The organism is Porticoccus litoralis, from assembly GCF_030676955.1.
Taxonomy (GTDB): Bacteria; Pseudomonadota; Gammaproteobacteria; order Pseudomonadales; family Porticoccaceae; genus Porticoccus; species Porticoccus litoralis.
Genome location: NZ_JAUUUU010000003.1, coordinates 1 through 56,849 on the forward strand (window position 1 = coordinate 1; position 56,849 = coordinate 56,849).

The 56,849-nt window shown below is 54.5% G+C and carries 54 protein-coding genes, 6 tRNA genes, 3 rRNA genes and 1 other RNA gene (1 of these 64 running past the window's edge); 22 read left to right on the forward strand and 42 right to left on the reverse strand.

All coding sequences use genetic code 11. The features are described from left to right. From tuf to tyrS, 15 genes are all read right to left on the reverse strand, one after another. Nucleotides 1-1,194: an elongation factor Tu gene (gene tuf / locus Q8A57_RS06425; RefSeq protein ID WP_305170170.1), complete on the reverse strand. Its 1,194-nt coding sequence runs from the start codon at nucleotides 1,192-1,194 to the stop codon at nucleotides 1-3. 72 nt (nucleotides 1,195-1,266) lie between these two features. Then, nucleotides 1,267-1,342, reverse strand: a tRNA-Thr gene (locus Q8A57_RS06430). Nucleotides 1,343-1,366: 24 nt separating this feature from the next. After that, nucleotides 1,367-1,440, reverse strand: a tRNA-Gly gene (locus Q8A57_RS06435). Nucleotides 1,441-1,563: 123 nt separating this feature from the next. Next, nucleotides 1,564-1,647: transfer RNA gene (locus Q8A57_RS06440), tRNA-Tyr, on the reverse strand. Between the two features lie 69 nt (nucleotides 1,648-1,716). After that, nucleotides 1,717-1,792: transfer RNA gene (locus tag Q8A57_RS06445), tRNA-Thr, on the reverse strand. 156 nt (nucleotides 1,793-1,948) lie between these two features. Then, the gene (locus tag Q8A57_RS06450; protein ID WP_305170171.1) at nucleotides 1,949-2,704 is read right to left on the reverse strand and encodes a hypothetical protein; all 756 of its coding nucleotides are present in this window, start codon (nucleotides 2,702-2,704) and stop codon (nucleotides 1,949-1,951) included. Next, complete coding sequence (locus Q8A57_RS06455; protein WP_305170172.1) at nucleotides 2,701-3,417, reverse strand: type III pantothenate kinase; 717 nt, start codon at nucleotides 3,415-3,417, stop codon at nucleotides 2,701-2,703. Before Q8A57_RS06455 ends, Q8A57_RS06450 begins: the two co-directional genes overlap by 4 nt. Then, complete coding sequence (gene birA, locus Q8A57_RS06460; protein WP_305170173.1) at nucleotides 3,407-4,381, reverse strand: bifunctional biotin--[acetyl-CoA-carboxylase] ligase/biotin operon repressor BirA; 975 nt, start codon at nucleotides 4,379-4,381, stop codon at nucleotides 3,407-3,409. Before birA ends, Q8A57_RS06455 begins: the two co-directional genes overlap by 11 nt. Next, nucleotides 4,381-5,190 (reverse strand): sulfite exporter TauE/SafE family protein, encoded by an 810-nt coding sequence (locus tag Q8A57_RS06465; RefSeq protein ID WP_305170174.1) that lies wholly within the window; start codon nucleotides 5,188-5,190, stop codon nucleotides 4,381-4,383. Before Q8A57_RS06465 ends, birA begins: the two co-directional genes overlap by 1 nt. 157 nt (nucleotides 5,191-5,347) lie before the next feature. After that, a 5S ribosomal RNA gene (rrf, locus tag Q8A57_RS06470) occupies nucleotides 5,348-5,463 on the reverse strand. A 144-nt stretch (nucleotides 5,464-5,607) separates the two neighbouring features. Next, nucleotides 5,608-8,498 (reverse strand): 23S ribosomal RNA (locus Q8A57_RS06475). 207 nt (nucleotides 8,499-8,705) lie between these two features. Then, nucleotides 8,706-8,781 (reverse strand) — tRNA-Ala (locus Q8A57_RS06480). 28 nt (nucleotides 8,782-8,809) lie between these two features. Then, nucleotides 8,810-8,886 (reverse strand) — tRNA-Ile (locus Q8A57_RS06485). 106 nt (nucleotides 8,887-8,992) lie between these two features. Then, nucleotides 8,993-10,528 (reverse strand): 16S ribosomal RNA (locus Q8A57_RS06490). Together the 16S, 23S and 5S rRNA genes with 2 tRNA genes alongside form the textbook arrangement of a ribosomal RNA operon. Nucleotides 10,529-11,122: 594 nt before the next feature. Beyond that, complete coding sequence (tyrS, locus tag Q8A57_RS06495) at nucleotides 11,123-12,430, reverse strand: tyrosine--tRNA ligase (protein ID WP_305170175.1); 1,308 nt, start codon at nucleotides 12,428-12,430, stop codon at nucleotides 11,123-11,125. 189 nt (nucleotides 12,431-12,619) lie between these two features. On the opposite strand from tyrS, the gene Q8A57_RS06500 reads away from it, so the two are divergent. Further along, nucleotides 12,620-14,068, forward strand: a complete 1,449-nt coding sequence (locus tag Q8A57_RS06500) for a peptidoglycan DD-metalloendopeptidase family protein (RefSeq protein WP_305170176.1) — start codon at nucleotides 12,620-12,622, stop codon at nucleotides 14,066-14,068. A 5-nt stretch (nucleotides 14,069-14,073) separates the two neighbouring features. Then, nucleotides 14,074-15,198, forward strand: a complete 1,125-nt coding sequence (locus tag Q8A57_RS06505) for an anhydro-N-acetylmuramic acid kinase (RefSeq protein WP_305170177.1) — start codon at nucleotides 14,074-14,076, stop codon at nucleotides 15,196-15,198. Between the two features lie 10 nt (nucleotides 15,199-15,208). Here the strand turns inward: Q8A57_RS06505 and Q8A57_RS06510 are convergent, their stop codons facing one another. The 5 genes from Q8A57_RS06510 to argC all read right to left on the reverse strand — a co-directional run bounded on the left by Q8A57_RS06510 (nucleotide 15,209) and on the right by argC (nucleotide 18,307). After that, on the reverse strand, nucleotides 15,209-15,685 hold the full coding sequence (locus Q8A57_RS06510; protein WP_305170178.1) for a DsrE family protein: 477 nt from the start codon (nucleotides 15,683-15,685) through the stop codon (nucleotides 15,209-15,211). A gap of 3 nt (nucleotides 15,686-15,688) precedes the next feature. Further along, a complete protein-coding gene (gene erpA / locus Q8A57_RS06515; protein WP_305170179.1) occupies nucleotides 15,689-16,042 on the reverse strand; it encodes an iron-sulfur cluster insertion protein ErpA in 354 nt (117 codons plus the stop codon). Nucleotides 16,043-16,111: 69 nt separating this feature from the next. Then, nucleotides 16,112-16,546, reverse strand: a complete 435-nt coding sequence (locus Q8A57_RS06520) for a bactofilin family protein (protein WP_305170180.1) — start codon at nucleotides 16,544-16,546, stop codon at nucleotides 16,112-16,114. A gap of 10 nt (nucleotides 16,547-16,556) precedes the next feature. Next, a complete protein-coding gene (locus Q8A57_RS06525) occupies nucleotides 16,557-17,276 on the reverse strand; it encodes a DUF6776 family protein (RefSeq protein WP_305170182.1) in 720 nt (239 codons plus the stop codon). Further along, a complete protein-coding gene (gene argC / locus Q8A57_RS06530; protein ID WP_305170184.1) occupies nucleotides 17,276-18,307 on the reverse strand; it encodes an N-acetyl-gamma-glutamyl-phosphate reductase in 1,032 nt (343 codons plus the stop codon). Before argC ends, Q8A57_RS06525 begins: the two co-directional genes overlap by 1 nt. A gap of 100 nt (nucleotides 18,308-18,407) precedes the next feature. On the opposite strand from argC, the gene Q8A57_RS06535 reads away from it, so the two are divergent. From Q8A57_RS06535 to Q8A57_RS06550, 4 genes are all read left to right on the forward strand, one after another. After that, complete coding sequence (locus Q8A57_RS06535; RefSeq protein WP_305170185.1) at nucleotides 18,408-20,150, forward strand: chloride channel protein; 1,743 nt, start codon at nucleotides 18,408-18,410, stop codon at nucleotides 20,148-20,150. Between the two features lie 10 nt (nucleotides 20,151-20,160). Further along, complete coding sequence (gene hemJ, locus Q8A57_RS06540; protein WP_305170186.1) at nucleotides 20,161-20,616, forward strand: protoporphyrinogen oxidase HemJ; 456 nt, start codon at nucleotides 20,161-20,163, stop codon at nucleotides 20,614-20,616. Between the two features lie 71 nt (nucleotides 20,617-20,687). Then, on the forward strand, nucleotides 20,688-22,043 hold the full coding sequence (locus Q8A57_RS06545) for an NfeD family protein (RefSeq protein WP_305170187.1): 1,356 nt from the start codon (nucleotides 20,688-20,690) through the stop codon (nucleotides 22,041-22,043). Further along, nucleotides 22,040-22,798, forward strand: coding sequence for a slipin family protein (locus tag Q8A57_RS06550; protein ID WP_305170188.1), 759 nt, complete (start codon nucleotides 22,040-22,042; stop codon nucleotides 22,796-22,798). The genes Q8A57_RS06545 and Q8A57_RS06550 overlap by 4 nt, the downstream gene beginning before the upstream one ends. Before the next feature lie 14 nt (nucleotides 22,799-22,812). Here the strand turns inward: Q8A57_RS06550 and Q8A57_RS06555 are convergent, their stop codons facing one another. Further along, nucleotides 22,813-23,439: a DUF924 family protein gene (locus Q8A57_RS06555; RefSeq protein ID WP_305170189.1), complete on the reverse strand. Its 627-nt coding sequence runs from the start codon at nucleotides 23,437-23,439 to the stop codon at nucleotides 22,813-22,815. A gap of 80 nt (nucleotides 23,440-23,519) precedes the next feature. Between Q8A57_RS06555 and hemL the strand changes: the two genes are divergently transcribed. From hemL to Q8A57_RS06580, 5 genes are all read left to right on the forward strand, one after another. Continuing rightward, complete coding sequence (hemL, locus tag Q8A57_RS06560) at nucleotides 23,520-24,800, forward strand: glutamate-1-semialdehyde 2,1-aminomutase (protein WP_305170190.1); 1,281 nt, start codon at nucleotides 23,520-23,522, stop codon at nucleotides 24,798-24,800. Nucleotides 24,801-24,950: 150 nt separating this feature from the next. Continuing rightward, nucleotides 24,951-25,748: a transglutaminase-like domain-containing protein gene (locus tag Q8A57_RS06565; protein WP_305170191.1), complete on the forward strand. Its 798-nt coding sequence runs from the start codon at nucleotides 24,951-24,953 to the stop codon at nucleotides 25,746-25,748. A gap of 146 nt (nucleotides 25,749-25,894) precedes the next feature. Next, nucleotides 25,895-28,282: a penicillin acylase family protein gene (locus Q8A57_RS06570; RefSeq protein ID WP_305170192.1), complete on the forward strand. Its 2,388-nt coding sequence runs from the start codon at nucleotides 25,895-25,897 to the stop codon at nucleotides 28,280-28,282. A gap of 271 nt (nucleotides 28,283-28,553) precedes the next feature. Next, nucleotides 28,554-29,288: a cytochrome b/b6 domain-containing protein gene (locus Q8A57_RS06575; RefSeq protein WP_305170193.1), complete on the forward strand. Its 735-nt coding sequence runs from the start codon at nucleotides 28,554-28,556 to the stop codon at nucleotides 29,286-29,288. A 9-nt stretch (nucleotides 29,289-29,297) separates the two neighbouring features. Further along, nucleotides 29,298-29,846 carry a helix-turn-helix transcriptional regulator gene (locus Q8A57_RS06580; protein WP_305170194.1) on the forward strand — a complete coding sequence of 183 codons (549 nt, stop codon included), beginning with the start codon at nucleotides 29,298-29,300 and terminating at the stop codon, nucleotides 29,844-29,846. Nucleotides 29,847-29,904: 58 nt separating this feature from the next. On the opposite strand, the gene Q8A57_RS06585 is transcribed toward Q8A57_RS06580, so the two are convergent. The 3 genes from Q8A57_RS06585 to Q8A57_RS06595 are packed head-to-tail and all read right to left on the reverse strand — an operon-like array spanning nucleotide 29,905 to nucleotide 30,993. After that, complete coding sequence (locus tag Q8A57_RS06585; RefSeq protein WP_305170195.1) at nucleotides 29,905-30,114, reverse strand: DUF3565 domain-containing protein; 210 nt, start codon at nucleotides 30,112-30,114, stop codon at nucleotides 29,905-29,907. A 30-nt stretch (nucleotides 30,115-30,144) separates the two neighbouring features. Beyond that, complete coding sequence (locus Q8A57_RS06590) at nucleotides 30,145-30,441, reverse strand: zinc-ribbon domain containing protein (protein ID WP_305170196.1); 297 nt, start codon at nucleotides 30,439-30,441, stop codon at nucleotides 30,145-30,147. Between the two features lie 36 nt (nucleotides 30,442-30,477). Beyond that, nucleotides 30,478-30,993 carry a redoxin family protein gene (locus Q8A57_RS06595; protein ID WP_305170197.1) on the reverse strand — a complete coding sequence of 172 codons (516 nt, stop codon included), beginning with the start codon at nucleotides 30,991-30,993 and terminating at the stop codon, nucleotides 30,478-30,480. A gap of 263 nt (nucleotides 30,994-31,256) precedes the next feature. Between Q8A57_RS06595 and Q8A57_RS06600 the strand changes: the two genes are divergently transcribed. Continuing rightward, nucleotides 31,257-31,838, forward strand: coding sequence for a DUF2238 domain-containing protein (locus Q8A57_RS06600; RefSeq protein ID WP_305170198.1), 582 nt, complete (start codon nucleotides 31,257-31,259; stop codon nucleotides 31,836-31,838). Between the two features lie 76 nt (nucleotides 31,839-31,914). Here Q8A57_RS06600 and Q8A57_RS06605 read toward each other — a convergent pair whose 3' ends face one another. The 3 genes from Q8A57_RS06605 to Q8A57_RS06615 all read right to left on the reverse strand — a co-directional run bounded on the left by Q8A57_RS06605 (nucleotide 31,915) and on the right by Q8A57_RS06615 (nucleotide 34,621). After that, nucleotides 31,915-32,199: a hypothetical protein gene (locus Q8A57_RS06605; protein ID WP_305170199.1), complete on the reverse strand. Its 285-nt coding sequence runs from the start codon at nucleotides 32,197-32,199 to the stop codon at nucleotides 31,915-31,917. A gap of 86 nt (nucleotides 32,200-32,285) precedes the next feature. Beyond that, entirely contained in the window at nucleotides 32,286-33,200 is a 915-nt protein-coding gene (locus Q8A57_RS06610; RefSeq protein ID WP_305170200.1) for a DUF4435 domain-containing protein, read from the reverse strand. A gap of 2 nt (nucleotides 33,201-33,202) precedes the next feature. Then, nucleotides 33,203-34,621: an AAA family ATPase gene (locus tag Q8A57_RS06615; RefSeq protein WP_305170201.1), complete on the reverse strand. Its 1,419-nt coding sequence runs from the start codon at nucleotides 34,619-34,621 to the stop codon at nucleotides 33,203-33,205. Nucleotides 34,622-34,997: 376 nt separating this feature from the next. Between Q8A57_RS06615 and hemB the strand changes: the two genes are divergently transcribed. After that, the gene (gene hemB / locus Q8A57_RS06620) at nucleotides 34,998-36,011 is read left to right on the forward strand and encodes a porphobilinogen synthase (RefSeq protein WP_305170202.1); all 1,014 of its coding nucleotides are present in this window, start codon (nucleotides 34,998-35,000) and stop codon (nucleotides 36,009-36,011) included. Between the two features lie 108 nt (nucleotides 36,012-36,119). Here hemB and gcvH read toward each other — a convergent pair whose 3' ends face one another. The 5 genes from gcvH to Q8A57_RS06645 all read right to left on the reverse strand — a co-directional run bounded on the left by gcvH (nucleotide 36,120) and on the right by Q8A57_RS06645 (nucleotide 40,980). After that, on the reverse strand, nucleotides 36,120-36,509 hold the full coding sequence (gcvH, locus tag Q8A57_RS06625; protein ID WP_305170203.1) for a glycine cleavage system protein GcvH: 390 nt from the start codon (nucleotides 36,507-36,509) through the stop codon (nucleotides 36,120-36,122). A gap of 86 nt (nucleotides 36,510-36,595) precedes the next feature. Continuing rightward, nucleotides 36,596-37,816: a UbiH/UbiF/VisC/COQ6 family ubiquinone biosynthesis hydroxylase gene (locus Q8A57_RS06630; protein ID WP_305170204.1), complete on the reverse strand. Its 1,221-nt coding sequence runs from the start codon at nucleotides 37,814-37,816 to the stop codon at nucleotides 36,596-36,598. Continuing rightward, nucleotides 37,809-39,086 (reverse strand): 2-octaprenyl-6-methoxyphenyl hydroxylase, encoded by a 1,278-nt coding sequence (ubiH, locus tag Q8A57_RS06635; RefSeq protein WP_305170205.1) that lies wholly within the window; start codon nucleotides 39,084-39,086, stop codon nucleotides 37,809-37,811. Before ubiH ends, Q8A57_RS06630 begins: the two co-directional genes overlap by 8 nt. A gap of 5 nt (nucleotides 39,087-39,091) precedes the next feature. Then, nucleotides 39,092-40,408, reverse strand: coding sequence for a Xaa-Pro aminopeptidase (gene pepP / locus Q8A57_RS06640; protein WP_305170206.1), 1,317 nt, complete (start codon nucleotides 40,406-40,408; stop codon nucleotides 39,092-39,094). A gap of 20 nt (nucleotides 40,409-40,428) precedes the next feature. After that, nucleotides 40,429-40,980, reverse strand: a complete 552-nt coding sequence (locus Q8A57_RS06645; RefSeq protein ID WP_305170207.1) for a UPF0149 family protein — start codon at nucleotides 40,978-40,980, stop codon at nucleotides 40,429-40,431. Between the two features lie 202 nt (nucleotides 40,981-41,182). Here Q8A57_RS06645 and Q8A57_RS06650 point away from each other — a divergent pair, with 202 nt between their 5' ends. From Q8A57_RS06650 to Q8A57_RS06675, 6 genes are all read left to right on the forward strand, one after another. Next, complete coding sequence (locus Q8A57_RS06650) at nucleotides 41,183-41,389, forward strand: TIGR02449 family protein (protein ID WP_305170208.1); 207 nt, start codon at nucleotides 41,183-41,185, stop codon at nucleotides 41,387-41,389. Between the two features lie 5 nt (nucleotides 41,390-41,394). Next, nucleotides 41,395-41,703, forward strand: coding sequence for a cell division protein ZapA (locus Q8A57_RS06655; protein WP_305170209.1), 309 nt, complete (start codon nucleotides 41,395-41,397; stop codon nucleotides 41,701-41,703). A 37-nt stretch (nucleotides 41,704-41,740) separates the two neighbouring features. Beyond that, nucleotides 41,741-41,917: non-coding RNA, 6S RNA (ssrS, locus tag Q8A57_RS06660), on the forward strand. 34 nt (nucleotides 41,918-41,951) lie between these two features. Next, a complete protein-coding gene (locus Q8A57_RS06665; RefSeq protein ID WP_305170210.1) occupies nucleotides 41,952-42,536 on the forward strand; it encodes a 5-formyltetrahydrofolate cyclo-ligase in 585 nt (194 codons plus the stop codon). A 13-nt stretch (nucleotides 42,537-42,549) separates the two neighbouring features. Then, nucleotides 42,550-43,974 (forward strand): pyruvate kinase, encoded by a 1,425-nt coding sequence (pyk, locus tag Q8A57_RS06670; protein ID WP_305170211.1) that lies wholly within the window; start codon nucleotides 42,550-42,552, stop codon nucleotides 43,972-43,974. 12 nt (nucleotides 43,975-43,986) lie between these two features. Next, the gene (locus Q8A57_RS06675) at nucleotides 43,987-45,402 is read left to right on the forward strand and encodes an alkaline phosphatase (RefSeq protein WP_305170212.1); all 1,416 of its coding nucleotides are present in this window, start codon (nucleotides 43,987-43,989) and stop codon (nucleotides 45,400-45,402) included. Here Q8A57_RS06675 and Q8A57_RS06680 read toward each other — a convergent pair. Together Q8A57_RS06680 and ilvA are read right to left on the reverse strand one after the other, a co-directional pair. Beyond that, nucleotides 45,388-46,287 (reverse strand): prenyltransferase, encoded by a 900-nt coding sequence (locus tag Q8A57_RS06680; protein WP_305170213.1) that lies wholly within the window; start codon nucleotides 46,285-46,287, stop codon nucleotides 45,388-45,390. The two genes, Q8A57_RS06675 and Q8A57_RS06680, sit on opposite strands and share 15 nt — an antisense overlap. A gap of 9 nt (nucleotides 46,288-46,296) precedes the next feature. Further along, complete coding sequence (ilvA, locus tag Q8A57_RS06685) at nucleotides 46,297-47,808, reverse strand: threonine ammonia-lyase, biosynthetic (RefSeq protein WP_305170214.1); 1,512 nt, start codon at nucleotides 47,806-47,808, stop codon at nucleotides 46,297-46,299. A 141-nt stretch (nucleotides 47,809-47,949) separates the two neighbouring features. On the opposite strand from ilvA, the gene rpiA reads away from it, so the two are divergent. Continuing rightward, nucleotides 47,950-48,645 (forward strand): ribose-5-phosphate isomerase RpiA, encoded by a 696-nt coding sequence (rpiA, locus tag Q8A57_RS06690; protein WP_305170215.1) that lies wholly within the window; start codon nucleotides 47,950-47,952, stop codon nucleotides 48,643-48,645. Between the two features lie 18 nt (nucleotides 48,646-48,663). On the opposite strand, the gene Q8A57_RS06695 is transcribed toward rpiA, so the two are convergent. Both Q8A57_RS06695 and Q8A57_RS06700 read right to left on the reverse strand, forming a co-directional pair. Further along, complete coding sequence (locus Q8A57_RS06695; RefSeq protein ID WP_305170216.1) at nucleotides 48,664-49,677, reverse strand: serine/threonine protein kinase; 1,014 nt, start codon at nucleotides 49,675-49,677, stop codon at nucleotides 48,664-48,666. 3 nt (nucleotides 49,678-49,680) lie between these two features. Then, nucleotides 49,681-50,820: a hypothetical protein gene (locus Q8A57_RS06700; RefSeq protein WP_305170217.1), complete on the reverse strand. Its 1,140-nt coding sequence runs from the start codon at nucleotides 50,818-50,820 to the stop codon at nucleotides 49,681-49,683. 183 nt (nucleotides 50,821-51,003) lie between these two features. On the opposite strand from Q8A57_RS06700, the gene Q8A57_RS06705 reads away from it, so the two are divergent. Further along, a complete protein-coding gene (locus tag Q8A57_RS06705; protein WP_305170218.1) occupies nucleotides 51,004-51,288 on the forward strand; it encodes a hypothetical protein in 285 nt (94 codons plus the stop codon). A gap of 8 nt (nucleotides 51,289-51,296) precedes the next feature. Here the strand turns inward: Q8A57_RS06705 and Q8A57_RS06710 are convergent, their stop codons facing one another. The 5 genes from Q8A57_RS06710 to Q8A57_RS06730 form a co-directional block, all read right to left on the reverse strand. Then, on the reverse strand, nucleotides 51,297-51,533 hold the full coding sequence (locus tag Q8A57_RS06710) for a DUF1653 domain-containing protein (protein ID WP_305170219.1): 237 nt from the start codon (nucleotides 51,531-51,533) through the stop codon (nucleotides 51,297-51,299). Further along, a complete protein-coding gene (locus tag Q8A57_RS06715) occupies nucleotides 51,520-51,999 on the reverse strand; it encodes a peroxiredoxin (protein WP_305170220.1) in 480 nt (159 codons plus the stop codon). The genes Q8A57_RS06710 and Q8A57_RS06715 overlap by 14 nt, the downstream gene beginning before the upstream one ends. Nucleotides 52,000-52,088: 89 nt before the next feature. Then, nucleotides 52,089-52,766, reverse strand: a complete 678-nt coding sequence (locus Q8A57_RS06720; RefSeq protein WP_305170221.1) for a fumarylacetoacetate hydrolase family protein — start codon at nucleotides 52,764-52,766, stop codon at nucleotides 52,089-52,091. Further along, complete coding sequence (locus Q8A57_RS06725) at nucleotides 52,753-53,139, reverse strand: DUF4870 family protein (protein ID WP_305170222.1); 387 nt, start codon at nucleotides 53,137-53,139, stop codon at nucleotides 52,753-52,755. The genes Q8A57_RS06720 and Q8A57_RS06725 overlap by 14 nt, the downstream gene beginning before the upstream one ends. A 23-nt stretch (nucleotides 53,140-53,162) precedes the next feature. Then, entirely contained in the window at nucleotides 53,163-54,563 is a 1,401-nt protein-coding gene (locus Q8A57_RS06730; RefSeq protein WP_305170223.1) for an FAD-binding oxidoreductase, read from the reverse strand. Nucleotides 54,564-54,666: 103 nt separating this feature from the next. Between Q8A57_RS06730 and serA the strand changes: the two genes are divergently transcribed. Next, on the forward strand, nucleotides 54,667-55,896 hold the full coding sequence (gene serA / locus Q8A57_RS06735) for a phosphoglycerate dehydrogenase (RefSeq protein ID WP_305170224.1): 1,230 nt from the start codon (nucleotides 54,667-54,669) through the stop codon (nucleotides 55,894-55,896). 74 nt (nucleotides 55,897-55,970) lie between these two features. Here the strand turns inward: serA and Q8A57_RS06740 are convergent, their stop codons facing one another. Then, on the reverse strand, nucleotides 55,971-56,849 hold the 3' portion of the coding sequence (locus tag Q8A57_RS06740; protein ID WP_305170225.1) for an alpha/beta hydrolase. The gene runs 138 nt beyond the window's last position; 879 of the gene's 1,017 nt are visible here — the last part of the coding sequence; its start codon lies beyond the right edge, outside the window; it ends in the stop codon at nucleotides 55,971-55,973.

Consider the following 56,849-nt stretch of genomic DNA (forward strand, 5'->3'; position numbering starts at 1 on the left):
TTACTCGATAACTTTAGCGACGACGCCGGCGCCTACAGTACGGCCACCTTCACGGATCGCAAAACGCAAGCCATCTTCCATCGCAATCGGTGCAATCAACGTCACTACCATCTGCACGTTGTCGCCCGGCATGACCATCTCAACGCCTTCAGGCAGCTCACAAGCACCTGTCACGTCAGTGGTACGGAAGTAGAACTGCGGACGGTAGCCTTTGAAGAACGGCGTGTGACGGCCACCTTCGTCCTTGGACAGCACATAAACTTCTGCTTCGAACTTGGTGTGCGGGGTAATGGTGCCCGGCTTCGCCAGTACCTGACCACGCTCAACTTCGTCACGCTTGGTACCGCGCAGCAGTACACCAACGTTCTCACCAGCACGGCCTTCGTCCAGCAGCTTGCGGAACATCTCAACACCGGTACAGGTGGTCTTGGTGGTGTCGTGGATACCGACAATTTCGATTTCCTCGCCCACTTTGATAATGCCGCGCTCTACACGACCGGTAACTACCGTACCGCGACCAGAGATGGAGAATACGTCTTCGATCGGCATCAGGAACGGTTGGTCAATCGCGCGCTCCGGCTCCGGAATGTACTCGTCCAGGGTCTCTACCAGCTTCTTAACAGCGGTAGTGCCCATTTCGTTATCGTCTTTGCCTTCCAGCGCCATCAGGGCAGAGCCGATGATGATCGGGGTATCGTCACCCGGGAAGTCGTACTGGTCCAGAAGTTCGCGAACTTCCATCTCTACCAGCTCCAGCAGCTCTTCGTCATCAACCATGTCGGCTTTGTTCAGGAAGACCACAATATAAGGTACGCCTACCTGACGGGACAGCAGGATGTGCTCACGGGTTTGTGGCATTGGGCCATCCGCTGCAGAACAAACCAGGATCGCCCCGTCCATCTGCGCCGCACCAGTGATCATGTTTTTCACATAGTCAGCGTGTCCGGGACAGTCTACGTGTGCGTAGTGACGGTTCGGTGAATCGTATTCCACGTGGGAGGTCGCAATGGTAATACCGCGCTCGCGCTCTTCCGGTGCATTGTCGATGCCGTCAAACGCCACCGCTGTACCACCCCAGACTTCCGCACACACGCGCGTCAGCGCCGCAGTCAGCGTCGTTTTACCATGGTCTACGTGACCAATCGTACCCACGTTTACGTGGGGCTTATTTCGTTCAAACTTTTCCTTCGCCATGACGAGCGCTCCTCATTAGGACCTGGTACTTCAAACAAAAACAATCCGCAGGGTCCAACCCTGTGGAATAAATGGAGCTCATAACCGGATTTGAACCGGTGACCTCTTCCTTACCAAGGAAGTGCTCTACCGACTGAGCTATATGAGCGATATAAACGCCTTACCGTATCAATGGAGCGGGTAGCGGGAATCGAACCCGCATCATCAGCTTGGAAGGCTGAGGTTCTACCATTGAACTATACCCGCCTACTGCTGCCCCGGGACGCCAGCTCTATGAGCCGAGGTCACCATCTACGGCATTTCACTCTACACAGCCGGTCATCTGAGCCGGCTTGCCGATAACCATTTTTCGGCTATCTACAATGTTAATGGTGCAGGGGGGTGGATTCGAACCACCGAAGCTTTCGCGTCAGATTTACAGTCTGATCCCTTTGGCCGCTCGGGAACCCCTGCGAAAAAGGCTGGACATTGTCCACACCACTTGCCGAGGTGTCAAACAAAAACACCCGGCAAACATAAAATTGGAGCTGGCGAGAGGAGTCGAACCCCCGACCGGCTGATTACAAGTCAGCTGCTCTACCAACTGAGCTACGCCAGCTCTAAATTAAAAACCCGCTGTTAAATCGGGAGCGCGATTCTATTGAATGTTGGCCTCATAATCAACCGTTGCACGAACCCAATCCGCGTTTTTTGGAAGATTAATCACCAGGCCTTATGTTGATCCGCCAAGTGACCGCCTTTGAGAATCATATGGTCAGTTCGACATTTCGCACGGGATCGATTCCTCTTGGCGAATAGCCGATTCCTCAATACCTAAGGTAGCTGCGATATCAGAAAGGGTGTTTTCATCGTTATTATCCCCCTTGAGTTGCACCCATGCCTTTTTTTCTACTTTTGTCCGAGGGATCAGCACACTTTCCACGCCCTCTGCCAACAATTTGTCCTGATAGCTATCTGCGTTTTCCTTTCCACTGAATACACCCAGAGTAACCCCGTTCTCATACTCACCATCAGTAATCAGGTAACTCTCGATATTCCTGTCGTGCAGTGACTTCAATAATAATTCTGCCTCCGCCCGAGTTTCCCTCGGCTGCATAATGAGCCAGAAGCCCTCACTAACCACCTCTTCTTTATTAATGACCAATATTCCATTCGCTCGGTCACCTAACACCAATAGGATTTTAGCTACCATTTGCGGCTCAAAGGGTCCCAGCTGGCGACACACCTCTTCATCGACCGGCATATCCGAGACATGCTGCTCAGGTTCTGCTGGCGACATTTTCTCTAACTGTTGTTGGTTTGCCTCTTCGGCAACTACTTTCTGCTCATCGGCTGCGGAGCTTTCACCCCATAACTGCAATTCTTTCACCTCTGCGCCTTGCCCAGCGCGGTTAACTGACGTCAAGTCAGAAACGACATCACGACGATGATCTGCCGCACCGCTAAACCAATAGGCTGCCACTGCGTTAAGCATCAACAATGTCCAGAAAAACCAGCGCATTTTATTCATGGGAATACTACAGCTAGGCCGTCCAAAACCAGATCCTTGCAGTAAACGGCCTCACGGTCCTTCAGCGGTAACAACGACTCACCATCACCACCTGTGACAAAAATCTTTGCATTGGCTTCAGAGCACAATAGCTCCTCGTGGACAGCTTCAACAAAACTTCGCAGCATCAATAAGGCGCCATGATCCACAGCCTCCTGGGTTGACACACCCGGAGTAACTTCTCTCCGGAACCCTTCGCTAAGAAGTATTTTCGCTGTGCCACCGAGCAAGCTGTTTCGCATCATCATCACACCGGGCACAATGTACCCGCCATGGTGCTGACCTACACTGTCCAGCACATCTATCGTCACCGCACTGCCGGCATCAACCACCACACAGGCACCCTGATATTGCTGCCAGGCAGCAATCAGTGCCAACCACCGATCAACCCCCATAGATTCGGGCTGCTCGTAACCACAGGTAATACCTCCTGCATTTTTCGTGGTTTGTGCTTTCTGCACAATACAACCCCAATGCGCTGCTGCAGTTTCAACCCCTCTGGTGACACTTGCATTACCCACACTGGACAACCTGATGCGTGTTGGCACTCCCTGAACACCGATTTCCCTTGCAGCATCATCAAAGGTCTTGTGAACACCATGAATATTGACGCCGCTATCGTGGCTGACACGCCACTTCACTCGCGTGTTACCCACATCAACATCAACGATCATCACTACCCCGCATACTGATTTCGCCACCACTAAAAGATTGTAGAGCGCCATCAATTTCGATCAGCAAGGCGCCACGATCATCAACACCACGAGCAATACCCTGCAGGGATTTGTTGAGCATCGACAGGGTCACACCCTTACCGTCAAATGCATCATTTTTTTTCCACTCATCCCTGTAGGCACCAAAACCCCTCTGTTGGTAGTTCACCAACAGATCAAACAATTCCTTGACCAAAGATACTGACAATTGATTACGCGAGATGGGTGTAGATGAAATCTGGGAGATATCCGCCCATGGTTGGTCAATTGACCCTCCTGACGATGTCGTCATGTTCAGATTCAGCCCAACACCCACGACTACCTGGCAAAAACCAGCGGGATCACCTAACACCTCCAAGAGTATGCCGCCCAGCTTTTTATTTTCCCAAAGCAGGTCATTTGGCCACTTAAAGGCAAGCGCATCAACGCCACAATTAACGAGCGCTCGCCTGACGGCCACACCGACAGCCAGACTCAGCCCTTCTATTACCTGAACCCCGCCCTCAAAGCCCCACACAACAGACAGATAGATATTTCTTCCCAGCGGGCTGACCCACTTACGTCCTCGCCTTCCTCGTCCTTCGGTCTGCTGTTCCGCCAAAATGACCAGCCCAGTTTCATTACACTCGGCGGCGGCCTCCCTGGCCAGTTCATTAGTAGAAGTGATGGTACTGTAAAGGCTCAAACGAGGACGAATAGCAAAAGTGCTACTATCAAGCTGTTGCTCCAATGCTTCAGCATTTAACAGATCCAAGCCACCAGGAATTCTGTAACCACACCCTTTTTGGGATTCGACCTGCAATCCAGCATCGACAAGCTTCTGCACTTGCTTCCATACGGCCGTTCTAGAAATCCCCAATTGCTCGCCAAGTTGCTCACCGGAGTGATATTCGCCATCAGCCAGTATGTTTAAGAGACTATCCATCAGGCTACCAACAGCCTCACATTGATCCACACAAACCGCATACCTATTAGGAACAGAAGCAGGGCAAAGCCTTTGCTTAACATATCGCCCGGCAACCGGTGAGCAAGCCTGGCACCGAAACGGGCAAAAATAGTACTGGATGCAACAATACCAATAAATGCTGGTAGATAGATGTAACCCATAGCGTGTGGTGGCAGCTCTACAGCGCCATAACCTTTATAGAGGTAGGTCAACGCGCCACTCACAGCAATGGGAAGGCCGCAGGCCGCAGATGTACCAACAGCATGTTTAACAGGCACTCTAACCCAGGTGAGAAAAGGGACGCTTAGGGAACCGCCACCAATTCCAAACAAACTGGAAACAAAACCAATCACACCGCCTACAGCAGTTTTGCCTGCAGGGCCTGGCATATTCGCGCCACCGTCAGGGTTGATTGGAAAGGCCATTTTGCCCGCAACGAGACACAAGAAAACACCAAATGCCAATTGAAGTGAGGCGCCTGTAATACTGATAGCAAAGACAGCACCAAGAGCCGCGCCAAGACAAATTCCCGGCGTCAGCCACAACGCAACACGCCATAGCACAGCACCGTGTCGGTTATGAGCAGAAACGGAGCTGATGGAGGTAATCACGATAGTGGCTAGAGAAGTACCGATCGCAAGGTGGGTAAGTATATCCGGTGAAAGGCCCTGCGCAGTAAATGTGAAGATGAGAATAGGAACAATGACGACGCCGCCACCTAGGCCAAACAAGCCACTAATTAAACCGGCAACAGCCCCCAGGCCTAGATACAGCAGGTAAACGTCCACGACACCCCCAAAGCAACAGCATCGCATTATGCCTGATTTGGAATAGTCATGAACAACCACAAACCAGGTGGTTGTTCATGCGCACTATTTGAAAAACGTGCTTAGAAAATGAAGACGAAAAAAAACCTCACAAATCTGTGAGGTTTTTTTAATAAGAACCTGACGATGACCTACTCTCACATGGGGAGACCCCACACTACCATCGGCGCTAAGCGGTTTCACTTCTGAGTTCGGGATGGGGTCAGGTGGTTCACGCTCGCTATTGTCGTCAGGAAAACGGTTATGAGTGCGAAGCAACCGATATGACTTGGGTAAAGTCGACGGCCTTGTGGCTTCGTACTCAAATAGGGCGGTAAAAATGTTAAAGCAGCGAGTGATTCATCGGACACCGGTCCGTAATGCAATCATTTCTATTATATGGTCAAGCCTCACGGGCAATTAGTACTGGTTAGCTCAATACCTCACGGCACTTCCACACCCAGCCTATCAACGTCGTAGTCTTCAACGGCCCTTTAGGGGACTCAAGGTCCCAGGGAGATCTAATCTTGGAAGGGGCTTCCCGCTTAGATGCTTTCAGCGGTTATCCTGTCCGAACATAGCTACCGGGCAATGCCACTGGCGTGACAACCCGAACACCAGAGGTTCGTCCACTCCGGTCCTCTCGTACTAGGAGCAGCTTTCCTCAAATCTCCAACGCCCACGGCAGATAGGGACCGAACTGTCTCACGACGTTCTAAACCCAGCTCGCGTACCACTTTAAATGGCGAACAGCCATACCCTTGGGACCGGCTTCAGCCCCAGGATGTGATGAGCCGACATCGAGGTGCCAAACACCGCCGTCGATGTGAACTCTTGGGCGGTATCAGCCTGTTATCCCCGGAGTACCTTTTATCCGTTGAGCGATGGCCCTTCCATACAGAACCACCGGATCACTAAGACCTACTTTCGTACCTGCTCGACGTGTCAGTCTCGCAGTCAAGCACCCTTATGCCTTTGCACTCATAGCATGATTTCCGACCATGCCGAGGGTACCTTCGTGCTCCTCCGTTACTCTTTGGGAGGAGACCGCCCCAGTCAAACTACCCACCAGACACTGTCCCCGACCCGGATAACGGGCCAAGGTTAGAACCTCAAACATACCAGGGTGGTATTTCAAGGTTGGCTCCACGCAATCTGGCGATCACGCTTCAAAGCCTCCCACCTATCCTACACAAATAGGTTCAAAGTTCAGTGCCAAGCTATAGTAAAGGTTCACGGGGTCTTTCCGTCTAGCCGCGGGAACACTGCATCTTAACAGCGATTTCAATTTCACTGAGTCTCTGGTGGAGACAGCGCCGCCATCGTTACGCCATTCGTGCAGGTCGGAACTTACCCGACAAGGAATTTCGCTACCTTAGGACCGTTATAGTTACGGCCGCCGTTTACCGGGGCTTCGATCAAGAGCTTCGTCCGAAGACTAACCCCATCAATTAACCTTCCGGCACCGGGCAGGCGTCACACCCTATACGTCCACTTACGTGTTTGCAGAGTGCTGTGTTTTTAATAAACAGTCGCAGCGGCCTGGTCACTTCGGCTGCCAACAGCTTACGGAGCAAGTCCGATCACCATCAGCAGCGCACCTTCTCCCGAAGTTACGGTGCCATTTTGCCTAGTTCCTTCACCAGAGTTTTCTCAAGCGCCTTGGTATTCTCTACCTGACCACCTGTGTCGGTTTAGAGTACGGTCTCTTGTTACCTGAAGCTTAGAAGCTTTTCTTGGAAGCATGGCATCGATCACTCAGCTCAAAAGAGAGCTTCGCCATCACATCTCAGCTTTAAGGACCCGGATTTGCCTAAGTCCTCAGCCTACTTGCTTAGATCGGGACAACCAACGCCCGTCTGATCTAGCCTACTCCGTCCCTCCATCGCAGTAACAAGAGGTACAGGAATATTAACCTGTTTCCCATCGACTACGCCTTTCGGCCTCGCCTTAGGGGCCGACTAACCCTGCCCTGATTAGCATGGGACAGGAAACCTTGGTCTTCCGGCGTGGGGGTTTTTCACCCCCATTATCGTTACTCATGTCAGCATTCGCACTTCTGATACCTCCAGCAAACCTCACGATTCACCTTCAACGGCTTACAGAACGCTCCTCTACCATGCAAGCAAGCTTGCATCCACAGCTTCGGTTATCAGTTTTAGCCCCGTTACATCTTCCGCGCAGGCCGACTCGACTAGTGAGCTATTACGCTTTCTTTAAAGGATGGCTGCTTCTAAGCCAACCTCCTAGCTGTCTTAGCCTTCCCACATCGTTTCCCACTTAACTGATATTTGGGACCTTAGCTGGTGGTCTGGGTTGTTTCCCTTTTCACGACGGACGTTAGCACCCGCCGTGTGTCTCCCGTGATTGCACTCACCGGTATTCGGAGTTTGCATGGGGTTGGTAAGTCGGGATGACCCCCTAGCCCAAACAGTGCTCTACCCCCGGTGGTGAGACACGAGGCGCTACCTAAATAGCTTTCGAGGAGAACCAGCTATCTCCGGGCTTGATTAGCCTTTCACTCCGATCCACAGGTCATCCGAATCTTTTTCAACAGATTACGGTTCGGGCCTCCAGTCAGTGTTACCTAACCTTCACCCTGCCCATGGATAGATCGCCCGGTTTCGGGTCTACTCCCAGCAACTAAACGCCCTATTAAGACTCGATTTCTCTACGGCTCCCCTAAACGGTTAACCTTGCTACTGAAAGTAAGTCGCTGACCCATTATACAAAAGGTACGCAGTCACAGAACAAGTCTGCTCCTACTGCTTGTACGCATACGGTTTCAGGTTCTATTTCACTCCCCTCTCCGGGGTTCTTTTCGCCTTTCCCTCACGGTACTGGTTCACTATCGGTCAGTTGGTAGTATTTAGCCTTGGAGGATGGTCCCCCCATATTCAGTCAAGATAACACGTGTCCCGACCTACTCGATTTCACTTAAAACGTCTTTTCGTGTACGGGGCTATCACCCTGTATCGCGGAACTTTCCAGAACCTTCCACTAAAACGTAAAAAGCTTAAGGGCTAATCCCCGTTCGCTCGCCGCTACTGAGGGAATCTCAATTGATTTCTTTTCCTCTGGGTACTTAGATGTTTCAGTTCCCCAGGTTCGCCTCATACACCTATGTATTCAGTGCATGATACCCGCCTGATGACGGGTGGGTTTCCCCATTCGGAAATCTCGGGATATAACGCTTGTTTGCCAGCTCCCCCGAGCTTATCGCAGGCTCCTACGTCCTTCATCGCCTCCAACTGCCAAGGCATCCACCGTATGCGCTTAGTCGCTTGACCATATAAGACAAACGACTGCATTTACGATAATCATCTTTCGATGACGTTTTCGCCGGACAGGTGTATAAGAATACACTCGCCTTTGTTAGTACAGCTTTAACATTTCTACCTTTTTAAAGAACGTCTGATTCAAAAATCAGAATTAAGCAATCGATGAACAATTCCTTAATTCTTATTTCTGACAAGCAGCAAAGTAACAGTGGAGAGTGGTGGAGCTAAGCGGGATCGAACCGCTGACCTCCTGCGTGCAAGGCAGGCGCTCTCCCAGCTGAGCTATAGCCCCATAGCAACCTAATGTCCAATCTAGGAATTGGTGGGTCTGGGCCGATTTGAACGGCCGACCTCACCCTTATCAGGGGTGCGCTCTAACCAACTGAGCTACAGACCCACTGTATACCCAAAGGGTGTGCGCTTGCCTGGGCAACCGCGTGCTGCTCTTTATCAGTGATCAGATAATGCGTGTGAGTACTTGACTGAAACGTCAGTGCTTCGATTAAGGAGGTGATCCAGCCCCAGGTTCCCCTAGGGCTACCTTGTTACGACTTCACCCCAGTCATGAATCACAAAGTGGTGACCGTCCTCCCGAAGGTTAGACTAGCCACTTCTTTTGCAACCCACTCCCATGGTGTGACGGGCGGTGTGTACAAGGCCCGGGAACGTATTCACCGCGACATTCTGATTCGCGATTACTAGCGATTCCGACTTCACGGAGTCGAGTTGCAGACTCCGATCCGGACTACGAACGGTTTTCTGGGATTGGCGCCCCATCGCTGGTTAGCAACCCTTTGTACCGCCCATTGTAGCACGTGTGTAGCCCAGGTCGTAAGGGCCATGATGACTTGACGTCGTCCCCACCTTCCTCCGGTTTGTCACCGGCAGTCTCCTTAGAGTTCTCAGCATTACCTGCTAGCAACTAAGGACAAGGGTTGCGCTCGTTACGGGACTTAACCCAACATCTCACGACACGAGCTGACGACAGCCATGCAGCACCTGTCACTCGGTTCCCGAAGGCACCAATCTATCTCTAGAAAGTTCCGAGGATGTCAAGACCTGGTAAGGTTCTTCGCGTTGCATCGAATTAAACCACATGCTCCACCGCTTGTGCGGGCCCCCGTCAATTCATTTGAGTTTTAACCTTGCGGCCGTACTCCCCAGGCGGTCTACTTACTGCGTTAGCTGCGCCACTAAAGTCACAAGGACCCCAACGGCTAGTAGACATCGTTTACGGCGTGGACTACCAGGGTATCTAATCCTGTTTGCTCCCCACGCTTTCGCACCTCAGCGTCAGTATCAGTCCAGTGAGCCGCCTTCGCCACTGATGTTCCTTCCTATATCTACGCATTTCACCGCTACACAGGAAATTCCACTCACCTCTACTGTACTCTAGCCTGACAGTTCTGGATGCAATTCCCAGGTTAAGCCCGGGGCTTTCACATCCAGCTAATCAAACCGCCTACGCGCGCTTTACGCCCAGTAATTCCGATTAACGCTCGCACCCTCCGTATTACCGCGGCTGCTGGCACGGAGTTTGCCGGTGCTTCTTCTATAGGTAACGTCAGGGCTAATGGGTATTAACCATTAACTTTTCCTCCCTATTGAAAGTGCTTTACAACCCGAAGGCCTTCTTCACACACGCGGCATGGCTGGATCAGGGTTTCCCCCATTGTCCAATATTCCCCACTGCTGCCTCCCGTAGGAGTCTGGGCCGTGTCTCAGTCCCAGTGTGGCTGATCATCCTCTCAGACCAGCTACGGATCGTCGCCATGGTAGGCCATTACCCCACCATCTAGCTAATCCGACGCAGGCTCATCCAATAGCGCAAGGTCCGAAGATCCCCTGCTTTCCCCCTTAGGGCGTATGCGGTATTAGCATGAGTTTCCCCATGTTGTCCCCCACTACTGGGCAGATTCCTACGCGTTACTCACCCGTCCGCCGCTCTACTCGCTCCCGAAGGAACTTTCACGCTCGACTTGCATGTGTTAGGCCTGCCGCCAGCGTTCAATCTGAGCCATGATCAAACTCTTCAGTTTAATCTTTTACCTCTACCTTTCGGTAAGAGGGAGCAGTTTCACGAAAACCCGTGGTACTACTCAAAAACTTGGCTCAAACACTTTGGCTTACCAAATCGTATGAATTGATGAGTTACTTGCGTTTGATGATTCGTTGTCACATGAATCGTCTCAGCAAGCACCCACACGCATTATCTGATCTATTTGTTAAAGAACGTTTGCTCCCTTGGGAGCGGGCTGCGTATTCTAAGGATCGCCGCCCTTATGTCAACTGATTTCGATGATTATTTTTTAAAAAATTTTCATCTTTTTTTCAGTTGATCCGCTTGGCTTGTTCCCCGAAGCGGACGCGCATTCTAGCGCCTTACACCTTGTTGTCAACGCCTTTCTGTAAAAAAGTTTTTCTTTCTTCACAGCGCCTTGACGGTGCGTTCAGACCGGCTAGTAACTCCGAACTGAGGCGCGCATTCTAGCGATTAATTTCAGGCAGTCAACGCCTTTTTCAGAATTTTTTTTACTGGCTCTGTTTAACTACTTTTCAGTCAGGCCAGCTGTATTCTTATAGCACAAAAAAACGCGACACAAGGTCGCGTTTAGCAATAAGTGATAGAGCTATCAGACCAGTTCAAAGAGGTGATGCTTCTTCTTGCCCATCTTCACCATAAAGAAACGTCCGTACAACGCACTACCGGGATTAAAGCACTCTCCAGCCCGCAAGTTGTCACTTTCATCCTTAGCAATACCATTCACCAGTACAGCCGAGCGCCCCAGGGCATCTTTTACTTCTCTTCCCGCCTTGGCCATTCCGCACTCTGTCAGCAAGGTGGTCAGCGGCTTGCCGTCCAAGTCCACAGAAGACAGATCACTTGCTGGCATACCATCCTGCTTAAGCTGCTCTAAGTCATTTTCTGTTAACGACTCCAGCCCACCTGAAAACAACGCCTCGGTGATTCTCTCTGCCGCCGTCAATCCTGATTCACCATGCACTAGCCTGGTCACCTCTCTGGCCAGAATACCCTGGGCAGACTTCCTGCCCTGCGTTTCTGCATCAACACGCTCTATTTCCTCAATTTCGGAAACTGGCAAGAAGGTAAAATATCGCAGAAATTTATAGACGTCGGCATCCGCGGTATTTATCCAGAACTGGTAAAAAGCGTAGGGAGATGTCTTGGCTCTATCCAGCCAGATTGTCCCGGTTTCCGTTTTACCAAACTTGGTGCCATCCGCCTTGGTCACCAGCGGCAGCGTTAGGCCAAATACCTGATTCCCGTTAAGCCTTCTCGTTAGGTCTATTCCACCAGTGATATTCCCCCACTGGTCTGAACCGCCCAGCTGCAAGGTGCACTGATATCGCTTGTTGAGCTCAGCAAAGTCGTAGGACTGCAGCAACATGTAAGTAAACTCGGTATATGAAATACCAGCACCCTCTCGATCAAGGCGCTGCTTCACCGACTCTTTATTCACCATATTGTTAACAGAGAAATGCTTGCCCACATCTCGCAGAAAATTAAGCAGCCCCATGCCGCCAATCCAGTCGAGGTTGTTCACCACCTCCGCGGAACAGTCACCCGCCTCAAAATCAATAAACTGAGAGACCTGTGACCTGATGCGCTCCACCCAGCTACCGACCACATCAGGGGTATTCAACTTGCGTTCCTGGGCTTTGAAACTGGGATCACCAATCAGCCCGGTGGCCCCTCCCACCAGGGCGATAGGCTTATGTCCCGCCAACTGGAAGCGACGCAACGCCAACAACGGCACCAGGCTGCCTATATGAAGGCTGTCTGCTGTTGGATCAAAGCCACAATAGAGTGTACGGCCCCCAGAGGACAAGTGCTCCTCCAATGCGCCATCGCCCGTCATCTGTGCAATCAGCCCTCGAGCCTGTAAATCAGCTATCAGCTCCAAAGAATCTCCAGACATGCCTTCTTCTCTTATTAACTACCGCCAAACAAAGGGAGGCAAACCTTACATTATCCCGCCGCAAAAACAAGAGTGCGCGACCCCATACGCCTTTAGTATCAGTGGGATTGGCCGATTATCTGTTATATATTGGAGCCTTAAGCACACCAATTACAGTAATGGTTAAACGACCATGAGCCTGAAAGCACTATGACCCAAGCCAGTTTTAAAACCCCGAAGCAAGAATTGAGCCCTTTGCAGCGCCTGCTGACCAGCCGATTTGTCACGCGAGGACTGCTAGTCCTCGGCTGCTGTGTTTTCGTCGTAATACTGGCAACCTCTTTTATGGAGCCCAATGATGATGACAACACCACAGTTCAGGTTGAGAGTGTCGCCGTCAGCTTTCAGTCTTCAGATGACACCCCCACAGAAAACCCATTAGTTGCAAGCGTACAAACGACTGAGCAACAGGCTGTACAGGAGGAACTGACTGCCACTGATCCAGCCGTCCCTGAAGAGACATTCACCTGGAAAAAACAAATAGTCCGAAGCGGCGATAACCTGACTGCCATTTTCAAGCGGGTATTACTCGGCTCTGCTGATGTGCACCGTCTGATGTCGTCATCCCCCCTCGCCAAACCCCTTAGTAACATGAGGCCTGGCGAAGAGTTGCGCTTTGGGTTCGCTGAAAACGGCACTCTGGCCCAGCTGAAATACACCAAATCACGACTCGAAAGCTATATCTTCAAATCAGCAGATGATAAAAGCTCCACCTATATGGCTGAACACATCATCCGCGAGCCGGAAATCACAACGGCTTACAGGGAGTCCACCATTGAGGATTCGCTGTTTCTTGCCGGTGATCGCGCACAACTGCCCCACAACCTGATCATGGAAATCGCCAACATTTTTGGCTGGGATGTCGATTTTGCGCTGGATATCCGAAAGGGCGACCACTTCGCAATACTCTTTGAAGAAAAATTCCTGGATGGTGAAAAAATTGGCACCGGCAATATTCTCGCCGCTGAATTCACCAACCAGGGGCGCACCTTCAAGGCTGTTCGTTATGTAGACAGTCAGGGCAAAGCCAACTACTTCACACCAGAAGGCCTGAGCATGCGCAAGGCTTTCCTGCGCGCACCCCTGGACTTTACCCGCATCAGCTCAAACTTTAACTTGCGCCGCAAACACCCGATTCACAAAAGCATACGCGCGCACCGCGGCGTCGATTATGCTGCCCCGCGGGGAACGCCGATCTTCTCCGCCGGTGATGGCAAGGTAACCGCCTCGGGTTACAGCAAGGCCAATGGCAACTACGTCTTTATTCAGCATGGCCAGCGCTACACCACCAAATACCTGCACCTGAACAAGCGTTCAGTCAAAACCGGCCAAAATGTGCGCCAGCGCCAGGTTATCGGCACAGTGGGTTCAACCGGCTATGCCACCGGCCCACATTTGCACTACGAATTCCTGGTCAACGGCGTCCATCAAAACCCGCGCACCGTATCACTTCCCCAGGCATTGCCCATTGATGATGCCGAGCGCAGCAACTTTGACACCGCCACGGCTTCACTGACCAATCAGCTAGCTCTGCACAAACAATCCACACAATTGGCCATGCTGACCGAAAAGGACCAGCAAAGCACCAGCACGCAATAAGCTAGATGCCCGACGCCGAACTCTACATAGGCCTTATGTCGGGGACCAGTGCAGACTCCATAGACGCTGCTCTGGTCGATTTCAGCCATGGTCGGTGCCAGCTGCTCGGCACCCACAGCAGCGACATCTCGGACCTCAAATCAGAAATTCATGCCCTGGCACAGCCGGGCGATAATGAAATACAACGACTGGGGCAGCTTGACCGCGAGCTGGGCGTTCGCTTTGCTGAAACCGTGAATCAACTGCTGAGACAACAGCAACTCACCAATACCGCTATTCACGCCATCGGCAGCCACGGCCAGACCATACGCCACCGGCCCCCGTCCTCAGAGGAAGGCCATGCCTTCAGCCTGCAGATTGGCGACCCCAATACCATTGCCGGGCACACGGGCATCACTACCGTTGCAGATTTCAGGCGACGGGATATCGCTCTTGGCGGGCATGGCGCGCCATTGGTACCAGCTTTCCATCAGGCGATATTCCACCAACCCGGCGCTAGGCGTGCCATCATCAATATCGGCGGCATAGCCAATATCACGCTACTGGAAAAAAGTGATGAGACACCGATGCAGGGCTACGACACAGGGCCCGGTAACGGCCTGATGGACGCCTGGACCTTAACCCATTTACAACAACCCTACGACGCTGAAGGTAACTGGAGCCGACGGGGCAAAACCCTACCGGCCTTACTGGAACAATTATTAAGCACCCCCTATCTGGCACTCCCACCCCCAAAGAGTACCGGCAGGGAGCTATTTAATCTCGACTGGCTCAACGGGCAACTCGGGACGCTCAATCAGCCATTCGAGCCAGCAGATGTGCAGGCCACGCTACTGGATTTCACCGCCCAAACCATCGCGTCTGCCATCAAGCGACATAGTGAAGAACCTTTGGACGTGTTTCTCTGTGGCGGAGGCGCACACAATCGGGCGCTGGTTGAAAAGCTAAGTGCCTTGCTGGATCCAATTCAGGTGGCTACAACGGATAGCATTGGCGTGCCCGTCGACTGGGTTGAAGCGATTGCCTTTGCCTGGCTGGCACAACAGACGTTGGAGGGGAAGCCGGGCAATGCACCCGCTGTAACCGGCGCTCGTACAGCCGCAATTCTGGGGGCTATCTATCCCGGCTGAGATCGAATGGTTAAAAGTAAATGTACTTTTCTACTTCGATAAGGTGGCTTTCTTCAACCGGTCCCACTGGAACGGTGCCAACAAATGGCAGAAGCGTTTTCAAATCCAGGCCCAAACCATGGGACTGAGTTTCACAGACCTTGATATCAACCACTTTGAGCGCAGAGAGCTTGGCCGCGAGGTCGACAATAGAGCGGTAACGGAGATAGTTTTCCCTGAAGAAAATACTGACTTCGGGACCATGCAACACAAACACCACCGGGGAAAAATCCTGCCGCATACCTTCGTTAAGATAAAACTGCTCGGCACGCTGAAGAACTTCCGCTACCTCTTCAGGATTATTTTTTTCAATGCGCGCCAGATATCCAGCGACTTCCTGGCGCTCACCCTCAACCAGGCCATTAGCAGAGGGGGCGCTGTTGGCAACCGCTGAAAACGCCAAGAAAAGCGTGATAAACAGGGATAACCAACGAAAGCTCCCCAGCATGGGTTACACCGAGAAGGAAGACCCGCAACCACAGGTCGTCGCGGCGTTGGGGTTGGATACAGTAAAGCGGGAGCCCTGAAGGCCCTGCTCATAATCGACCGTTGAACCAGTGAGATACTGGATACTCAGCGGGTCAACCAGCACGGCAACACCCTCTTTTTCAACCAGGGTGTCATCTTCAGCTGCGACCTCATCAAAGCTGAAGCCATACTGAAAACCCGAACACCCGCCACCAGTGACAAAAACTCTCAGCTTCAGATCGGGGTTACCCTCTTCCTCAACCAGACCTTTCACCTTGGCCACCGCCGCATCCGAAATATACAGCGGCATGGGTGTAAATGTAGCGATACCTGACATGGATACTCCTGAATTCATTATGGAAGTGCTATACAACTCAATACCCAAGCATTCCAGTCAAGTATTCTATCACGAACCAAGGTCCTGCATGCCAGTTTCAGCAACATTTTCTACCGGCGACAGGGACTCCTGCTGGGCAGACGCCGAACGGTGAACGAAATTCCCGTTTACCTGGGCACCCTTCTCAATCTCGATGAGCGCATAGTGCAGATCGCCCTCCACCTCAGCATTGGCGGCAAGTTCCACCTGAAGGGATGAATAAATATTACCTTCGATACGGCCATTGATCACCACTACAGGGACGCTGACATCGCCCACCACACAACCCTTGGGCAAAACCCTCACACGGGCGTCAGCACCGTCTTCGGCCATAATATTGCCAGTAATCTGGCCTTCAACTTCAAGATTGCCCGCAAAGCGCACATCCCCCAGAACGTGTGTACCACTGGCAATCAGTGTGGTGCTGCCCGCTGCAAAGTTTGTCAGGTTGTTTTTCTTACGCATGGTTTGCCCCCTAAGCTTCATCCAGGTGCCAGTCAAAACGCCTTTCCACGGCATTGGCGCTGGCATTGGTTTTCCAGACACTCACCTTGATTGCCCTGGGTTCAAAGCCCACAGGCAGGGTCAGCACCCCCTCCAGCATATGAAAATATTTAAACTTGACCGCAACCGGCGACGTTTCCACATTTTCATCCAACTGGTCTAACGAGAGGGTTTCCTTAATGCCATTGCGGGCACCCTCCAATTCAACCTTGAGATTAATTTTGACAGTTTTCAGTTTGCTGTCTTTTTGCTGGATCACAATCCGGTAGGATGCTCCCTGCCCATCCCCAAGTGACTTCAGCATCAATTCGCCAATTTGCAGTCCGCTCTCGCTGCCCCCCGGCTGCATCAGGTTGCGGTAAAGACGCAACTCTTCTTCGTTCGCCGCCAGTTGCAGTTGCAGGGAAGTAACCAGTTTTCTCACCTGTTCCAAAGAGCCACGATCCACATTCGAGGCCAACTGAACATTGGTGAATTGCTGGCGCAGCTCTTTTTCCTCGGCACGTAACTGTTGCAACTCACTGGTCATGCGGTGGTTTTCCAGCACCGCGTTATCCAGGAACCCTGAGCCCCAAAAAAATCCGACAAGGAAAAAAAACAGTATCGCCAGCACCCATAGCAGTATTTCCAGCCAGCGGCGTCCCGGTCTGTGGGACGTGACCACCAGCTGGTGGGATCGACTGCGGAACATCAGGGCAGGAGTGCCGGCGCCATGAGGCCTGCATTTTCCGGCAGGCCAAACAGGATATTCATATTTTGAATGGCTTGTCCCGAAGCACCCTTCACCAGATTGTCTTCAACCACCAACACCACCACTTTGTCGCCATCCTGGGGACGGAACACACTGATACGACAGGTATTGCCGCCTTTTACTGAACGTGTTTCCGGCTGACTGCCAGCGGGCATCACATCAACAAACGGCTCATCCCGGTAGCGCTCTTCATAGAGTGACTGCAGATCCACATCTTTATTGCTAAGGGTGGCGTAGAGCGTGGAATGAATGCCTCTCACAATTGGCAACAAGTGGGGCACAAACGTCACAGACACCTTGCCTCCGGCAATATCCTGCAACCCCTGCGTGATTTCCGGCAGGTGGCGGTGACCCGCAGTCGCGTAGGCCTTGAAGCTCTCACCGGCCTCGGTCAGCAAGGTGCCAATGCTGGCCTGCCGGCCTGCTCCACTGGCCCCGGAAGCAGAGTTTGCAATCAGGTCACTGGCATCGATAATGCCCTGCTCCAACAAGGGTAAGAAGCCCAACAGAACGCTAGTGGGATAACACCCCGGACAGGCGATCAACCGGGCTTCACGTATCTTGTCGCGATTCAATTCGGGTAATCCGTACACGGCCTCATCTACCAACTCGGGGCAGGCGTGGGGCTGTTTGTACCACTGCTCCCACAATGCCACGTCGCGAATTCTGAAATCCGCGGAGAGATCAATGACCTTGATACCCTTGGCCAGCAACCCTGGTACTGTGCTCTGCGCCACTCCGTGGGGCGTGGCAAAAAACACCACATCGCACTTGTCCAGCTCGCCGGAGGCCGGGTCGGTGAAACACAAATCGTAATGTCCGCGCAGATTGGGGAACAAATCAGCGACCGGGCGACCGGCTTCACCCCGGGAGGTGATAGCACACACCTCCACATCCGGATGAACTGCCAACAACCTCAGCAACTCGACACCTGTATAACCTGTGCCACCAACAATGCCTGCTTTAATCACGATAAGTCTGTTCCTGTCATGGGTTTGGGAAGCTGCTTATAATACCCCAATCATCAGGGCATTAAAGGGTCCCTGTTCCCCAGTATTTCAGGAAGCCCCTATGGCCTTCGAAAAGCGACAAACTCACTGGCCGACCCGACAGCTTGACAACTTCCGCGCCAGGCTCGCCCACGCCGACGCACTGCCACAACTGGCTATTCTCGGCTGCCTCAGCGGGTTATTGACCGGCCTAATCGCCATTGCCTTTCGCCTTTCCTTTGAGCTGCCACTTTCTATCCTGTTACCCAATGGCAGTGAATCCTTTGAAGACCTGCCAGCATGGCTGCGCTTTTCGCTGCCCCTCGGCGGGGCTCTGCTGCTGGGCCTGATCGTCCATCGCCTGAAACCGGAACAGCGCGCCGTGGGGGTTGGCCATATCCTCGATCGCATGCGCCACCACCAGGCGCAATTACCCGCCACCAATATGCTGTGGCAATTTGCCGGCGGGGCCATCGCGCTGCTCAGCGGCCATTCAGTTGGCCGTGAAGGTCCCGCGGTACACCTGGGCGCCGCCAGCTCCAGCCTGCTTGGCCAAAAACTTCAGTTACCCAACAACAGCCTGCGCACGCTTACGGCTTGCGGTGTTGCTGCCGCCATCGCCGCTTCCTTCAACACGCCTCTGGCGGGAGTGATCTTCGCCATGGAAGTGGTGCTGATGGAATACACCATCATCGGCTTTATCCCGGTGATTCTGGCCGCCGTCACCGGTGGCGTGCTGTCACGTATCGTATTTGGCGATCAACCGGCCTTTGCGATTCCCCTTATCGACCTGGTGAGCCTCTGGGAACTGCCCTACCTGTTACTTTGCGGTCTCGCTATCGGCCTGGCATCCACGGCCATGGTGCTGCTGTATCGTTTCAGTGGCCGCTTTGATCGCTACCCACTGCTATTGCGCTTCCTGTTTGCTGGTCTGCTGTGCGGCAGCGTCGCTATTGCCTTGCCCCAGATTCAGGGTGTCGGTTACGACACCGTCGAACTGGCGCTTACCGGGCAAATGGCGCTCTGGCTGTTACTGGCCGTGGCGGCGGCGAAGATTATCGTCTCCATGGTTTCCATGGGGCTGGGATTACCCGGGGGCATCATCGGCCCCAATTTTGTCATTGGCGCCTGCCTCGGTGGCGCACTCGGTCTTCTCGGCGACATGTTGCACCCCGGCGAGTCCGGCTCCAGCGGCTTTTACGCGGTAGTCGGCATGGGGGCCATGATGGGCGCGGTGCTGAACGCACCTCTGGCGGCACTAATTGCCGTGCTGGAATTAACCTACAACCCGAATATCCTGTTGCCCAGCATGCTGGTGATTGTGATCGCCACGGTCACCTGCCGTATGCTCAGCAGGCTGCCGGGCATCTTCTCCATCGACCGTGATTTGCAGGGCTACGAATCCCCCCTGTTCCAGATGCTGAGTCGTTCGGGGGTTACCAGCCTGATGCGTAGTAATTTTGTTCACCACTCCCGACACCTACCCACCGAAAAGGCAAAAACCCTGCTGGAAAACAAGCCGGAGTGGATTGTGATTGAGGATGTCGGCGAACCGAAATTCATTCTCAAGCCAGCTGACCTGGCCCATTATCTGGAAGCACTGGCGAGTGAAACCGATGAGCCAGAAGCTATCGATTTGAGGGAAATCCCCGGCGAGCGCTGGCGACTGTTTCCAGTTCATCACCGTGCATCCCTGCAGGAAGCACTCCTCACCATGCAGCAGAATAATGGCCAGGCTGTGTATATCAATCAGGCCGCGGCTCCCCTGATGAGCGAAGTTGCAGGTATCATCACCCATCAGGACATCGACAACTTTTACCGATAAGGCCCCAGAAATGAGTTTGATCAAGGAGCTACTAATCAGCGGTCAGAGCTGGATTACCGCCTTCCACATCATCGCCGTAGTGTGCTGGTTTGCCGCACTGTTTTACCTGCCAAGGCTGTTTGTCTACCACGCCATGTCTGACGACGACATCAGCAACGAACGTTTCAAGATCATGGAACGCAAACTCTACCGGGGTATCGCCACCCCCTCTATGGTCGCCACCATCCTGCTGGGCATTGCACTGTTCAGCATCTACCCGGACTACTTCCTGCACGCCGCCTGGTTTCACGTAAAAATCGCCCTGGTCATTCTGCTTGTGATCTACCACCACGCCTGTTTGTACCTGATGAAGCAGTTTCGCGACGATAAAAATACCCGCAGTCATGTGTTTTACCGCTGGTTCAATGAAGTGCCAGTTCTGATGCTGGTGGGCATTGTGATTATGGTAGTGGTCAGGCCTTTCTGACCGCCGGCGGGTAGACCGCCTTTTGCCGACTATACTCAAAGGCATGACTTTGTTTTTAAAGACCATGCCCTATGCACAAATTGCGCAGCTACCTAGCCCTGCTGATTTTCTGTAGCACCCTCAGCCTTTGTGCCTCGGCTCAGCCGGGGGCCACCAATGCCGTGTGGGTGCTGGATATCAAAGGTGCTGTTGGCCCGGCCGTGGCTGACTACCTGGAACGCGGCATAGCATCTGCCAATGACAGCGGCGCACAATTGCTGGTCATACGTATGGACACCCCCGGCGGACTGGATAAATCCATGCGCCAGATTATTCAGGCCATACTCGCGTCACCGGTTCCCGTCGCAAGCTATGTGGCTCCCAGCGGCGCCAGGGCCGCCAGCGCTGGCACCTATATCCTCTATGCCAGCCACATCGCCGCCATGGCGCCGGGCACCAACCTCGGTGCCGCCACTCCAGTTCAGCTTGGCGCACCTGGTGTGCCCTCTGCGCCAAAACCTGCCGGTGAGCAAGGGGAACAGGGGCATCCTGAGCCGTCCACCGCCATGGAACGCAAAGTCATCAACGATGCTACCGCCTATATCCAGAGCCTTGCGGAAATGCGCGGCAGAAATGCCGAATGGGCTGTTGCCGCCGTGCGTAGCGCCGCCACCCTGACCGCCAACCAGGCGCTGGAGCAAAATGTCATCGATGTGGTGGCCGACAACCTGCCCGATTTACTGAAACAGGTTGACGGACACACCCTGCAAACCTCCGCTGGAACACTCACCCTGGCCACTGCGGGCAGCGACATCCATCACCATCAGCCGGACTGGCACACCCGCTTTCTGGCGGTCATTACCGATCCCAGTGTCGCCTATATTCTGCTGCTGATCGGCATTTATGGATTGGTGTTTGAGTTTTCCCAACCCGGCATCGGGCTACCCGGTATTCTGGGGGGGATCTGCCTGCTGATCGCCATGTACGCGCTTCAGGTGCTACCCATCAGCTATACCGGCCTGGCGCTGATGTTACTGGGCCTCGGGCTGATGATTGCCGAGGCTCTCAACCCCAGCTTCGGGGTACTGGGGGTGGGCGGCATCATCGCTTTTGTGGTCGGTTCGGTGATGCTGATGGACACCCACGTACCCGCCTTTCAGATCGCCCTGCCCATTATTCTCGGGATCACCGCCATGTCGGCCGCCCTGCTGATTTTGCTGCTGGGCATGGTCTGGCGTGCCCGGCACGCCCGCGTTGTCTCAGGCCTCGGCACACTCGTTGGCCAGTCCGCCGAAGTGGAATACCTGCATAAAGGCCAGCCCTTTGTTCACCTGCAGGGTGAAAATTGGTCCGTGGAAGCCGATCAGCCCCTCGTCCCCGGCGACCGGGTACAGGTCACCGGAACATCCGGCCTGACATTACATGTGAAAAAGGAGACACCGCCATGAGTTTATATTTCTTCGGCACCATACTGCTCTTTATCTTGATGTTGCTGGCAGCCATGTTTCGCGTGCTGCGCGAATACGAGCGTGGCGTCGTCTTCATGCTCGGGCGGTTTTACAAGGTGAAAGGCCCCGGTCTGATCATCATCGTTCCCATCATTCAACAAATGGTGCGGGTGGACTTACGCACCATCGTTATGGATGTGCCCACCCAGGATGTGATCTCCAGAGACAACGTCTCGGTCAAGGTAAATGCGGTGGTCTACTTCCGGGTACTGGACCCGGAGAAAGCCATCATCCAGGTGGAAAACTTTTACGAAGCCACCAGCCAATTGTCACAAACCACCCTGCGTTCGGTGCTGGGGCAACACGAACTGGACACCATGCTCGCCGCCAGGGACAAGCTCAACGCCGATATTCAGGAAGTGCTGGACCTGCAGACCGATGCCTGGGGGATCAAGGTCGCCAACGTGGAAATCAAACATGTGGATCTGGACGAGAGCATGATTCGCGCCATCGCCAAACAGGCGGAAGCGGAACGGGTACGGCGCGCCAAGGTGATCCATGCCGAAGGAGAATTTGAGGCCGCGGAACAGCTACTGAATGCCGCAAAGAAACTGGCGGAGCAACCCCAAGCCATTCAATTGCGTTACCTGCAGACCCTCACGGAAATCGCCGGGGAGAAAAGCTCCACCATTGTCTTCCCACTACCCATGGATATTCTGCAGGCGATCAACAAACCCGTTGGCAATAATAGCTAGCCAGCGAGCCTAACCTAGAAACCGCTGCCGGGTTGCGCCAGGTACTCCAGCTCGGCAGCTGTGGACTCACGCCCGAGAATCTTATTGCGATGGGGGAAGCGGCCAAACTGCTCAATCACCGCCGCATGCCGCTCGGCATAATCCAGGAAGTTGGCAAAAGCCTCTTTCTGTTTATCGTCCACCTGGGACAACAACTGCTTAAACAGAAATACGCTGCGCGCCTGTATATGTGGGTCTTCCGAATGTTCCAGGGGCAGGTAAAAAAACACCCGCTCAATGGGTCGCAACTGTTTGTCCAGCCCTGATTCTATACCCGACAGACTCCAGTTAAGGGCCAGTCGGTCAGCGCTGAAGGCTGTGGGTGTATCGCGGTAAATATTCCGGGAGAATTGATCCAGCACCACAATGGCCGCCAAGCGACTCTCGGCAAACTGCAACCAGTATCGATTACCGCCATTCACCAACACCTGTAGCAGGGTTTCAAAGCGCTCACGTATCTCTTGATCAGTCCCAGCCGACTTTCCCCACCACAGGGCCGCCTGCTGTTCGGCGATCTGAGCACCGTCCACCCCATCACCGAACCAATAATCCAGCACGCCTTGCCAAGCCGGAAGTCCACTACCGTCCATTGCTCCTCCCATCTACACATTCCATGGCGCCCCCCGCGCCAATTGGTGATAATAGCCGCAAATCAATCAGCGGTAAAAAGTCAGTATTCATCATGCAACAATCTGAAAAGCTTTTCGCAGCAGCCCAGAAGCACATTCCCGGTGGGGTAAATTCTCCAGTACGCGCCTTCAAGGCCGTCGGCGGCACCCCGGTATTTTTCGAGAGCGCCAAGGGCGCCCACCTGTTCGATGCCGACGGCAAGCGCTATGTCGACTACGTGCTTTCCTGGGGCCCGATGATCGCCGGTCACAATCACCCCGCCGTGATTGAAGCTGTCACCCGCCAACTGCAAAAGGGCATGACCTTCGGCGCACCCACAGCGCTGGAAATCGACCTCGCCGACAAACTCTGCGAACGGGTTCCCGGCCTCGAGATGGTGCGCATGGTCAACTCCGGTACCGAAGCCACAATGAGCGCCATCCGCCTGGCGCGGGGTTTTACTGGCCGCGATAAAATTATCAAGTTCGAGGGCTGCTACCACGGTCATTCCGACTCGCTGCTGGTGAAGGCCGGTTCCGGAGCACTTACCCTCGGCGTGCCCAGCTCCCCCGGTGTTCCGGCAGCCCTGGCAGACCATACAGTCACCCTCACCTACAACGATATTGAAGGCGTACAGCAAGCCTTTGCCGAAATCGGCGAACAAGTCGCCTGTGTCATCCTTGAGCCAGTGGCCGGAAACATGAGTTGCATACCGCCGGTGCCCGGCTTCCTCGAAGCCCTGCGCCAGCAATGTAATTTGCACGGTGCTCTATTAATTATCGACGAAGTGATGACCGGCTTTAGAGTGCACCCCGAGTGCGCCGTGGGCCGCTACCAGATTGATGCCGACCTGATCACCCTCGGCAAGGTTATCGGTGGCGGCATGCCGGTGGGCGCCTTCGGCGGCAAGCGCAAGATTATGGAACAAATCGCTCCGCTGGGGCCGGTGTACCAAGCGGGAACGTTGTCCGGCAACCCGGTGGCCATGGCTGCCGGTCTCGCCACTCTGGATTTGCTGGCCCAGCCCGGCTTCCATGACGACCTCTTTGCCAAAACCACCTGCCTGATCGAGGGCCTGCAGGCTCGCGCCGACGCGGCGGGCATCCCTATGACCACCAACCACGTGGGCAGCATGTTCGGGGTATTTTTCACCGAGGAAAGCAGCGTCACCAATTACCAGCAGGTGATGGCCTGCGATACCGAGCGCTTCGGCAAATTCTTCCACGGCATGCTGGATGAAGGCGTGTACCTGGCACCGGCGTCCTACGAAGCGGGGTTCCTCTCAACCGCTCACAGCGATGACGACCTGAACTTCACCCTGGATGCCGCAGAGCGGGTCTTCAATACGCTGTAAAGAAAAAGCCCTACTTTCGCAGGCTGGCTTATTCTTGCCAGCCTGCGTTAAAGTGGTCTGCAACGCTTTCGTATTGCGTAACTATAATTGCCACACAAAAACGCGCACCGACTGTGAGTGATAATTTCATCCTGACATAGGATCTACGGCATGTGGTTACGCACCAAATGTGACTTATCGTTCGAAATCTCGGTACCAACACCGTTTATTCTGATGCTGCGCCTGCGCAGCGGTCTTCAGCAATGGGTAGCCAGCGAGAAATACCGGCTCGAACCCAACGTACCCATGTTCGAATTCACCGACACCTACGGCAACCTCTGCCAGCGGCTCGTTGCCCCTCCCGGGCACTTTTCCATTTACACCTCGGCCGATGTTCGCACCGACGACTTCGTAGACGAGGCCCCGGGGGCGCCCTTTGTCGAGGTGGAATACCTACCCGACGCAGTGCTCAGTTACCTATTGCCCAGCCGCTTTTGCGAGTCCGACCGCTTTGGTCAAATGGCTACCGACATTACCGCCGGTTATCTGATGGGCTACGATCAGGTGAAAGCCATCGAAACCTGGGTGCGCGATAACATCAGCTACCTGCCAGGCACCAGCGATGTGCCGGTTTCCGCCATAGAAATTAATACCCGTGGATCGGGGGTCTGCCGCGATCTTGCACACCTCGGCATTGCCCTGTGTCGTAGCCTCAGCATTCCCGCACGGCTGGTGGTAGGCTATCTGCACGACCTGCAACCTATGGATTTACACGCCTGGTTTGAGGCCTATGTGGGTGGCCGTTGGTACACCTTCGACCCCACCCAATCCCATATACGGGGCGGCTATGTGGTCATCGGTTACGGGCGCGATGCCGCCGATGTCGCCATCAACAACCAGTTTGGCCCACCGGTGTATCCCATCTACCAGAATATCCAGGTGCAACGCATCGAGGAAAAGGACATTTAACCTACCAGTAATGCCTGCGAATTATCTGCCCGGCCTGAGGTCCAACCAGCGCTAAGGGCAGTTTTCCCGGGAACAACATTCCATAAAGCCGCCCGATTTCATTATCCTGTGTCATTCATCACGACTTAGAAATTCAGGCTGCCTCCATGTCGCTACGATTTTTACCCCGCTGGCTAACGCATGCACTGCTACTGTTCACCCTGCTGGTCATTGCAGCCGCCGGCTACGGCTACTGGTTCCTGCACGCCAGCCTGCCCAAGCTCGAAGGCAACGTTACCACTGAACAGTTGCACAGCACCGTCACCATCGACCGGGATGCTCAGGGCATTCCCACTATCGGCGGCAGCAATCGCAGCGACATCGCATTCGCCCTCGGCTTTCTCCACGCCCAGGAGCGGTTTTTCCAGATGGATCTGCTGCGCCGCAATTCCGCCGGCGAACTCTCGGAGCTGTTCGGCATACTCGCGCTGAATCACGACAAAGCCGTTCGCGTTCACCAATTTCGCAAGCGTGCACTACGTGCCTTTCAGGCCCTTGGCCCGGAAGACCAAACCCTGCTGAAAACCTATACCGCGGGAGTCAACAAGGGACTCGATGAACTTGGCAAGGCACCCTTTGAATACGCCCTGTTGCGCACACCGCCCAAACCCTGGCAGGTTGAAGATGCCTTCCTGGCAATGTTCAGCATGTACATCGACCTGCAACCGGAACTGAGCGAATACGAACGCTCGCTCGCGGTGCTGCGGGATTCGCTGCCCGCCGACTGGTATGCCTTCCTGGTCCCTGAGGGCGGCGAGTGGGACGCCCCCATTGAGGGGCCCGCCTATGTGTTTAATGATCGTCTTCCCACACAGCCTCTGGCGCAATTGCAGATACCACAAGATGCCGAGGCCACCGCAGCGGTATATCAGGATTTTGTCGCCGTCGGCTCCAACAACTGGTCCGTGGGCGGCTCACTCACCGATTACCCGTCGGGCATGATCGCCAACGACATGCACCTGGGGCTGAACGTGCCCAATATCTGGTATCGGGCCTCCTGGCACCTGCCCGCCGACAAGCGTCGTGTCACTGGCGTCACCCTACCCGGCGTGCCGGTAATGGTGGTGGGTTCCAATGAGCATATCGCCTGGGGCTTCACCAACACCTATGGCGACTACCAGGACAGCATCGTGTTAACGGTCAATGATGCTGGCGATGCCTACCTCACCCCCGACGGCTGGCAGCCTTTCACCACGGAGATAGAAACCCTGAAGGTGAAAGACGAGCCCGACGAGACCCTGGCGATCAAACACACCATCTGGGGGCCGGTGATCGGCGAAGACCACAAGCACCGCCCACTGGCACTGCGCTGGGTCGCTCACGATCCCGAAGGAGCCAACCTGCAACTACGTCAGATGGAAGCTGCCAACAGTGTCGATGAAGCCATACAGCTCGCCGCCAACATGGGCATTCCGGGGCAGAACCTCAATGTGGTGGACCACGATGGCAACCAGGGCTGGACCATCGCCGGTCGTCTGCCCAAGCGGGTAGGCTTCAACAGCGAACGGCTATCATCAAAATATCCACAGGACTGGTCGACAGGTGAACTGCACTGGGATGGCTACCTGAGCGCCGCCGAGTATCCCAAGGTGATCAATCCCGCGGGCAGCCGAATCTGGACCGCCAATGCCCGGGTGGTCTCCGGTAGCATGCTCGACAAAATCGGCCACGGCAGTTATGCCCTGGGTGCCCGCCAGCAACAGATCGCCAAGGACCTCAACAGCAAAACCCTCTTCAGCGAACAGGATATGCTGGCCATCGCACTGGACGACCGCGCCCTGTTCCTGAGCCGCTGGCAGCAACTGCTACTAAACCTCGCCAGGGAAAATTCCGATATACAAAATGCCGCCACCCTGACCGAACTATTGGAGAACTGGCAGGGCCGCGCCTCGAAAACCTCCGCAGGGTACCTGATTGTGAAACGGTTTCGTGAAAACGTGATCGGTGCCAGCACCGGGCGGGTAATACAGAAGCTGGATGAGGATACCGACTTCTTCGACCCGGTGCGCGCCAGCGTCTACCTTGAATACCCCACCTGGGCACTGATTACCGAACAACCCGCTGCACATGTTCCCGAGGGCTATCGCAACTGGCAGGAATTTCTCGTGGCACAGGCCAACAGAACCCTTAACGACCTCACCGAAAACGGCAAACCGTTGAGGGAACAAACCTGGGGCGAGGCCAATACCCTGGCCATCCGCCACCCCTTGAGTGGCGCCATCCCCCTGCTGGGCAACCTGCTCAACATGCCCGGCCAACCCATGGACGGCGATACCTATATGCCCCGGGTGCAAAAACCGAAAATGGGTGCTTCCGAACGCATGGTGGTGGCGCCGGGCCACGAGGAAAACGGCATTTTCCATATGGCCGCCGGGCAGAGCGGCCATCCGCTCTCCAGCTATTACGCACTGGGCCACCGGGACTGGGTAGAGGGTAATGCCTCCCCATTTTTACCAGGGCCGGAGAAATGGCGTTTGACGTTATCACCCCAGTAACGAAGCAAATATGGAGGCAATAACAGTCCCGGAGGGATACCTTCGGGGCATTTCTCCCTGCACCCACCCACGCAGCATACAGCTTAAGTATTCCTACATTATCAACCAGTTACAGGCCTCCTAGGACATAGGGCCTATGTCCTATACCGCCATTTCTCGCTCTTTTGGCCCCTTTAGGTCATTTGCACAATGCTTCCAAATAGCCACCCCTCTAATCTGCAGACATCACTTTTGATCTCTCCGGGATAACCGGCACACAGAGGAATCCGCGATGAAAGCTAAATGTGTCTACGATCTGCCCACCAGGGTTTTTCACTGGCTTTTTGCCACGCTCTTTGTGGTGGCCTTTACTATTGGCAATACCGTTGACGACGAGTCCCTGGTGTTTTCCTACCACATGATCGCGGGGCTAACCCTGTGCTTCCTGGTGGCCTGGCGACTGGTGTGGGGTGTCATCGGCACCACCCACGCCCGTTTTTCAGATTTTCCCCTGCACCCCCGGAAACTCATCGGTTATTTCAAAGGCCTGCTATCCGGCGATCACAAACTCTGGAGCGGTCACAATCCGGCCTCGAGCTGGGCCGCCGTCACCATGATGGCCTGCGCGGTGGGCCTGGGCATCACCGGCTACCTGATGGCCTCAGGACTGGCAGGCGAAGACCTGGAAGAAGTTCACGAACTACTCGCCAACGGCTTTCTGGTGATAGTTCTGCTTCACCTCGCCGGTATAGTCCTCCATACTTCGAAACACCGTGACCCCATCTGGAAAAGCATAGTGAACGGCGAAAAACAGCACGTGCCCGCCGACAGCGCACCGGTTAAAGCCCGTCGCATCAGTGGGGTATTTTTTCTGGTCCTGACCATCGCATTTGCCGGTTACCTGCTGCAAAACTTCAACACCGATACCCGGGAGCTGAATCTGCTCGGTTCTCAACTGCACCTGGGGGAAGTGGAGGATGACGACGAGCATGAATCCCTCGATGATCACGAGCATGACGACGACTAGAAAAGCATCATGACCTCCCGAGACCGCGCCATACTGCTCATCACCCTGCTGCTGATCACGGCCATCATCGCCTTTGACCTGGTCACAGACTCCGGCGAGGGGGTTGCCCTCTGGCACCTCCTCGCAGAGGCAACGGCGGGGTTGCTGGGTCTGTGCGGGGTCTTTTACGTGCTGAAGGATATATTCCGGCTGAAAAAGCACCTTAACCGGGAGCGGCAAATTTCCGCCAGCCTCAAACAGGAATCGGAAGAGTGGCGCGATCGCTCGAAAACCTATCTGGATGGATTGTCTGAAGCTATCGACCAGCAATTGTCCGCCTGGCACCTGACCCCGGCGGAACGGGAAGTGGCCTTCCTGTTGCTCAAGGGCATGAGCCTCAAGGAAATTGCCGAAATAAGGGATACCGCGGAGAAGACTGCCCGGGTGCAATCCATGTCAATTTACGCCAAAGCCGGCCTGTCCGGGCGCTCGGAACTCGCCGCGTTCTTTCTCGAAGACCTGCTGCCCGCCACGAGCATGGACGCCAACAAAGACCGGGAACAACCTTCATCCAACTGATTCCAATTATCCCTCGGCAACCAGTAAACCCGCACGGACTCCTATTGCTTAAACGTTTTTACGTGGCCACATCCACCGGCTCACCACGATCACATTTTTTGCAATCCAGCTCGAACCCCAACATGCCATCTCGACCAGCCTGTGACTCAACCCAGGGGCGGTTGGTCCATGGCGGGTCGTGGCGCACATGCTGAAAGTGGCCACAGACCAGCTCCGCCACCCAATCGTCACATTCGTCTTTATGGTAACCACAGATAGGTTGTTTCATTGCGCCAAACCCCGACTGGCTGGCTAGAGGTTAACTGTCTTGTTCATGGCCGGCGGCGATTCTCGCCTGGCGCTTTTTTTGCCGCGCCTTTTCTCGGCACGCCCGGCAGCGAACGGCGGTACTGAAGAAATAGCCCCCCGCCTCCTCATACCACCATTTTTGCTGAGTGGCGCTCCAAGTCTGATGTATGCCGCAGTCCTCGCAGTCAAACTCGATGTCGTAATAGAAATCCGGCGCGCTTGAATAGGTGTTACCCATCACCAGCTTGCTGGCGTCGACGGGCAGTCGATCCTGTTTTTTATTGTTTGATCTGACCTGTTTGCCCATCCATCACCTGACAGTGAAAGTTACCGTCCCGAGGCCTCAGGATTCCTTCAGGTAAGCAATCATGGTGTCCACATCACTGCACTCAAAGGGGTCATCCGGACAATCGTTCATCATGCCTGGCTCGGCAAATAGCTTTTTGATTTCGCCATCAACAATGTGGGCGGAATAACGCCAAGTCATTTCACGACCGCCCTTGGTAATCAGCATGCCAATGCCACGGGTAAAATCGCCCTGTGTATCAGGCAGCATTTTTACGTTTTCAATGCCGATATTTTTGGCCCACTGCGACATGGTAAAAGGTGCGGTCACACTCATGCAGTACACCTCATCCACACCAAGAGATTTCAGCTCCTCATACTTGGCATCGTAGTCGGGCAAATGCGCATTGGAGGCCCTCGGCGTAATGGCTGCCGACAGGGCAAACACCACAATATTTTTACCCGAGAAAACTTCATCCGATGGAATATCCACCCAACGCCACGGGTTTCTGCCGCCAACGCCTTCACCGCGAACACGGTTTCTGAAAATCATCTCTGGGACTTTATTGCTCATCTTTATTCTCGTTTTCTTAAACTGGCGTACGTGATTTTAAAGGGGACAGCGGGACAATTGTAGGGGCAAAACCCCGATGCCAACCCGGCACAGCGTTCTTTGTTTATTCGCACACAAAACCGTGCACCTTAATTCTGAGCAGCTACCCTAGCAGAATAGCCCGCTTTCGTCCCGGCCCGTGCGACCCGCCCTGCCCCAACCAGCGGATGCGGGTTACACTCACCTGACACGGAATTTCACCCAACACGGAACTGGAGCACCACATGCGCAAACCGTTTCTCTTCGCTTACACACTGGCAGCCACGCTGGGAGCCTGGAGCCTGGTGGCCCAGAACTACGAATTCGTTATCTACACCCTCGTCACACTTGTGCTGGTGACGCTGATCTACCTGGGGGACAGAAAATTCACCTTCAGCCCTGCGGTGCTGTGGGGTTTCAACCTCTGGCTGGTGCTACATATTCTCGGCGGGCTGTGGCCGGTGAACGGCAGCGTGCTGTATTCACTGGTGTTGATCGATCTCGTCGGCGAGCCCTACTCCATCCTGAAATACGATCAAATTGTGCACACCTACTGCTACTTCATTATCGCGCTGCTGCTGTGGCGAGTGGTTTCAACCGTCAGGCTCGACGCACCGCAATGGCTACTCGCAGCACTGACGGTACTGGCCGCGAGCGGCGTGGGCGGCATGAATGAAATTGTGGAGTTTTCGGCTACGGTGCTGGTGCCCAACACCAATGTGGGCGGATATGAGAATACCGCGATTGATCTGGTGGCGAATTTTCTGGGTGCCTGCCTGGCCATTCCTTTTTTCAAGGGAGAAGAAGCTAACATCCCATCCCAATGAAGCCTTTGCAGTGATTCCGATACCGCGCAGGGAGACATAGCCCTGCCTCCAGGAGGCCTAGAGAAGCTCGGCCTTGTTAAAGATTGATATCGCTGATATTGACCCAAACCTGACCAAGAATAACGAGCAACACGATCAGTGCCCAACCACCGTATAGCAGGTACTTTCTGTCGAGTTTCCCGAGGCGATTAAGCTTAAAGCCATAGAGAATCAATGCGCCGACGGCGGCCTGAACCCCCATCAGCCCCAGTGCCGCAGGGCGAGAACCAATTTCGGGAGCAAAACCCAAAACAATCGCCAGGAACCCCACCACGCCAAAGGTCAGGAGTAGCCAGCTAAATATTTTTAAGTAATTTAACACCGAGGCTCCCGTGTAGTAGCGGCTTCAGCACGTTAACACTGGCCACAAATATTGAAAGTGTTATCTGACCCCACTTATTCTATTCCCTAAGCAGCACAAGCCCCTCTAATACTTAGAATAAAGTCTGACAATCCAGTAGGGATTTTTGACCTGCCAGCTAAAGATCTCGGCGACATGGCGGCCCTGTTGTACTTAATACTGGCACTAGCCAAAAAAGGGTACGTGCCAGCTTTTCGAGCATCAGCCAGGAGGTCGAGCCAACACAGAAAGAAGGAAAATATATATTTTCCTCTATGGTTTTTCATAGGATCACAAATATTAAGAAAAAACTCTTCTGCAGAAGAAAATTCATCCTGCGAGTATTCATCCAGCAATGGAACAAGTTGATTAAGCCGATCTGAGTCATATTTTTTAGCAACAAAATCAATAAAAACAGAAACGAATTGATTGATTCTATTATCAACGCGGCCTCTTTTTAAATCATACTTTGCAGCAACAAAAAACCTTAAGTTAGCCTCCTTCATTGCATCACAAAAAGAAGCAGAAACTTTACTGTAGAGACTTTGTGCGGAATGAATGCTTTCTGGCTCGACTGAACATTCAAACTCATCGTTCAAAATAGACTCCAAAACGACATTGGTAACCAGGTAGTTTTCATATGAATATGAATCTAAACAGTAAATATTACTGGATGGGCGATATTCTCTTAGGCCATCAAAATCATGATCTACAAAAAAGTAAACTGGGCCTAAGTTTTCATCGCGAATAGACTCCCTAAACTCTAAAACTTGCGCTTTCCCCTCAGCGGGGAGCCCCTTGTAACTCAGATCTTCATCAATTCGCTTTATCCAAGCTTCATATGGACCAATGTCAGTTTTACCCTCAAAGATAAATATTGGGGCATTAATATCTCCAGAACGGATACTTAACACTTTGATTTTTAAGACCGATTTCCGCTTTCTTGCGCTTCTAATATGATCTACATATCCATCTGCCGACATAATCAATCTCTATTTTTTTCTTCTCTTTTTATTTTCAATGGAGAGCTGCATGGGTCCAGTTCATTGTCAAAAATAAACGGGGAATGAGTTATGGCTAATAGCTGCTTGCAAGTAGGAGCTGCAGCCATATCGACAAGTATTTTTTGTTGCCAGTCGATGGACAACGATAATTCTGGCTCATCCACCAAGATAATTTTGTCTGAGGTATACAAAAACAAATAAGAAAGAAGAGAAACAACTTGTTTTTCACCAGACGACAAATCGTTTAATTTCACCTCCTCAGAAGTCCATTTATTTATTACAGAAACCCTCATTCGTTCAGGATCATAATTAAAGCTCTTTACATCGCTAGTTTCCCCTAGATATGTATTAGCTTTTTTTACAAAATTCTCAATTGTAGACTCAAGCTGTTTTGTCTGATTTACTACTTGTGACAATTTAGATAAAAAATATATTAATGTATCTCTGTCACTATCATCTTCATAATCTTCATCGTCATATATTTGCTGAATTCTATCTAAGTAATTTTCTTCTAATTTCTTTGCCCCGCCAATACGAGAAAAAAATAGTCTAAGGGTCTCTAAATCAGGCAAATCGGAAACGTCTGTTTTCGACCTCTTAGCCTTACCCGCAAGCAGATCATCAATTATATTTGCGCTAATTTCACGATACCCAAAATTTGTTCTCCTTTGAACTGTTTCAGTTAATGCGGTTAGCCTATCTTCAACGTCAGCGAGTCCATAGTTCATTTGCGATCTAATAACAGGCGATTGTTCTGATTGCCTCCTGGAGTTAGCTAGCGCCTGCCTCTTAGAAAAACGGCTTCGTTGCCTTTCGAAAAGCTTTTCAATTCTGCGATAGGTTGGCAGATATAAAATCTCTGTATTACCAATCGCAGCTTTGATTTTTTTGGTTATGCTTCGAATATCGTCATCAATGGATGACTCAAGGTTTTCCAAGGCATCTGACAATAGCTCATGTATGGTTTCCCAATCCCATGGAGAGCTGTCATACAAAGCCTGACCAACAGGTGAGCTTCGCATACCATCCCAATCTTCAGGATCAAACTCCGTAGTAATGTAAGCTATACACCCAGCCTCGTCTAAAGCAGAAAATTGAACGATATTCCCTAATGCTTCTATATTGCTTGAAGAAATATCTAAAAGGCTTTTCTTTTTAAGGATTATTTCTTCATCAGAGGTGCTGAATACACATCTTATTTCCTCAAAATCAATGACTCTTAAATTATGGAATTTACAGGTAAGGAATGAGTGTAGCGCTGATAAAATCGTAGTTTTTCCTGCTCCATTTTCAGCAATAACTATCCTCACAGGAGAATCAAAATCGATAACGACATCTTTATAACCATGAAGACCAATAATTCTAAAATATTTAATTATTGGTTTGCCGCTCATATCCATTAGTGTTTTCACCTTGATTAGAATTAGTGAATATTCGGCTATTAGCCAGCTCATGCACGCACATATGCTACGCCACCTGGCAATTAGCTGCCAATTTAGAAGGCATAAGCTCCAAATTAAATCTTCTCTAGATTATCTGGCAAGCTGAATAAGTTGCCCGTACGAGGTAATATTTTGCAGAATCTTCATCACCGCTCCGTGGTTACTGGTGGGTTACCTGCAAAAGGCAGAGTAATTAGTCTCCCCCTCACTGCTTCACAAGTATTTCACTGTGACCTTGTACTGGCAACCCACGTCCAAGGCACTGGCCTGCAACAAATTGATTAACCGCCCTATCCCACCTATTATCCTCAGGCCTAGCCAACCCGGAGCAGCCATGAGTTTCAGCCACAATCGCGGACCCTTTCCCGCCACCCGCCTGCGTCGCAACCGAGCCGATGATTTTTCCCGCCGCCTGGTTCGGGAATCGGTGCTGACCCCCGACGATCTGATTTACCCGGTATTTGTGCTGGAGGGTTCCGGCCAGCGCGAGGCGGTGGCCTCCATGCCCGGTATCGAGCGGCTATCCATCGACCTGCTGGTGCAGCAGGCCCGGGAAATCGCCGATCTCGGCATTCCTATGGTAGCGCTGTTTCCGGTGACGCCGCAGTCCGCCAAGAGCCTGTTAGCAGAAGAATCCTACAACCCGGATGGGTTGGCACAGCGAGCGGTAAAAGCCATTAAGGATGCCGTACCGGAGCTGGGGGTGATGACCGATGTAGCCCTGGACCCATTCACGGTGCATGGGCAGGACGGCATTATTGATGAAACCAGCGGCTATGTGCTGAACGACATTACCGTGGAAACTCTGGTGAAACAGGCGCTCTCCCACGCCGAGGCCGGTGCCGATGTGGTGGCGCCCTCAGACATGATGGACGGTCGCATTGGCGCGGTGCGCAATATTCTTGAACAAAACGGCCATGTGAATACACGCATCATGGCCTATTCCGCCAAGTACGCCTCCAGCTATTACGGCCCGTTCCGCGACGCGGTGGGTTCTGCCGCCAACATCAAGGGGGGCGACAAGAAAACCTATCAGATGGACCCGGCCAATAGCGATGAGGCTCTGCACGAGTGCGCCCTGGATTTGCAGGAAGGCGCAGACATGATCATGGTGAAACCGGGCATGCCCTACCTGGATGTGGTGCGCCGGGTGAAGGATGAGTTGAAAGCCCCCACTTTTGTGTACCAGGTGAGCGGCGAGTACGCCATGCACTGCGCGGCGTTTGAGCACGGCTGGCTGAACCGGGAGCAGATTATTCTGGAATCACTATTGTGCTTTAAACGCGCCGGGGCCGACGGGGTGCTAACGTATTTTGCGATGGAAGCGGCAAGGCTGTTAAACAAATAACGGCGGGGTTTATCCGAAACAAAAAAGGGCTGCCATTGGCAGCCCTTTTTAATGCGCTTGAAAACTATCTGCGTGGCTTCTGCCTCGAAAACATTTTCTTAAAGGCAGTTAGTCTTCATCCGACGCATCGGCGTAAGCATCGGCATCCATCATGTCTTCCAGCTCTTCCGGGTCGGACATTTTGATCTTGAAAAACCAGCCGTCATCGTAGGGGGAATCGTTAATGGTTTCCGGGGCGTTTTCCAGCACATCGTTAATGGCGATCACTTCGCCGGATACGGGGGCATAGATATCGGAAGCGGCTTTCACGGATTCCACCACACCAGCCTCATCGCCAGCGGAAACGGTGGTGCCGATTTCGGGAAGCTCCACATACACCACGTCGCCGAGGCTGTCCTGGGCGTGGTCGGTAATGCCCACGGTCACAGTGCCGTCACCTTCATCGCGAGCCCACTCGTGGGTGCTGGCGTACTTCAGATCAGATGGGGTCTCGCTCATGGTGGTGTCCTCAAAATTGGTAGTCTAAAACTGCCGGGGATTTTAAACCCGAATGCCGGCAAACTAAAGTGCTTGGGAAGATGGCCTTAACCACCCAACCCCATGGCCTGACGCACCAGCTGGTTTTTCAGGGGACCGAGTTGGTTGGCCAGCTTCATGCCGTCGTTACGCAGCAATCGAAGAGGCATGGCCTGGGACTCAAACAGGCGTTTAAAGCCTTCCATGGTGGCCATCATTCCCAGGTTGTGGGGTTTGCGGCGGCGCTGGTAGCGCTTCAAGCCGGATAGTTCACCCGGCGACAGCCCCCGGGACAGGGAGCGCTGGATTTCTTCCGCCAGGGTGATGGCATCCTGAAAACCGAGGTTTACCCCCTGGCCCGCCAACGGATGAATGGTATGGGCTGCATCCCCCAGCAGGGCGATACCCGGCAGCACGTAGTCCACCGCGTGGCGTTGCCACAGGGGAATACAGTAGCGTTTGTCGACGGCGGTAATCTCACCCAGACAGTGATCGCTGGCCTGACCCAGCGCCCGGCAAAACTCCGCCTCATCCAGCGCCATCAGCTCTTTGGCTTTCTCGGACTGCTGGGACCAGACAATGGAACAACGGTGGCAATCGCCCTGCTCGTCCTGAAGGGGCAGGAAGGCCAGCGGGCCTTCGGGCAGGAAACGCTGACGGGCCGTGAAGTTGTGTTCACGTTCGGTGGTAATGGTGGTGACGATGGCCTGATGGCCGTAATCCCACTGTCGCAGTTGCAGGCCGCAGAGTTCGCGCACCCGTGAGCGGGCACCGTCGGCGGCGGCCACCAATTGTGTTGTCACCCTGTCGCCATCGGCCAGTTCAATCACCACGCTGCCATCTTTTTCCAGTCGCTCCAGGCCGGTGACCTTGGCGGGGCAAAGCAAGGTCACATTGGGCAATGCTTCTAACCGCTGCAACAGGGCCTCAACGATCAGGGCATTTTCGACAATATGCCCAAGGCTGGGCTGGCGGACTTCGGCGCAGTCGAATTCGATATGGCCGGTGCCATCTGCTTCCCAGACTTCCATATGGCGATAGGGGCAGGTTCGACGGCTGGCAATCTGTTGCCAGACACCGACATCACTGAGCAGTTGCCGGGATACTTCAGTCAGTGCCACGACCCGGGGATCAAAAGTTTGGGACAGGTCGGGCATCACAAAAGGGCTGGCTTCCAGCACGCCAATGCGTAACCCGGCCCCCCAATTGGTGCTGGCCACCCGGGCGGCAAAGCTGGCGCCGACCATACCGGCACCCACCACCACGATATCAAATGCATGGTCAGCCATTGGCGGCTCCCTTGATGCCATTTAACCTTGGTGTACCACGGGTTTCCAACCCCATACCGAGGCGGGCAAACTGATGACGCAGCAACGGCACCGCATCCAGTGCCAGTAACCCGAGGTTTCTTGCCAGCGCCACCGGCGAACTATCCAGCCCGAAGACTTTGGGCAACAGGTCGCTGAGCAAAATGGTTTTTTGCTGGTCGGCCTGTTGTTGATTCAAATAGCGTTGTAACACGTGGAGATCACCAAGAGATTCGCCCCTGGCAGCGGCGTCACCCAGCACTTCGGCCAGCACCGCCAGGTCCCGCAGGGCAAGATTAAAGCCCTGTCCGGCTACCGGGTGCAGGGAGTGGGCGGCATTGCCGGTGACCACCACGTGGTGCCGCACCTGTTCATCGCTGGTCACCAGCTTGATGGGATATGCCTGACGGCTACCCACTCGCTGAAAGTGACCAAGGCGGAAACCAAAGCGCTGTTGCAGTTCCTCGAGGAAAGTTTCGTCATCGGCCTGCAGCATTGCTTCGGCACGTTCCGGCGGCAGCGTCCAGATCAGTGCGGCACGGTGTTCACCCTCAATGGGTTGCAGCGGCAGCATGGCCATGGGGCCGAGATCGGTAAAGCGCTCGTAGGCCACGCCATTGTGATCCTGGGCCAGGGAAATATTGGCGACAATCGCCATCTGGCCGTAATCCTTGCTGCTGGCTCCGATACCGAGTAATTCCCGGGTATGCGATTGCGCGCCGTCTGCCACCACCAGCAGGCGGCTGGCAAAAGATTCCGTCGCATCCTGATCGTCGAGACTAACCGTCAGCTCAACCCCTTCCCGGCGCGCCTGAACGGCGGTGACACGGGCGGGAGCAAGCCAGTCAATATCGGGGGTTTGCTGAACCGCTGCCATCAGCGCGGCACCGAGATGGCGGTTCTCCACCACGTAACCCAGTGCAGGAAGCTTCTGCTCTTGCGCTGAAAGGCGGGTGGTGCCGATATGGCCACGATCAGATACATGTACTTCGTTGATGGCAGCCACGCCTTGCTGCAATTGATCCCAGAGGCCCAGCAGTTCAAAAATTTCCCGGGTGCTGTGGGACAGCGCCGTGGAGCGGGCATCGAAACTGGGTTGTGCGGGCACACCGGACGAGGGCGTTGCCACCGCTTCCACCACACGAATTCGCCAATCCAGCTTCAGAGACGACAGCAACAGCGCCAGGCTGGCGCCCACCATGCCGCCGCCGATGATGGTGATATCGAATGTGTTGTCCTGCTCAGCGGCCACGTGTGTTACCTGGTTTCTGCCATCAAGGCTTCAATGTCGGCGGTGGCTTTCGGCACGGCGGCACTGAGTATGCTGGGGCCTTTTGACTTGATCAGCACGTCATCTTCAATACGTATGCCGATACCCCGCCAGCGCGGCTCCACATCATGGTTGTCGGGTGAGATATAAATGCCCGGCTCCACTGTCAGCACCATGCCCGGTTCCAGCACGCGCCATTCATCGTGCACCTTGTAGTCGCCGACATCGTGCACATCCATGCCCAGCCAGTGACCGGCCCGGTGCATGTAGAAATCGCGGAAGGCTCCAGTTTCCATCAGCTCATCGCGGCTGCCCCTGAGAATGCCCAGATCAATCAGGCCGTCGGTAATAATTTCCACCGTTTTCTGGTGGGGTTCGTTCCAGTGGTTGCCCACCTGGCAAACCTCAATGGCCGCCAACTGGGATTCCAGCACCACGTCATAGAGCGCCTTCTGTTCCGCGGTGAATTTACCGTTAACCGGGAAGGTGCGGGTAATGTCCGAGGCGTAATGCTGCAATTCGCAACCAGCGTCAATCAATACCAGGTCGCCATCCTTCAGTTTGGCGCTGTTTTCCACGTAGTGCAGGATGCACCCGTTGGCACCGCCGCCAACGATGGAGCTGTAGGCGGGGGATCGCGATCCCGCCATGGCAAATTCATGCTCCAGTTCCGCCTGCAACTGATACTCGTACATCCCCGGCTTGCAGATCTGCATGGCCCGGCAGTGGGCACGGGCGGAAATTTCAGCCGCCGTGCGCATGATTTTCTGTTCGGCATGGCTTTTGAACAGGCGCAACTCGTGCAGCAGGTGGTCGAGGTCGACAAATTCTCCCGGGGGGCTGGCACCGGCCCTGGCACGGGAACGTATATTGTTGACCCAGTCCATCAGATGCTTGTCGAAAGCGGTGTCCTTACCCATGGCGTAATAGACACGATCGCGCCCTTCCAGTAGGCCCGGCAGGATATCGTCGATATCGTCGATGGGGAACGCGTCGTCGGCACCGTAATGTTCACAGGCACCTTCAGGGCCTGCGCGGTAACCATCCCAGATTTCCCGCTCAATGTTGCGGTCGCGGCAGAACAGCAGGAACTCGCCCTGGGGTCGACCCGGAATCAGCACCATGACGGCTTCGGGCTCCGGGAAGTTGGTGAGGTAGTAGAAATCACTGTCCTGCCGGTAGGGGTAGTGCACATCGCGGTTGCGCACCCGTTCAGGGGCGGCGGTAATAATGGCGATGCTGTTTTCCGCCATCATGGCGGTAAGCGTCTCTCTGCGTTTGGCAAATTCCGAACTGGAAATCATAGATAACAAGGTCCAATCGCTTAATGGAGTGTTCTGGGCTGCTCAACCTCTGGCATGCCCAGTTCTGCATAAATGAGAAGTACCGCTACACGGACATATTCCACCAACTCGGTGTAGCTGACTTCATCTTCCTGATCTTCCTCGTCTTCCAGCATGCCGATCTGGGAAATGGCCGCCAGGTCGCGCAGTGCGTCAGCAATATCTGCTGCCAGCTCAGTTTCTCCGGAGATGCTGGAATTGCCCAGCCCATAGAGAAAACCCTGGCACCAGTCACCCAGCGCTTCGAGACGCTGGTTCAGCTCCATGTCGTCTTCCGGCAATAGCGGCTGGAATTCAAAACCATCACTGCAAATTTGCTGCCGCGAAAAGGCATACAGCGCGGGTAACATGTCACCCATGTCTTCAATGCGCTCCCGCTCCTGATCCAGCAGCTCTGCCACCAGGATAATCAGTTCTTCTTCGTCAAATTCCTGGCCGCCGGAAATACGGCCGCACAACATGCCATGCAGCTCGGAAGGACTGCCGGGCAGATTGGCATGAATAAAGCCATCGGCTACATCATTAAAATCCATGGAAAACCTTAATCTTGCAGGGTCATTCGAACCGGAATCCTAACACCGTTCAGATGGCCAAGCATCCTGCCGGAGGGGTACAAATAAAAAATCCCAGTTCAGCAAATAGCTAGGCAATACTTCTCGAAACGGCATCAGGATGATTGACCGCTCAGTGACAGCACAATATAGTTGCTGTGAAGGATCAGCCACGGCCACGGCAATGTCAGACGATTTACAAACACTCGAACACAAGATTGATCGACTGATCAATATTTGTGCACGCCTGCAAAAAGAGAACCTGACGCTGCGTGAACGTGAAACCAGTCTGCTGAAAGAACGTAGCCGCCTGCTGGAAAAGAATGAGCTGGCGAGAAGCCGTGTCGAGCACATGATTGTGCGCCTCAAAAACCTCAACAGCGAAAGCTGAACATCATGAGCCAACAAACCGTCAACATCCGCATTCTCGACAAGGAATACCAGGTCAGCTGTCCCCCGGAAGAGCGGGACGCACTGCTGTATTCCGCCCGCGCCCTGGATGAACGTATGCGCACCATTCGCAATTCCGGCAGCGTTATCGGCCTGGAGCGCATCGCGGTGATGGCGGCCCTGAACCTGACCTATGACCTGACCAAGCTGGAATCCCAGACTGCTGGCCAGAGCCTTTCCGAAGAAGCCTTCAAGCGCCTCGACAACAAACTCGATACCGCACTGCAGAGCTTCGAGACCACCACCTCTTTTTAATCACCACCTTTCATCGACAGCTGCGTTATACTAGAGCAACGCCCTGGGGTGCTTGCCAGTTGACAAGTCCTCGAGCCGATAATCTGTAACCTGGGGGTTACAAGACGATACGGTGTGCATGTCCGCGTGACGGAAAGCCTAAAGTGTCGCTGTAGCCACCACCTTGAACTTCACGGTTCAAGGCCAAGTTGACAGCGGCACTTCCGGGGACTCATTCTCGACTTTCCTTCCGGGTATTGCCTGTAGTCATGGACAGCAAGAACCTTCGCAGCCTGATGCGGCAGCGCCGCCAATCTCTGACCCGGCGGCAGCAGCAGACCGCCAGCGCAGGCCTCGCCGTGCAACTGTGTCGACTGCCCGAATTTCGTTACCGCAAAAACATTGCCTTTTATCTCGCCAACGACGGCGAAATTGACCCGCAGTTTGCCATGGGCATTGCCGACCGGGCAGGCAAGCACTGCTACCTGCCGGTGCTGCACCCCCTGAAACAAAACCGCCTGCATTTTGTTCGCCACACGTCCGGAGACTGCCTGGAAGCCAACCGTTATGGCATTCTGCAACCGCCCCTTAGGGGGAACCGTATTGCATCTATGCACAGACTGGATTTGATTCTGTTGCCCCTGGTGGCGTTTGACGCCAGAGGCAACCGCCTGGGCATGGGCAAAGGGTTTTACGACCGCACCCTGAGCAACCGGGCCGCACACACGCGACTGATCGGACTCGCCCACAGTTGCCAGGAAACTGATAATATTGCCCGGCAATCCTGGGATATTCCGCTGGATGCCATCGTCACTGAATGCAATACCATTCATATTCGCCCTGAAAAGGGCTAAGAAGCAGCTCACTATGCGCAAAACCAAAATTATCTGCACCATTGGCCCTGCCACCGAGTCCTACGACATGCTGGAACAACTGGCTCTCGCCGGGATGAATATTGTTCGCCTCAACATGTCCCACGGCGACCATGAATCCCACGCAAAAGTCATCAAGGCCGTGCGCACACTGAACAAGAAGCTCAAGCACCCGATTGCACTGCTGATGGATACCCAGGGGCCCGAAATTCGCACCGGCGATATCTGCAATGAGCTGGACCTGAAAAAAGGTGACGAGATTTCCGTGGTGGCACGTGGCGAGGACGACGTGGAAGCCAGCTCTATCCGCATCAATTACGAAGACCTGATCGACGATGTGCATGTGGGCGACAAAATTACCGTAGACAACGGCCTGATCAATCTGGAAGTGCTGAGCAAGGAAGACCGTGTCATGCGCTGCCGGGTGGTGGATGGTGGCGTTCTGAAAAGCAAACGTCATGTGAACCTGCCGGGAATTCGCGTCAACCTGCCGGCTATTACCGAAAAGGACAAGCGCGACATCGAGTTTGCCATCGAGCAGGACGTGGACTTTATCGCCCTATCCTTTGTTCGCGCCGCCGACGACGTGCTGCAACTGCGCGAACTGCTTGGCGACAAGGCGGACAAGATCAAGATCATTTCCAAGATCGAGGACCAGGAAGGCGTCAAGAATCTCGAGGAGATTGTCGCGGTTACTGACGGGGTGATGGTGGCGCGGGGCGACCTGGGCGTGGAAATTGCCATCGAGAAACTGCCCCGGGTACAGCGCCGCATCATTCGCCTCTGCGCCCAGCAGGGTAAACGGGTCATCGTCGCCACCCACATGCTGGAGTCGATGATCGAAAACCCCATTCCGACCCGTGCAGAAGTGACCGACGTCGCCAACGCCGTGTATGAAGAGGCGGACGCCATCATGCTGTCCGGCGAGACCACCATCGGCAAGTACCCGATCAAGTGTGTCGAAATCCTCGACCGCATTGCCCGCTCTATCGAGCAGAGCCCCGGGCTGCGCTTTACCGATGGGCTGATTCTCAAGAACGACAAGGAAGAAATTGCCGCCGCCGCGGTGAAACTGGCGGAATCCATTCAGGCCAAGGCGATCATTGTGCCCACCCGGCGCGGCCGCATGGCCGGTTACGTCACCAACTGTCACCCGCAGACGCCCATTATTTGCGCCTTTACCAATGACAGCCGCACCCGTCGCCAACTGGTGCTTAACCGCAATGTGCTGAGCTTCCGCATCAACTTCAGCGAAGATCCGGAAAAAACCCTGGCCACCGCCGCCAACATTCTCATCGAGCGCGCCGAGTTTTCTCCGGAGGACCGCCTGGTGGTGATATCCGATGCCCTGGCTGGCTCCGGCATCGATGCCATCCAGATCCGCCAGCTCGGCGACCTGCTCAAGGTGCCCACCGAGTAAGCGAATTCGCTGATGCGCGGCCTATTCGGCACCCCGCTGCTTTGTACCCTGCTGCTCTCTGCTCTGGCCGCGCCTTTGGCGTTGCAGGCAGGGAACTCAAGCACCTCCGCGGCTAAACATCCTCCCGCCAACGTTATTCTGTTTATCGGCGATGGCATGGACGAGCACCAGATCACCCTGGCACGTAATTACCTGCTCGGAGCCAACGGTACGCTGGCTATGGAACAGTTGCCGGTTCGCAGCTCTGCGAAAGTGCAAACCCTACGCGAGGACGACCCCACCCAATATCGCTATGTTGCTGACAGCGCCAATACCGCCAGCACCTTGGCCACGGGTGAACTCACCAGCATGGGGCGTATTGCCACCAGTGCGGGTGATGACCGGGATCTGCCCACTGTTCTGGAAGCGGCGCGCCAGGCCGGGCTGGCCACTGGCCTTGTCACCAGCGCCAACCTCACCGATGCCACCCCCGCGGCCTTTGCCACCCACACGGCCCATCGCAAGTGCCAGAATCCGGGCGATATGCACAAACCCATCAACTATGTTCCCGCCACTCAACAATGTCTGGCAGACCACGAGAGCCAGGGCGGCAAGGGTTCTATTGCCGAGCAATTACTGGCTTCCGGTGTGGATGTGCTGCTGGGTGGCGGCAAAAAAGAATTTACCCGCATCGACAGCCATACCCCCCTTGAAAAAATTGCGGCAAGTCACGGTTACCAATTGCTGCAACAGCGCGAGAAGCTGCTGGCGTATCACGGCAACGAACCCCTGCTGGGGTTATTTGCCAGCGGTCACCTTCCCGTGGAATGGATAGGCGAAGGTAACCGTCGCGCTGAACCCATGGCTTTCAACTTACTCGGAGAGCCGATGTTCCCGACGCCCTTCAGTTGCCAACAAAACCCTAGGCATCGGGGCACTCCGACACTGGAAGAGATGACCCGCGTTGCCCTGGAGCGGCTTGCGGACAAATCGACAGGCTTCTTTCTGATGGTGGAGGGTGCTTCCATTGATAAACAGGCCCACCAACGCAACCCTTGCGGGGAAATTGGCGAATTGCAGGCTTTCGATCGGGCAGTGGCCGTGGGGCAAGCCTTTGCCAGCAAGCAGACCAACACCCTGATTATTGTCACGGCTGATCACGGCCAGGCGGGGCAGATCATCCCCCTGCCGGAGTACTACCAATCCTGGGGCGGCAAACAGTATCCCCCCGGCCACTATGCGGTACTGGAAACCCGTTCAGGAGAACTGATGGGGGTGAGCTATGCCACCAACGCGGCACCTCAGGGGAAAAGCGAACTGCACACAGGCGTCAATGTGCCGGTATTTTTGCAAGGCATCGGGCATCGACAAGTACCAGCCCTGATCGACCAACGCACCATCAATCAGCTGATGCGCCAACACCTTGGCCTGACTTCAGGCGCCCAGTAGCAACCCGACACCCAGCAGTACCGGCGTCAGTAATACCAGAACCACGTTACGTCCCATCGCTGGTATCAAGAGTTCGCGGCGGCCCTCACTGGCACGAAGCGCACGGAATACCTGCCAGCCCAGCGGCAGTGTCCCCAGGGCCAATAGCGAAGCCAGCGGCATGACGCCGAGTAGAAAACCCAGTATCAGCGAGCCATAGGCACCCACCAGCAACAGGCCGTACACGCCCACGCTGCCAGGTACGCCAAGCAGCACGGGGATATGCTTTCGCCCGACGGCGCGGTCGGCTTCGATGTCCGGCAACTGGTTCAGTAGCAACAGGCCATTGACCAAAAAAAACACCAGCCAGGAAACCACCTGGGCGCTGGCCGGGAAGTGACCGGTTAACAGCCAGGTCGTACCGTTCACCATCAACAGTCCGAAACCCAGTCCCGGTGACACCAGGCAGAGCAACGGCATACGGTTAATGACGCGTGTATAAGCCAGAATAATCAGGCCGCCGACAAGCCCGATGAAGAAAATTCGCGTGCCCACCCGCCAGCTGAGATAGCCACCGATAGCCGCCATCAATGCAAAAGAGACGATGAACAACCATCTGGCGGCCTCCGCCCGCTGTGGCCTGGCAGGCAAGGTTCCGCTGCCACCGCTGAAAGGGGTTCGATCCGTGGTCTGGTCCAGTCCGCTGGTAAAGTCCTGGTATTCATTCAGGGCGTTGACCGCCACATGGGCAGCCAGAGCCGCGATGAGAATCAGGCAGGCCAGATCAACAGGCAGCAAACCACTAAAGCGATAGCTGGCCGCCATGGCCGGAAACAGCACGGCGGGAGTCAGCAGCAGAAAGGGGCCACGGGCAATCGCCAGAAGATCGACCGCAAGCCCCCGCATCAGCACGACTTAGCTAAGAAAGAAGGTGTAGGCGGGATTATCCGTTTCTTCGGCCCAAACATAGCCCAGGTCATCGAGAAACTGATTCACCAGTTTTTTCTCCCCGGCAGGCACCTGCATGCCCGCGAGTACACGGCCATAGGCCGCGCCATGATTGCGATAGTGGAACATGGAGATATTCCAGCGTCCGCCCAGCTGGTTAAGGAAATTCATCAGCGCCCCCGGGCGCTCCGGAAACTGGAAGCGGTATACCAGCTCATCCACCGCTTCGGGCGCACGACCACCCACCATATGACGAATATGCAGTTTCGCCATCTCGTTATCGGTCATATCCTGTAACGGGTAACCCTTGGTCACCAGATCTGCCACCAGCTGCTCGCGATCTTCATCACCGCTCACCTGAACACCGACAAAAATATGCGCCTTGTCGGGATCGCCCATACGGTAGTTGAACTCGGTGATATTGCGCTTGCTCAACGCGGTACAGAATGCCTTGAAGCTACCGGGCTGTTCCGGAATGGTAACCGCCAACACGGCTTCGCGGCGCTCACCAATTTCGGTGCGCTCCGAAATGTATCGCAGGCGGTCAAAATTGATGTTGGCACCACTGTCCACCGCCAACAGGCTTTGGCCCTGAATGCCGTGCTGCTCGACGTATTTTTTCAGGCCGGCCACACCCAGTGCACCAGAAGGCTCACAGATGGAGCGGGTATCGTCGAAGATATCCTTGATGGCCGCACTGATTTCATCAGCATTGACGGTGACAACCTCATCCACCGTATCTTTCAGCACGCGGAACGTTTCCTTGCCGATCTGGGCAACTGCTGTGCCATCGGCAAAAATACCCACGTGCTTGAGTCTCACCCGACGGCCTTTTTCAAGCGCCGCCGCCAGACAGGCGGCATCGTCCGGCTCGACCGCAATGATCTTGACCTCAGGGCGCACGTACTTGATGTAGGCGGCCATACCGGCACAGAGGCCACCGCCGCCCACCGGAATAAACACGGCATCCAGTGGCCCGGAAACCTGCCTCAGGATTTCCATGGCAATGGTGCCTTGACCGGCAATGACATCGGGATCATCAAAGGGATGCACGTAAGTCATGCCCTTTTCTTTCACCAGTTTCTGGGCGTAATCAGACGCCTCGTCGTAGGTTTCCCCGTGCAGCACCACCCGTGCGCCTCGCGCTCTCACCGCATTGACCTTGATTTGCGGTGTAGTACTCGGCATCACAATGGTGGCCTTCACCCCCATCTTTTTCGATGCCATGGCCAAACCCTGTGCATGGTTGCCAGCAGAGGCTGCCACCACCCCTTTCTGCAACTGCTCTTCGCTCAGGCACAGCATTTTGTTGTAGGCACCGCGCAACTTGAACGAGAACACCGGTTGCAGGTCTTCCCGTTTCAGCAGCACCTGGTTGCCAAGGCGCTCGGACAATTGCGAGGCTTCATCCACCGGCGTTTCGACCACCAGGTCATAGATGCGGGCATTGAGAATACGTTTGACGTAACTTTGTGGCATGTTCGGGCCAGTACTTCCGTTAGGGTTAGCGGGCAATAGTAAATTTTCGCCCCGCTCAAAGCCAGCACTGTCACGGCTTATCTGTCCTTTCCGCAGGCGATCCGTATAATTGCAGCCTCCTATTTAGCAATGGCCCCACCCATGACCGCAAATACTTCCTCCCAGGACGCCCTGAAACAGGCTGTGGCCACCGCCGCGGTGGCATACACCCTGTCGCGTATCGATGACAAAAGCATTGTCGGCATCGGCACCGGCTCCACCGCCAACTGCTTCATTGACCTGTTGGCTGAGCACAAGGCCAGCATCGCCGGCACCGTAGCCAGCTCCCAGGCATCGGCAGAGCGTCTGAAAGCCCACGGCATTCCCGTCTACGATCTCAATGCCGTCGATGAGGTAACCATCTACGTGGACGGCGCGGATGAAACCAATCCGCATCTGGAGCTGATCAAGGGCGGCGGTGCTGCGCTTACCCGCGAAAAGATTGTCGCAGCCGTGGCTCGGGAGTTTCTGTGTATTGCCGACCAATCCAAGTGGGTGGACCACCTGGGGACATTCCCGCTACCGGTGGAAGTGATTCCCATGGCCCGTAGCCACGTGGCAAGGGAACTGGTGAAGCTGGGTGGTGACCCGGTCTACCGCCAGGGTGTGGTGACTGACAACGGCAACGTGATTCTCGACGTTCATCACCTCCACCCCATCAGCCCAGCGCGGGAACTGGAAGAAAAAATCAACAACATTACCGGGGTTGTCACCAACGGGTTGTTCGCATTGCGACCGGCGGATGTATTGATGCTGGGGACGGCGGAAGGCGTCAAGACCCTCTACGCCAAGGATTAATTAACGTCGGAAACGGAGCTACATAACCTGCAGCGGCGGCTCAGAGAGCTCGGCAAACTGCTCGCGCAATTCCAGAATATGTTCGCTCCAGTAACGCACGGTATTGAACCAGGGAAAGCCCATGGGAAATGCCGGGTCTTCCCAGCGACTGGCCAACCAGGCCGCGTGGTGAATAATGCGCAAACTGCGCAGCGCTTCCACCAGCTTCAGTTCACGGGGCTGAAACTCGAAAAACTGATCATAGCCATCCACCACTTCAGACAGTTGCGCCAACTGCCTGTCACGACTGCCGGACAGCAGCATCCAGATATCCTGTACCGCCGGAGCCATACGTGCGTCGTCCAGATCGACAAAATGGGCATTGTCATCCCGCCAGAGAATATTCCCGGCATGGCAATCGCCGTGAACACGGATATGCGCCACCGGTCCGGCAGCAGCAATCACCTCATCCACAGCCTGTAATAAATCCCTAACCAGGGAGTCATAGGATAACTTCAGTTCAGCGGGAATAAATTCACTCACCGTTGCCACCGCATCGTGGCCAAAGGTCTGGCTATTCAGCACCGGGCGGTGCACAAATGGCTTTACGGCACCCACCGCATGCATTCTGCCCAGCAGTTTGCCCAACAGGTGAAGGTTATCCAGATTGTCCAGCTCAGGTCCTTGGCCACCCTTGCGGGGAAACAACGCGAAACGAAAGTTCTCGTATTCAAACAGGCTGCGGCCTTCAGCATCCCGAATTGGAGCAACTACCGGCAACTCCTGGTCTTGTAATTCAAAACTGAACTGGTGTTCTTCAAGGATCTGTTCGTCGCTCCAGCGACCGGGGCGGTAGAACTTGGCGATCAGCGGCACACCATCTTCGATGCCCACCTGGTAAACACGGTTCTCGTAGCTGTTTAAGGGAAACTGGCGCCCGTCGCAGAGATAGCCAAGACTCTCCACAGCATCCATTACCTTATCGGGGCCAAGTTGGTAGAAGGGCTGTGCCGCGGAGGCTACCGACTGTTCGTCGGTCTCATCATTGTTCATCAGCTAGCGGCTTTTGCCCGCCCAGAGCAACAACAGCGTGCCGACAACCCAGAGTGTTGCGGTACCGCCCCAGAGCAGCAGAAAGTTTTCTCCAGCCGCAAACTTTCCGGCAACCAGGTGCCCGAGCATCAGACCAGCCAGCGGAGCCACCAACAGCAATGGGGCAAAACGACCGCTGCCGTCCAGCTGGGCAATTAGCGCCAGCACATAAGCAGCAGCAAAAAACACGGCGGCGGCAACCAGGCTAAAGCCCGTCAGATATCCAGTTTCTCCGGGCAAGAATTGCAGTAGGGCCAAGGCAGCCAACAGGATGACGGCTGCCACAACAAATGGCACTGCGTAACCTGCACGGTTAGCGAGGATCGCCGCCACCATCGCACCCACCGGACCAGCCAGCATCAACACTAGCTCCGACTGCGCAGAAACTGCTAACGCCATGGCACTGGCAAGGGGTTCGCACAGGTACCACAACAGTCCACTTCCCAGAAAGAGCAGCAGACTACCGGCCAACGCCGCGAGCAAACCCGCCGACAACTGGTTGCCCTGATCATTTAACAGGCTGATACGTTTTGATCCACTGGATGGCATCAGACGGCTGAGGGGAATCGCCACAAAGGCCGCAGCCGCCACCCCCAACAACCCCTGTTGAAAACTGAAACCGGCCAGCAACGTCTCCTGGATCTGTTCCAAACCAGTCGACACCAGACCGAGCAGCAACAGCAACCCGGCAAAATTTCTCACAGGGGTAGCGGTATCACCCAGACAGGTCACCACCACACTCAGACCAAAACCGGCAAACAACCCGGCAAGTGCGAGACTGGACCACAACACAGCATTACCTGCCACGAACCCTGGCAGCAGAAAAGCGGCACCTGACACCAGGCCGGCAATCAGGCTTAAACGACGCCAGTCACCCAGGCGAATAAAAAAGATCGACAGCAGCCCGCCTAGCAGAACCATCAGAGAAAAGATGCCGCTCGGCAGCCACGGATGTATCGCCAGGGCCTCGGCGGCAATTTGCCGTTGCAGGAATGGTTGTCCCAACCAGAATGCTGACAGGCACAACCCCACCAGTATCGTCGCCAGTCGCACACCTGCCCCATTGATATTGGCACGCTTCTTTTCAAACAGGATTGAAGACATGTTGTTGAACCTCGCCGGTACTCTGGAGAGCGCGTACTTTGCTGTCTGAAACCCCAAAAGTCCAGACGGTTTTTCGTTCCGGGCAGTGCAATGTCATCAATTTGTCACGGCTTTTTCACACAGCTGACACAGGGCAGCACTAGGCTTTGCCATGAACCAAAAGAAAAGAACGAGGAAAGTGCCATGAATAAGGCAACAAATGAAAACATTACCCAGCAACCCATCGCCAACCTGATGCGGCAGCAAGCCAGAAATTTTTTTGTGGAAGTGAATGGCGACGGCGAATACATCTATCACTGGATCGATACATCCATCGATATGTTATCCAGCAGCAAACTCTGGGATCTCTTGCGTATTGCGGAAATACCGGGCTGTATGATGGATGCTGACTTCATCGGCTCCATTACCGATGAACTGATCCGCCGCAGCGACTACTTTGACGGTCGTCCATTACTGCCCCGCCACTGAACCCCCGACTAATCTATCGCAGCGATAAGCTGAAAACGCTGCACGTGCTCCCCGTCCCGCTCAACCATATCTCCAAATAGCGCCAGGGGCCGCACCCACAACCCCCCTTCTCCGTAAAGTGGCCGGTAGACCACCAGCCACTCCTCCGTTTCGCTGTGCCGGGCAACATCGATGACTTCGTAGTCGTTGCCCTTGAAGTGGCGATAGCGTCCGGGACGCACAACCGGCTGATCAGAGTTCGGCAAGTATCTTCTCCGCCGAACTGACATCAATGCCACCCGCCGGCTCTACCGCCAGATGGGTGACGATGCCGTCCTCCGCAACCAGTGCGAAACGCTTGCTGCGCAAGCCCATGCCGTAACCACTGGCATCTACTTCGAGGCCAAGGGCGGTAGCAAATTGTCCATTACCATCGGCCAGCATCAGTAGCGCTTCGGCATTCTGAGCTTTACCCCAGGCATCCATCACAAAGGCATCATTTACCGACATGCAGACAATGGTATCCACGCCCTTGGCTTTGATCTGGTCTGCCAAGACCACATAACCTGGCAGGTGCGTCAGGCTGCAACCGGGGGTAAACGCACCGGGAACAGCAAACAGCACCACCTTTTTACCCTTGAAAATGTCGTCGGTTGCGATGTCCACCGGGCCTTTCTCACCCATGGTTTTCACGGTGATATTGGGCAGGGCTTCGCCTACGGAAATGGTCATGGAAACACCTCTTGAAGAATGGACTGAGCCATTGAGGATAGCAGATGCGGTGGTCGGCAGTGCAGGTGCACTGCCTTCAATGTAGATCGTTACCGAGCCACCACCGAGGTGGAAACCGAGATGAGGTCCACCAGCTCTACCGTTAGCTGGTCACCGGGCACCAGCGGACCGACACCAGCCGGGGTTCCGGTCAGCACAATATCGCCGGGCATCAGGGTAAAAAAGCGGGAGATGTAGGCCAGCAATTGCGGCACCGGGGTAATCATCAGGCGGGTATTGGATTCCTGGCGCACTTCACCGTTCAGGGTGAGCCGAATCTGAACGTCTTGCAGGTCAGGCACCCTGGCGCGCTCCACAAATGCCGAAGCAACGCAGGCACCATCGAAGCCTTTAGCCTTATCCCAAGGGAGCCCTTTCTGCTTGAACTGCGCCTGCAGTTCACGCAAGGTCAAATCGAGAGCCACGCCGACACCAACAATGGCATCTTCCGCCTGCTGCTCGGTACACTCGGTCAGCTGCTCTCCAATGAGCACCGCCATTTCCGCTTCGTGATGGCAGGCACCATAGGCCACGGGGATGGCCACGGGTTTATCCAGGGAAGCGAGTGCCGTGGAGGGTTTCATGAACAGTACTGGCTCACTGGCAGCCTGACTGCCCATCTCACTGATATGGTCGCGGTAATTGAGACCGACACAAACCACCTTGCCGGCGGGAATTTCTGCCGAGCGCCCATTGGCAAAGTGCAGGGAGTGATCAAGGTAGTACATTGCCGATTCCTCTACCGTCGTTGAGAGCCAGCCAGCCCTTTACAATCCGATATATATACCAGACCCACACCGCGAACAGCACGACAAATCCAATCAACACAAAGGCCAACAACCAGCCAATCACCACACCCACCAGCAACCACCAGAAGGTTTTGATCTGCCAGTTGAAATGGGACTCAAGGTAGGTACCGCGCACCTCGTCCCGCTTCATATAATTGATAATCACACCGGCGACAGCGGTCAGACCAACCACCAAGCTCAACCCCTGCAGGAGATACACCAGTAGAGTGAGATTCTTGAGTTTTTCCTGTTCCACCGCGCTGATCACTTCACCGCTGAGGGGCAAGGATTCTTCTGGCATCTGCTCGGTCACGGCGGCTCTCCCTGAGAGTTATATCAGATGGCATCCACTACTTTGCCGGGATTCATGATGCCATTGGGGTCGAAGACTTTTTTCACCTGCTGCATCAAGGCCACTTCGGCAGCGGATCGACTGTAACTTAACAAATCCTTTTTCAGCAAGCCAACGCCGTGCTCAGCGGAAACACTACCGTGAAATTCTTCAACCAGCGCGCCAATCTGTTTGCTGACACCACTGCAGCGGACAGTAAAGTCGTCAATGGACAGTTCGTCGGGCTTAAGAATGTTCAGATGCAGGTTGCCGTCACCAATGTGGCCGTACCAGACCACTTCAAAATCCGGGTATTGCTCGGATACCAGCGCCTCTGCCCGGGCAATGAATTCCGGCATACGCGACACATTGACACTGATGTCATTTTTATAGGGTTTCCACTGGGAGAGTGTTTCCGACATATCCTCGCGCAGTTTCCAGAGATTTTCCGCCTGGGTCAGGCTCTGGCTGATGACACCGTCCAACACCCAGCCTTCCATGACGCAGGTCTCGAACAACTCCATGGCACGATCCAGCTCCGCCTCGGATGTTTGTTCAAATTCCAGCAGCGCGTAACAAGGCGCTTCGGACTCAAAAGGTGTCGGCACTTCGCTGTGGTCCACCACTCGCTCCATCCCGTTGTGGGTAAAGAACTCGAATGCGGTCAGGTCCATACCATCATTAAAGACTTTCAGCACATCGATAATGCTGGGTATGTCTGACACACCCAGCACCAATACGCTCAGTTCTTTCGGGGGCTTGGCCAGGCCAAGGGTTGCCTCGGTGATAATACCCAGGGTGCCCTCGGAACCGATAAACAGATGACGGAAATCCAGGCCGGTATTGTTTTTCACCAGGCCGTGGTTGAGCTCGAGAATATTGCCGCTGCCATCCACCACCTTCAGGCCCAGCACCCAGTCACGGGTCATACCATAACGGATCACCTTGATACCGCCAGCATTGGTGGCGATATTGCCGCCGATCTGGCTGGATCCCGTGGAGGCAAAATCCACCGGATAAAACAGCCCCTGCTGTTCGGCAAACTCCTGTAATTGTTGTGTGATCATGCCCGCCTGTACGGTCACGCTGCGATCCACGGCGTTGAAATCAATCACCTTGTTCATGCGGTCCAGCGCAATCACAATTTCACCATTCAGTGCCACAGCGCCCCCACTGAGCCCAGTGCGACCACCGGAAGGCACAACCGCCAGCTTTTCCGCATTGGCCAGTTGGACAACCTCCTGAACCTGCTCGGTAGTCTCCGGCAACACCACCACCCCAGGGGCAGGCTGCCAGATTGTGGTCCGATCCACACCGTATTGCTGAAAGGCGCTATCGTCTGTCAGCACTCGCTGTTCACCAACAATGTCACGCAATTTTTCAATGACTGGGGGGGCAACCGTCATCTCGGAATCCTCTACAAAATAGGAGCAGTTATCGAAGGGCGTGCATGGTATCATAGCCGCCCTTTTTTTTAGATAGCTGTATGGCCACCGGATCGAGGAGCGTATGGTCAATTTTTCGCTGAATAAATCCAAGATTAAGTTTCTATTGCTGGAGGGCGTCCACCCCTCCGCGGTCATCACCCTGGAAGCCGCTGGCTACACCAATGTGGAATACCTGAAAGCGGCGCTGTCTGAAGACCAGCTGGTGGAAAAGATTAAGGACTTTCATTTTGTGGGCATACGCTCGCGCACCCAGCTCAACCGCCGTGTTCTGGAAGCCGCCAACAAGCTGATCGGTGTCGGCTGTTTCTGCATCGGCACCAACCAGGTGGACCTGCAGGCAGCCACCGAGCAGGGTGTTGTGGTTTTCAATGCGCCCTACTCCAACACCCGCAGTGTGGCGGAACTGGTGATAGCGGAAACCATCATGCTGATGCGCGGTATTCCAGAGAAAAATGCCGCCGCCCACAAGGGTGACTGGCTGAAAACCGCCACCAACGCTTACGAGGTACGCGGCAAAACCTTTGGCATTATCGGCTATGGCAATATCGGCAGCCAGGTGAGCGTCATGGCCGAAGCCATGGGCATGAAGGTGAGATTCTACGATGTCGTCACCAAGCTGCCACTGGGCAATGCCGAACAGGTAGGTTCCCTGCGGGAATTGCTGCGAATTTCTGACGTTGTTTCCCTGCATGTACCGGATACCACAGCCACCCGCAATATGATGGGCGCCGACCAACTCGCCGCCATGAAAAAAGGGGCCATCCTGATCAATGCCGCGCGCGGTAAAGTGGTGGATATCGATGCACTGTGTGGCCGTTTGGAAACCAAGCAAATCAGTGGTGCCGCCATTGATGTGTTCCCGGTCGAACCAAAGTCCAACCAGGAAGAGTTCGTTTCACCCTTACGCAAGTACGACAATGTCATTCTCACACCACACATTGGTGGCTCCACCCAGGAAGCCCAGGAAAACATTGGTCTTGAAGTTGCGGAAAAACTGGTGAAATACAGCGACAACGGTACCACCATCAGCGCCGTGAACTTCCCGCAGGTGTCTCTGCCCTCCCACGCCGGCACCCACCGCCTGCTGCACGTTCACCACAACACGCCGGGCATCATGACCGCCATCAACCATGTGTTTTCGGACAACAACATCAATATCAGCGGTCAATACCTGCAGACCGCTGAGTCCGTAGGTTACGTGGTAATCGATGTGGATGCCGAATACAGCGACCTGGCACTCAAGGAGCTGAAGGCTATTGAAGGCACCATCCGCTGCAGAGTCCTTTTTTGACCTGACACGCCGCTGCTACAAAAAAACCGCCGGAATGGCGGTTTTTTTGTGTGTCGGTTTTGTGGCCAAGCACCTCAGCCTTCGCTGATGGCCTTAAATACCCTGTCCCGCAACCAGGTGACTTCATTGACCAGGTGATGCTGGGCACCATGAACGACTTCCAGCTTCATGTTGGGGAATTTCCTGCGGATGGCGCCAACATTGAAACGCCAGTCCACGGTGGTATCGCAATCCCCCTGTATCACTCTCAAGGGGAATTCACAGGGTGGCAGAGCCGCAAACTCCTCAGTCCAGCGCTTCATGGAAGCCACCCATTCGATCGGGATATAGTCATACTGGAGCGGATCGGCACTCATCAGAAACTCGTTGAATGCCTCATTGGCCGTATTGGGCCGGAAGGTGCGCGACACTTTTTTGAGAATGCGATGAAAGACCTTGTAGGTGCGCAGGCTTTTCATCCATTCACGGGGCCTGATCAGCGGAGCCAGCACCACGACATCGGAGAGGTCATTGGGGTAGTGATGGGGTTTTGCCGCCATCACATACTTGATCAGGATTGCCCCACCCGTACTCTGCCCCACTGCATTCCAGGGTTTTGGGAAATGGGCTTCACACTGCGTCAGCAGGTCGGAAAACACATCCACATAACGGTCAAAGCTCTTGATACTGACGCGCTCCCCACTGGACAAGCCGTGACCAGGGAGATCAAAGGCGACCACCGCATAACCGCGCCGCAACAGGTAACGGATCAGGTGGCCATATAGACCAATATGATCAAAGTAACCGTGGACCACAAGGTAGGTACCTCGGGGATTTTCCGGCAACCAGTAATGGGTGGCTATCTGGAAGCCGGAAGATGAATAGCTGCCCAGACAATAGCGCACACCGGACAGGTCATCCGGCAGCGTCAGACCGTAGTAGTCGAGGTACCAGCTCTCGGCTGCATTGCTGGC

Coding starts and splice junctions, on each gene's coding strand:
- pyk (WP_305170211.1), top strand. CDS start 42,550: ATGCGCAAAACCAAAATTATCTGCACCATTGGCCCTGCCACCGAGTCC.
- Q8A57_RS06550 (WP_305170188.1), top strand. CDS start 22,040: ATGAGTTTATATTTCTTCGGCACCATACTGCTCTTTATCTTGATGTTG.
- ilvA (WP_305170214.1), bottom strand. CDS start 47,808: ATGCCACAAAGTTACGTCAAACGTATTCTCAATGCCCGCATCTATGAC.
- Q8A57_RS06680 (WP_305170213.1), bottom strand. CDS start 46,287: ATGCGGGGGCTTGCGGTCGATCTTCTGGCGATTGCCCGTGGCCCCTTT.
- Q8A57_RS06455 (WP_305170172.1), bottom strand. CDS start 3,417: ATGATCGTTGATGTTGATGTGGGTAACACGCGAGTGAAGTGGCGTGTC.
- Q8A57_RS06545 (WP_305170187.1), top strand. CDS start 20,688: ATGCACAAATTGCGCAGCTACCTAGCCCTGCTGATTTTCTGTAGCACC.
- serA (WP_305170224.1), top strand. CDS start 54,667: ATGGTCAATTTTTCGCTGAATAAATCCAAGATTAAGTTTCTATTGCTG.
- Q8A57_RS06695 (WP_305170216.1), bottom strand. CDS start 49,677: ATGAACAATGATGAGACCGACGAACAGTCGGTAGCCTCCGCGGCACAG.
- hemJ (WP_305170186.1), top strand. CDS start 20,161: ATGAGTTTGATCAAGGAGCTACTAATCAGCGGTCAGAGCTGGATTACC.
- Q8A57_RS06595 (WP_305170197.1), bottom strand. CDS start 30,993: ATGAGCAATAAAGTCCCAGAGATGATTTTCAGAAACCGTGTTCGCGGT.
- gcvH (WP_305170203.1), bottom strand. CDS start 36,509: ATGAGCGAGACCCCATCTGATCTGAAGTACGCCAGCACCCACGAGTGG.
- Q8A57_RS06535 (WP_305170185.1), top strand. CDS start 18,408: ATGGCCTTCGAAAAGCGACAAACTCACTGGCCGACCCGACAGCTTGAC.
- Q8A57_RS06650 (WP_305170208.1), top strand. CDS start 41,183: ATGTCAGACGATTTACAAACACTCGAACACAAGATTGATCGACTGATC.
- erpA (WP_305170179.1), bottom strand. CDS start 16,042: ATGTCAGGTATCGCTACATTTACACCCATGCCGCTGTATATTTCGGAT.
- Q8A57_RS06580 (WP_305170194.1), top strand. CDS start 29,298: ATGACCTCCCGAGACCGCGCCATACTGCTCATCACCCTGCTGCTGATC.
- Q8A57_RS06600 (WP_305170198.1), top strand. CDS start 31,257: ATGCGCAAACCGTTTCTCTTCGCTTACACACTGGCAGCCACGCTGGGA.
- hemL (WP_305170190.1), top strand. CDS start 23,520: ATGCAACAATCTGAAAAGCTTTTCGCAGCAGCCCAGAAGCACATTCCC.
- Q8A57_RS06575 (WP_305170193.1), top strand. CDS start 28,554: ATGAAAGCTAAATGTGTCTACGATCTGCCCACCAGGGTTTTTCACTGG.
- Q8A57_RS06700 (WP_305170217.1), bottom strand. CDS start 50,820: ATGTCTTCAATCCTGTTTGAAAAGAAGCGTGCCAATATCAATGGGGCA.
- Q8A57_RS06500 (WP_305170176.1), top strand. CDS start 12,620: ATGACCCAAGCCAGTTTTAAAACCCCGAAGCAAGAATTGAGCCCTTTG.
- Q8A57_RS06510 (WP_305170178.1), bottom strand. CDS start 15,685: ATGCTGGGGAGCTTTCGTTGGTTATCCCTGTTTATCACGCTTTTCTTG.
- tuf (WP_305170170.1), bottom strand. CDS start 1,194: ATGGCGAAGGAAAAGTTTGAACGAAATAAGCCCCACGTAAACGTGGGT.
- Q8A57_RS06730 (WP_305170223.1), bottom strand. CDS start 54,563: ATGACGGTTGCCCCCCCAGTCATTGAAAAATTGCGTGACATTGTTGGT.
- Q8A57_RS06450 (WP_305170171.1), bottom strand. CDS start 2,704: ATGAATAAAATGCGCTGGTTTTTCTGGACATTGTTGATGCTTAACGCA.
- Q8A57_RS06645 (WP_305170207.1), bottom strand. CDS start 40,980: ATGGATTTTAATGATGTAGCCGATGGCTTTATTCATGCCAATCTGCCC.
- Q8A57_RS06705 (WP_305170218.1), top strand. CDS start 51,004: ATGAATAAGGCAACAAATGAAAACATTACCCAGCAACCCATCGCCAAC.
- Q8A57_RS06615 (WP_305170201.1), bottom strand. CDS start 34,621: ATGGATATGAGCGGCAAACCAATAATTAAATATTTTAGAATTATTGGT.
- Q8A57_RS06585 (WP_305170195.1), bottom strand. CDS start 30,114: ATGAAACAACCTATCTGTGGTTACCATAAAGACGAATGTGACGATTGG.
- pepP (WP_305170206.1), bottom strand. CDS start 40,408: ATGATTTCCAGTTCGGAATTTGCCAAACGCAGAGAGACGCTTACCGCC.
- Q8A57_RS06505 (WP_305170177.1), top strand. CDS start 14,074: ATGCCCGACGCCGAACTCTACATAGGCCTTATGTCGGGGACCAGTGCA.
- Q8A57_RS06655 (WP_305170209.1), top strand. CDS start 41,395: ATGAGCCAACAAACCGTCAACATCCGCATTCTCGACAAGGAATACCAG.
- Q8A57_RS06715 (WP_305170220.1), bottom strand. CDS start 51,999: ATGACCATTTCCGTAGGCGAAGCCCTGCCCAATATCACCGTGAAAACC.
- rpiA (WP_305170215.1), top strand. CDS start 47,950: ATGACCGCAAATACTTCCTCCCAGGACGCCCTGAAACAGGCTGTGGCC.
- Q8A57_RS06565 (WP_305170191.1), top strand. CDS start 24,951: ATGTGGTTACGCACCAAATGTGACTTATCGTTCGAAATCTCGGTACCA.
- Q8A57_RS06590 (WP_305170196.1), bottom strand. CDS start 30,441: ATGGGCAAACAGGTCAGATCAAACAATAAAAAACAGGATCGACTGCCC.
- Q8A57_RS06570 (WP_305170192.1), top strand. CDS start 25,895: ATGTCGCTACGATTTTTACCCCGCTGGCTAACGCATGCACTGCTACTG.
- Q8A57_RS06665 (WP_305170210.1), top strand. CDS start 41,952: ATGGACAGCAAGAACCTTCGCAGCCTGATGCGGCAGCGCCGCCAATCT.
- Q8A57_RS06675 (WP_305170212.1), top strand. CDS start 43,987: ATGCGCGGCCTATTCGGCACCCCGCTGCTTTGTACCCTGCTGCTCTCT.
- Q8A57_RS06720 (WP_305170221.1), bottom strand. CDS start 52,766: ATGTACTACCTTGATCACTCCCTGCACTTTGCCAATGGGCGCTCGGCA.
- tyrS (WP_305170175.1), bottom strand. CDS start 12,430: ATGTCTGGAGATTCTTTGGAGCTGATAGCTGATTTACAGGCTCGAGGG.
- Q8A57_RS06520 (WP_305170180.1), bottom strand. CDS start 16,546: ATGCGTAAGAAAAACAACCTGACAAACTTTGCAGCGGGCAGCACCACA.
- Q8A57_RS06555 (WP_305170189.1), bottom strand. CDS start 23,439: ATGGGAGGAGCAATGGACGGTAGTGGACTTCCGGCTTGGCAAGGCGTG.
- Q8A57_RS06525 (WP_305170182.1), bottom strand. CDS start 17,276: ATGTTCCGCAGTCGATCCCACCAGCTGGTGGTCACGTCCCACAGACCG.
- birA (WP_305170173.1), bottom strand. CDS start 4,381: ATGGATAGTCTCTTAAACATACTGGCTGATGGCGAATATCACTCCGGT.
- Q8A57_RS06630 (WP_305170204.1), bottom strand. CDS start 37,816: ATGGCTGACCATGCATTTGATATCGTGGTGGTGGGTGCCGGTATGGTC.
- hemB (WP_305170202.1), top strand. CDS start 34,998: ATGAGTTTCAGCCACAATCGCGGACCCTTTCCCGCCACCCGCCTGCGT.
- Q8A57_RS06610 (WP_305170200.1), bottom strand. CDS start 33,200: ATGTCGGCAGATGGATATGTAGATCATATTAGAAGCGCAAGAAAGCGG.